We start from the raw sequence: 56,393 nt of genomic DNA, 5'->3' as shown, positions 1-56,393 counted from the left end.
ATCGGCCTGGTCCCGCAGGACCCGACCGTCTCGCTCGACCCGGTCCGCCGGGTCGGGGTCCAGGTGGAGGACGTGCTGCGCCTGCACACCGACCTCGACGCCGACGCCCGCCGCGCGCGGGTGCACGAGCTGTTCGAGCTCGTCGGCTTCGACGACGTCGAGCGCCGGGCGCGGCAGTACCCGCACGAGCTCTCGGGCGGGATGCGGCAGCGGGTGCTGATCGCCTCCGCGATCGCCGTCGAGCCCGACCTGGTCATCGCCGACGAGCCCACGTCGGGCCTGGACGCGACCGTGCAGAAGCAGGTCCTCGACCTCATGGACGACCTGCGTGCCCGCAGCGGGACCAGCACCATCCTGATCACCCACGACCTCGGCGTGGCCGCCGACCGCTCCGACCTGGTCGGCGTGATGCGGCAGGGCCGGCTCGTCGAGGTCGGGCCGACCGCCCAGGTGCTCGCGGACCCGCAGCACGAGTACACGCGGCAGCTGCTGGCCAGCGTGCCGGCCCGGCTCGAGCTGGTCCGCGACCGGCCCGCCGGCCGCGTGCCCCGCGAACCCGAGGTGGTCGTGCAGGTCACCGACCTCGTCAAGGAGTACGGCGAGGTCCCCGCGGTCGACGGCATCTCGCTGGAGGTCCACCGCGGCGAGACGTTCTCGATCGTCGGCGAGTCCGGCAGCGGCAAGTCCACCACCGCGCGGGTGCTCAGCGGGCTGACGGAGGCCACCTCCGGTCGGGTCCGGCTGCTCGGCACCGACATCACCTCGCTGACCCGCAAGGAGTTCCGGCCGCTGCGCCGCGACCTCCAGCTCGTCTACCAGAACCCCTACGCGTCCTTCGATCCGCGCTTCGACGTCTACGACGTGGTCGAGGAGCCGCTGCGCTCCTTCCGCAGCGGACGGCGCTCGCTGCGCCGGCGGCCCGAGGACGTCGCCGCCGTACGCCGGGCGCTGGAGGCCGCCGCGCTGCCGGCGTCGTACGCCGACCGGCATCCGCGCGAGCTCTCCGGCGGCCAGCGGCAGCGGGTCGCGCTGGCCCGCGCACTGGTGCTGGAGCCGCAGGTGCTGGTGCTCGACGAGCCGATCTCCGCGCTCGACGTCTCGGTCGCCGCGCAGATCCTCGAGCTCCTCGACTCGCTGCAGCGCGACCTCGGCCTGACCTACGTCTTCATCTCCCACGACCTGTCCGTGGTCCGGGCGATCTCCGACCGCGTCGCGGTCATGCAGCAGGGCTGGATCGTCGAGCAGGGACCCGTCGCGCGGGTCTTCGAGGACCCGCAGGACCCCTACACCGAGCGGCTGCTGGGCGCCATCGCCGGCCAGCGGCTCGCCACCCCCTCCACCCGAGCAGGAGCACGATGACCCTCACCACCGACCCTGCCGGCCCCCCGGCACCGACCGTCGCCGGGACCGGGCAGCCCGCCACCCTCGCCGAGGCCCTCCCCCGCATCCGAGCCGTGCTGGCCGAGCTGGCCGTGGGCGCCGCCGACCGCGACGTCCACCACGAGCACCCCGACGCCCTGGTCCAGGAGCTCGCCGACGCCGGCTTCGGCCGGCTCCGCGTCCCCGTCGAGCACGGCGGCTTCGACGTCGACCTGCCCACCCTGTTCGGCCTGCTGGCCGAGGCGGGGGCGGCCGACTCCAACGTCCCGCAGATCTGGCGCGGCCACTTCACCACGACCGAGATCCTGCGGCTCGAGATCGACCCGACGGTCCGCGCGACCTGGTTCGACCGGATCCGCCGGGGCGCGGTCTTCGGCAACGCCCAGTCGGAGCCCTCCGCGCAGGGCACCCAGGCGCAGTCGACGCTCACGACGCGGGTGCGCGTCGCGGACGACGGCACCCGCCTGGTCACCGGCACCAAGTTCTACTCGACCGGCGCCCGGTTCGCCGACCACATCCGGGCGGCCGTCACCGACGACGACGGGCACCGCGGGTTCGTGGTGCTCCCCGCGCGGCACCCCGGGGTCACCCACGTCGACGACTGGGACGGCCTCGGGCAGCGCCAGACGGGCAGCGGCACCACCCTGTTCGAGGACGTCCCGGTCCAGGAGCACGGCGACATCGGCCGGTTCAAGGAGTCGCTGCGCGGCCTCGACTCGTTCGTCCAGGTCGTGCACCTGGCGAACCTGGTCGGGATCGCCCGGAACCTGGTCGACGAGACCGTCGACCAGGTCCGCGCCCGGACCCGCACCAGCCTGCACGCCCAGAGCGACGAGGCCCGCCGCGACCCGGACGTGCTCGCCGTCGTCGGACGGATCGAGGCACGCCGGCTGAGCGCCGAGACGCTGCTGCGCGCGGCCGCCGAGGCCCTCGAGGCCGCGCACGCCTCCGGCGTCGAAGCCGACTACGAGCGCGCGTACGTCGTCACGTCGACGGCCCAGGTCGCCGTCATCGAGGCGGTGCTCGACGCCGCGTCCTCGGCGTACGACGCCCTCGGGTCGTCGGCCGTGCGGACGGCCGCCCACCTCGACCGGCACTGGCGCAACGCCCGGACCCTGGCCTCGCACAACCCGGTCGTCTACAAGCCCCGCGTGGTCGGCGACTTCCTGGTCAACGACGTCGCCCCGGTCTCCGGCTACTACCGCGACCGACCCTCCTTCCGATCGGAGGCGAGCCGGTGAGCGCGCAGCTGCACCTCAACGTCAACATCCTCAACGCGGGCGTCTTCGGCGGGTCCTGGCGCTTCCCGGGCACCGACCCGCTCGCCAGCTTCTCCATCGACCACTACACCTCGATCGCCCGCAAGGCGGAGGCGGCCAAGCTCGACGCGGTCTTCCTCGCCGACACCCCCGTCCTCGACCCCCAGCTGCGGCACCGCCCCGGCAACAGCTTCGAGCCGACCACCGTGCTGGCGCGGATCGCGGCGCAGACCGAGCGGATCGGGTTGATCGGGACGCTCTCCTCGTCGTACAACGACCCGGCCGAGCTCGGCCGTCGGCTCGGCGACCTCGACCTGCTCAGCGGCGGACGGTTCGGCTGGAACGTCGTCACGACCGCCGGCCCGGTCGCCGCCGCGAACTTCGGCCGGCTGGGCGAGCCCGAGCACGCACTGCGCTACCGGCGCGCGGCCGAGATGGTCGAGCAGGTCGTCGCCACCTGGGACGAGCGCGCCGACTCCCCGCAGGGCCGCCCGGTCGTCGTCCAGGCCGGCGGCTCCACCGACGGCAAGCGCCTCGCCTCGCGGGTGGGCGAGGTGATCTTCTCGGCCGAGCAGGACCTGGCCAAGGCGGTCGCCTTCCGCACCGAGCTGCGCGCCGGCGCCCGCGAGTGGGGCCGGTCCCCCGAGGAGCTCGTGGTGCTGCCCGGCGTCTCCACGGTCCTCGGCAGCACCGAGGCGGAGGCGCGGGAACGGCGGGAGGTGCTCGACGACGTGCTGCCCCAGGCGTACGCCCGCCAGCGCCTGGCCGGCCAGCTCGGCTTCTCGCTCGAGGGGCTCGACGACGACGCGTCCATCCCGGCCGAGCTGCTCCACGACCCCGACCGCGTCGGAGGCACCACCCAGACCTTCTACCGCATCGTGCGCGACATCATCGAGTGCGAGAACCCGACCCTGCGCCAGCTGCTGCGCAAGCTCGGGGGCGGCGGCGGCCACCGCATCGTGGTCGGGACTCCGGAGCAGGTCGCCGACGACCTGGAGACCTGGTTCCGCCAGGGCGCGGCCGACGGCTTCAACGTGATGCCCGACGTGCTGCCCTCCGGCTTCGACGAGTTCGTCGACCACCTGGTCCCCGAGCTGCAGCGCCGGGGCCTCTTCCGCACCGAGTACACCGGGACCACCCTCCGCGAGCACCTGGGCCTCGGTCTGCCCGGCGTGCCCAGCGGGGTGTGGGACCGCAGCCCCCTGGAGGCCGCGCGATGAGCACGCAGACCATCCCCGTCCTGGTCGAGGTCGCCGTCGGGGGCGGTGCCCTCACCGTCGCCGAGGCCGACCGGGTCGCCGAGGCCGCCCAGGAGGCGGGCGTGACCGCGCTGCGGCTGCTCGACACGCTCGGCGAGCGGTCCACCGTCGAGGCGACCCTCGCGGCGGCGTACCTCGCCGGGCGGCACGACCGCCTGGGCTTCCTGGCCGACGCGAGCACGACGCGCAACGCGCCGTACAACCTGGCCCGGAGGGTGCTCTCCGTCGACCGCGCCGCGGCGGGCCGGCTCGGCCTGCTGCTCCACCCCGGCAGCGGCGACGAGGTCAGCGACGCCACGACGCCCGACACGACGGCCACCGTGGCGGGCGAGCGCTGGTCGGAGTACGCCGGCCTCCTGGCTCGCCTGTGGGAGTCCTTCCCCCGCGAGGCGCTGCTCGGCGACGCCGAGCGCGCCCTGCTCGTCGACGACGCCCTGATCGCCGCCGTCGGGCACGAGGGCCGCTACTACCGCGTCGCCGGGCCACTCGACGGCCCGACCTCGCTGCAGGGACGGCCGGTCGTGGCCGCGGATGCCCGGGAGCTCGGCTGGGACGAGCTGGCCACCGGTGCCGACGTGGTCGTGGTCGACGCCGACCGGGCCGACGGCGCCGCCGCGCTGAGTGCCGCGCTGGAGCGCGTCGGTCGCCGGCGCAGCGACGTCGCGCTGCTCGGCCGGATCCCGGTGGCCGCGACCGAGGGCGCCGGGCGGCTGCTCGACCGGCTCGCCGGTCACGATCTCGACGGGCTGGTCCTGGTGCCGCCCGGCGGCGCCGACGGCGCGCTGGCGGTGATCCGCCACCTGGTCCCGCAGCTCTCCCCCAGCCCCGCCGAGCCGACGCTGCGGGCCGGGCTCGGCCTGACCCCGGTGGCGGCACGCCTGACGGAGGCCGTCGCATGACCGCCCTCGATCCCGGTCACGACCTCGACCGGCCGCTCGACGTACGCCCGGCCCCGACGCTGAGCGGGATCCGGGCCGGCGTACGTCCCGTCCTGACCCGGCTGGCGGCCTCGGCCGCGACTCGCGAGCAGACCCGCGACTACGCCTTCGCGGAGGTGCGCGAGCTCGCCGACCAGCGGATCGCACTCACCGGCATCGCCCGCGCCGAGGGCGGCGCGGGCGGCACGCTGCGCGACGTCACCGACCTGGTCGTCGAGATCGCGCGCGCCGACTCCAGCGTGGCCCAGGCGCTGCGGACGACGTTCCTGACCGCCCACGCGGTCGCGAGCGGAGCCCCGGTGCCGCACCGCGACCGGGTCCTGGAGAGGCTCCGCGCCGGCGACCTGTTCGCCGGGACGTCCAACGAGCGGACCGGCGGGGCCAGTGGCGCCGTCGGCACCACGGCCCGCCGGGTGCCGGGCGGCTACCTCGTGGACGGCGACAAGTACTACTCCACGGGCGGCCTGTACGCGTCCTGGTTCAGCACCGCGGCCCGCACCGAGGACGGCCGGATCATCCGGTTCAGCGTCCCGTTCGACCGCGACGGGGTCGAGCGGCTCGACGACTTCGACGCCGTAGGCCAGCGGCTCACCGCCAGCGGCACCACCCGGCTGCGGGCGGTGCACGTGCCCGAGGAGGACGTCGTCTTCACCGACGAGGTGGAGCCCGAGAACCCCTGGCGCGGGAGCTGGGCGCAGCTCTACCTGGCGGCCGTCCAGGCCGGCATCGCCGCGCGCACCCTCGACGACGCCGTCCGGGTGGTGCGCGAGACCGCCCGCCCGATCAAGCACAGCACGGCGAGCACCAGCGCCGAGGACCCGTACGTCCAGGAGACCGTCGGCCAGATCGCGACCCGCGCGCAGGCCGCGCGCGCCGTCGTCCTGCTGGCCGCCGAGGAGCTGGGCGCGGTCGCGGGACTCACCGGCCCGGCCGCGCGTACGGCGGGCGCCGCGGCGGCGGTCGCCGTCGCCCAGGCGAGCGCGGCCGCGATCGAGGCGTCCCTGGCGGCGTCCGAGCTGCTCTTCGACGTCGGTGGCGGCTCGCTCACCGACCGCCGGCTCGGCCTGGACCGGCACTGGCGCAACGCCCGGACGGCCGCGAACCACAACCCGCGCCAGTGGAAGCACGCCGTCGCGGGCGCCTACCACCTCACCGGACAGGAGCCGCCCACGACCGGTCTGTTCTGAGCATCCGCCCCCTGCTTCACCGTACGAAAGGAAACCCGTGACCATCGAGGTCAACCGCGTTCTCGGCCGCACCGGCGTCCGGCTCGGCCCCCTCACCCTCGGCACCATGAACTTCGGCCGCTTCCAGGAGGAGGACGAGAGCATCCGCATCATCGGCGCGGCGCTCGACGCCGGCATCGTGTCGATCGACACCGCCGACACCTACGCCCACGGCGGGTCCGAGGAGATCATCGGCAAGGCCGTCAAGGGCCGCCGCGACGACATCTTCCTGGCCACCAAGTTCCACGGCCCGATGAGCGACAACCCGCTGCACGGCGGCAACTCGCGGCGCTGGATCGTGCAGGAGGTCGAGAACAGCCTGCGTCGTCTCGACACCGACCGCATCGACCTCTACCAGGCGCACCGGCCCGACAGCCGGACCAGCCTGCTGGAGACCCTGCACGCCCTCAACGACCTGATCCGGCAGGGCAAGATCCTCTACTACGGCACCTCGACCTTTCCCGCGCACCAGCAGGTGGAGGCGCACTGGCTCGCCGAGAAGCACGGGCTGATCGCCCCGCACACCGAGCAGCTGCCGTACTCGCTGCTCGTGCGTGGCGCGGAGCGCGAGGTCTTCCCGGTCGTGCAGAAGTACGGCGTCGGCGTGATCAGCTACGGACCCCTCGCCGCGGGCTGGCTGTCGGGCAAGTACCGCATCGGCGTCGACCAGCCGGAGTCGAAGCGGGCCGACATGATCCCCGGCCGCTTCGACATCGACCTCGAGCGCAACCAGCGCAAGCTGGCCGCCGCCGACGCCCTGGCCCGGCTGGCCGAGGACAACGGGCTCACCCTGATCGAGCTCTCCGTGGCGTTCGCGCTGAACCACCCCGCGATCACCAGCGTCATCATCGGCCCGCGCACCCAGGAGCATCTGGAGGCCTACCTGAAGGCCGCGACCGTGGAGCTCACCGACGACGTGCTGGACCGCGTCGACGAGATCGTCGACCCCGGGACGCACTTCCTCGAGCGCGACACCGGCGCCTACACGGCCTCGCTGCAGCCGGCCGCCCTGCGGGCCTCGCGGCCCGTGCCCGCCCGCTCGCACCGCGACCACTGACCCTTCCCCGAAAGGACCCTCCCATGACCCACGGCCCCCTCGAGAAGCCGTTCCTCGCCGCCGACGAGCGCTACGAGCACATCGGCTTCCGCCCCACCGGCGCGTCCGGCCTGACGCTGCCGTCGCTGTCCTTCGGCCTCTGGCAGAAGTTCGGCCGGGACTACTCCTTCGAGACCCAGCGCGAGATCATCCTGCACGCCTTCGAGCTCGGCATCGCGCACTTCGACAACGCCGACCGCTACGGCCCGCCGATCCGCGGCGCACAGCTCACCTTCGGGCGGGTGCTGGAGAAGGACCTCGCGCCGTACCGCGACGAGCTGATCCTCTCCACGAAGGCCGGCGGCGACATCGGCCCGAGCCCCTACACGAAGGGCGGGTCGCGCAAGTCGCTGCTCACCTCGCTCGAGCACAGCCTGCGCGACCTCGGGACCGACTACGTGGACGTCTTCTACCACCACCGCCCCGACCTCGACGTACCGCTGGAGGAGACGGCGGGCGCGCTGGTGAGCGCCGTCCAGCAGGGCAAGGCGCTGTACGTCGGCATCTCGAACTACCAGCCGGACCGCGCGGAGGCGATCGCCGGGCTGCTGCGCGAGGCCGGCGTACCGCTGCTGATCCACCAGCCGCGCTACTCCATCTTCGACCGCAGCATCGAGCGCAACGGGCTGCTGGAGCTCTCGGCCGCCCAGGGCTTCGGGCTCATCGTCTACTCGCCGCTCGCCCAGGGCCTGCTGACGAACAAGTACCTCGAGTCGATCCCCGAGGGCGCCCGGGCCGCGAACTCGCGCTTCCTCTCGCAGGACTCCATCGACGACACCTACCGGCAGCGGGCCGCGGAGCTCAACAAGCTCGCGGAGTCGCGCGGGCAGTCGCTCGCCCAGCTGGCGATTCAGTGGGTGCTCCGCAAGCCCGAGGTCTCCTCGGCGCTGGTGGGCGCGAGCTCGACCTGGCAGCTCGACCACAACGTCGCGGCGCTCGACGCGGCGCCGCTGACCGACGAGGAGCTGGCCATCATCGACGAGCACGGCGTGCACGGCACCGGCCTGAACCTGTGACCCCGATGGCGTGAGCACGATGACGCGGCCCGGTCTGCGCCGTTCTGCCGGCGACGACCGGGCCGCGTCGTACGGCGGCGCCCCTCTCCCTCCTCAGGAGTCCCGATGACCTTCCACCTGGTGGCGTCGCTGCAGACGCCCGGCCACTTCCGCACCGCCTGGCGGCTCCCGCACGCCGACCCGCTCGCGACGTTCGACGTGGCGCACTTCCGGCGCCTGGCCCGAACGGCCGACGAGGTCGGCCTGGACGCGATCTTCCTCGGCGACGCCCCGGCGATCGCCGCCGACATCGGCGCGCAGCCCGCCAACGGCATCGACCCGCTGGTGCTCGTCGGCCACCTGCTCGCCGGCACCGAGCGGGTCGGCGGCCTGGTCACCTCCTCCGCGACGTACAACTCGCCGTACAACCTGGCCCGCCGGTTCCAGTCGCTCGACCTGGTCACCGGCGGCCGGGCCGCGGTCAACATCGTGACCACCTACAACCCCGCGGCGGCGGCCAACTTCGGCCTGCCGGAGCCGCTGGACAAGGCGACCCGCTACCGGCGCGCGCACGAGTTCCTGTCCGTGGTCACCCGGCTGTGGGACAGCTGGGAGCCCGGCGCGCTCGCGCCCGACAAGGCGTCCGGGCGGTACGCCGACCCCGCGCGCATCCACGGTCCCGCGCACGAGGGCGAGTTCTTCTCGGTCGCCGGTCCGCTGCCGCTGCCGCACGGCCCGCAGGGACGGCCGGTCGTCATCCAGGCCGGCGGGTCGGAGGGCGGGCTCCGGCTCGCGGGCGACTTCGCGGACGTGGTCTTCACCGTGGCGCAGACGCAGGCCAAGGCGGTCGCGTTCCGCGACGACGTCCACGCCCGGGCGGTCGCGGCCGGCCGCTCGGCGTCCCAGGTCAAGGTCTCGCTCGGCGTGATCGTGCTGGTGGCCGACTCCGAGGAGGACGCGGCTCGCCGTACCGAGGAGCTGTACGCCACGCTGCCGATCGACGACCTGGCCCGTTCGACCCTCGCCGCCCTCGGCCTCCCCGACCACTCGCTCGACGACCCGATCACGGCCGCCGAGCTCCCGGAGATCCCGGTCTCGGAGACGGGCTCGGTCGGCTTCCAGGTCAGCACCCGCGCGCTGGTCGCCGAGCACCCGATGTCGGCGCGCGAGCTGGTCCGGCACAGCGCCGGCGCCGCCGGCGGGCACCGGCTCCTCATCGGCACGGCCGCCCAGATCGCGGACGACCTCGAGGCCTGGTGGCGGGCGGGCGCCGCCGACGGCTTCACGATCATGTACGCCGACACCGCGGTCGACTTCGACCGCTTCGCGCACCGCGTCGTACCCCTCCTGGTCGAACGGGGGCTGTTCGCCCCGGCACCGGTCGGCGTGACCCTGCGCGAGCGGCTCGGCCTCGCCCACCCGCACCGGCAGCGGGCGGACGAGGCCTCCTGACCGGAGCCGGTCAGACCAGCTCGGCGTCCGGGTCCCCGCTCCAGATCGCGTGCGCGTAGGCGTCGCGGTGCGGAGCGGGTCCGGGCGCGGCCGCCGGCGGGGTGCCCTCCTGCGGTACGGCGCGGTCCTCCAGGTAGAGGTCGCGCGCGAGCGCGTCCACCAGCCGAGGCACTCCGGTCGGCAGGCCCTGGGTGTCGCCGACGGGCAGCCCGAAGCTGAGGCCGGCCGCGGCCGAGAAGACCCGGATCCGACTCGCCCACCCGGCGTCCGCAGGGTCCCTGGCGGTCAGCTCGTAGCCGTCACCGAGGTAGGGGAACCGGGCCAGCCCGGGATCGGCGAGGTCCGCCGGCGGGCTGTGGACGTCGCCCCAGAGCGCGATCCGGTCGGCGATGCCGGCGAGGTCGGTCCGCGTGCGGGGGTCGTACTGGTAGCCGGTGCCGGCGATGGCGAAGTCGAGCAGATGCTCGCCGTCGGCGGCGGTGACCCGCAGGAGGTCGCCGTCGACCGCGGCGTCGTGCCAGCCCGCGTCGAGGTGGACGCGGAACCCCGGGTGGGCGGCGGCGCGCTGCACCGACTCGAGGGTGCACGACCGGCCGGCCCGGCCCAGCAGCGCCTTGGCCCGCCAGCGGTCGGCGTCCGGCAGCCGGTGGAAGTTCTCCCGGGCGCCGAGACCGGCACCGTGGACGGCGCCCGGCCCCTGGACGATCAGGTCCGGGCGTCGTACGAAGAGATGCACCTCGCGAGCGCCCGCCTCCAGCGCCGTACCGCAGGCGTCCAGGGCGGAGGCGCCCGCGCCGAGGACGCCGACGACGCGGCCGGCCAGGGCGGCGAAGTCGATGCGGTCGCCGGTGTGCGCGACCAGCGAGGCGGGGAGCGCGCGCAGGAAGTCCGGCAGGTGAGCGCCGCCAGTGCCCTCCACCCCGTTGGCGAGAACCAGCGAGCGGGTGGTCTCGGTGACCGCGACGCCGTCGACGTCCAGCCGGACGACCAGGTGGTCCGCGGCCGGCTCCACCGACACCAGGCGGGTGCGGTGGCGCACCGGCACGGCCAGGGCCTGCTCGAGCCAGGCGACGTACTCGGCCCACACCAGGCGCGGGATGCGCCCGATCTCGTCGTACGCCGCGGGGCCGTGCGCGTCCTCGTACCAGGCGCGGAAGCTCAGCTCCGGGAAGCCGAGCTCGGGTTCGGGCCACTGCTTGGGGGTGCGCAGGTGGCGCATCCGGGCGATGGTCGTCCACACGCCGGTGCCGCCGGGCGCCGCCGCGTCGATCACGGAGGTGCGCGCGACCCCCGCCCGTCGCAGCCCGAAGCCGACGGTCAGGCCGGCCTGTCCCCCGCCGACGACCAGCACGTCGTGGTCGGTGTCGCTGGGCCGCACCCAGGAGGCGGGGTCGGGACCCAGGTAGCGCAGGAATCGGGCAGCGCGCTCGGCGCGGAGGTCGTCGGTCACATTTACTATAGTAATTCAGTCATATTGATGTTGTTCGACCGCATCCGCTCCGTGACCGAGGACCGTGACCACGACCAGCCCCGAAGCCCAGCGGTACGCCGACCCGCGCGTGGCGCTCGACGTCACGAGCGACTCGGTCGACCTGTTGCTGCGGCACCGGTCGGTACGCCGCTTCCGGCCCGACGCGGTCGCCGACGCCCAGCTGCGGACCATCGTGGCGGCCGCCCAGTCGGCTCCCACCTCGTCGAACCTCCAGCCGTGGAGCGTGGTCGCCGTCCGCGACCCCGAGCGCAAGGCCCGGCTGGCCCACCTCGCCGCCGACCAGCGGTTCGTGGCCGAGAACGGGCTCCTGCTGATCTGGGTCGCCGACCTCGGCCGCGCCCGCCGCCTCGCCTGCCGCCACGGCACGGACCTCGCCGCGGCCGACTACCTCGAGACGACGCTGATCGCCTTCATCGACACCGCCCTGGCCGCCCAGAACGCCGTCGTCGCCGCCGAGTCACTCGGCCTCGGCACGGTCTTCGTCGGCGCGATCCGCGACCACCCCAAGCAGGTCGCCGCCGAGCTCGCCCTCCCGCCCCACACCGTCGCCGCGTTCGGTCTCGCCCTCGGCGTCCCCGACCCCGACGCGCCGGCCGGCATCAAGCCCCGCCTGCCGCAGCAGGCGGTGCTCCACCACGAGCAGTACGACGCCGTCACCGCCGACGCCGAGCTGCCGGCGTACGACCGACGGCTCGCGGCGTACCGCGCGTCGTACGGCCTGAGCGGCGACTGGACCACCCGCGTCCTCGCCCGCCTCCGCGGGCCGGAGTCGATGGCCGGGCGGCACCTGCTGCGGGAGGTCCTGCAGCGGCGCGGGCTGCCCAGCCGGTGAGCGGGGCGGGCTTCCGTTGCTTCATCACGGTATGCAGACGATGTGGCACTCCCCACGGCGTACCCACCGTGGGAGGTGCCGGCTGATCTGCATACCGTGATGAGCCTGCACCCAGCGCATGCCCGGGCCACGCAGACCACCGAAATACCGAGAACCCGGATCTACTCGATGTAGATCCGGGTTCTCGATTGGTAGCGGGGGCAGGATTTGAACCTGCGACCTCTGGGTTATGAGCCCAGCGAGCTACCGAGCTGCTCCACCCCGCGTCGGTGAACAGAACATTACGTCATGCGGGGTGGCGCACCAAATCGGGGTCACTCGGCGGGGGGCGTCTCCTCCTCGTCCGGTGCCGGCTCGTCGCCGGTGGCGCGCTGCTCGTCGAGCTGCAGGGCACGGCCGACCAGGTCCTGGGCCTCCTCCACGGCGGTCTGGTAGTCACCGAGCCTGCCCTCGGCAAGGGCGGCCTCGGCCTCGGTGAACTTCCGGTCGGCGCGGGTGAGCAGCGAACGGATCTGCTCCTCGACCGTGCCCTCGGGCTCGGTCGACGGGTCGTCCTCGCCGCCACCGCCGCCGGTGGAACCTCCGCCACCGGTCCCGGTGCCGAGGTCGACGCCGAGCAGGTCGGCGGCGGCCTGGCTCAGGTTGCGCCCGAAGCCCACGTTGTCGTCGAACGCGACGGCGACGTACTGGAAGACCGGGAACCGGCCGCTGCCGGTCTCGCGGATCGTGTAGACCGGTTGGACGTACAGCAGCCGCCCACCGACCGGGATGGTCAGCAGGTTGCCGCGGACCGGCCGCGCCTCACCACCCCTGGTGAACGGCACCAGGGCGTCCTGGAGCTCGGTGTCGGCCGCGATCGAGGCGGCCACCTGGCCCGGGCCGGCGACCTGGGCGCCCTGCGAGACGTCGAGCACCTGGATCCGGCCGTAGTTCTCGCTCGTGGCGTCCGCCACGACCGACATGAAGCTGGCCAGGTTCTGCCGGTTGTACGGGACGAACGTCGACGTCATGGCGAAGTCCGTGCCCCCGTCGACGTTCCCGATCGTCAGGCGGTACGGCGGCTGCAGGCTGGTCTCGCTGTTCGGGTCGGTCGGGACCTCCCAGCGCTCGTTGTCCTGGTACCAGTCGCCCGCGTCGGTGACGTGGTAGCGCGCCAGCTGGTAGCGCTGCGCCTTGAACAGGTCCTCGGGGTAGCGCAGGTGCTCCATCAGTTCCGGCGAGATCTCCGAGCGGTCCTTGACCGTGTCGGGGAAGGCCCCCCGCCACGCCTTCAGCATGGGGTCCTCCTCGTCCCAGGCGTACAGCGTGACCGTGCCGTCGTAGGCGTCGACCGTGGCCTTGACCGCGTTGCGGATGTAGTTGATCTCGTCGGTCGGCAGGGTCTGGAAGGCCGTCTCGTCCTGGATGGACGTGTCGGTCATCTCCTCGAACGACTCCTTCTGCGACTGCGGGTAGCGGTCGGTGGTGGTGTAGCCGTCGATGATCCAGACGATCTTGCCGTCGACCACGGCGGGGACCGGGTCGGCGTCGACGGTCAGCCACGGGGCGACCTTCTCCACCATCTCGGCCGGGTCCCGGTCGTAGAGGATCCGGGAGTTCTCGTGGACGCGGTCGGAGAGGACCAGGTTCGGCTCGCCGAACTTGATGCCGTACATGACCTTGCGGAACAGGTTGCCGACGCCGATGCCGGTCTCGCCGTCGTACGTCGAGGTCGGCTCGGAGCCCTCCGCGACGCCGATCGGGACGTCGAGCTCGAGGTCCGGGGACTCGTCGGACTTCTTGCCGACGATGGAGTACTCCGGGCTGTTCTCGCCGAAGTAGATCCGCGACTCGAACTCGCCGACGACGGCCGTCAGGTCACCCCGGGTGGGGTCGGCCCACTGCGGGTCCTGCTCCTGGTTGGTGGTGATCTCCTGGTTGTCGCGACCACGCTGGTTGCCGTACGCCGCGATCACGCCGTCGCCGTGCGTGTAGACGGTGTGCAGGTTGGCCCAGTTCTGGCTGCTCTGGTTGATGCCGGCCTGGTTGAGCTCGCGCACGCCGATCACGACGTCGCGCGGCGTGCCGTCGACGTCGTACCGGTCGACGTCGAGGACGTCGGCCACGCTGTAGTAGCCGCGGATCTGCTGGGCCTGCTCGAAGGCGGCCGGGACGACGTTCGGGTCGACCAGCCGGACCGGGGTCTCGGCGATCTCGGCGGCGAGCTGCTCGCCCTGGCTCTGCTGGTCGGGCACGGCCGTGATGTCGACGTTGTCGTCGTCGATGTCGAAGGCGGCGCGGGTCGCCTCGATGTTGGCCGCGATGTACGACTCCTCCTTGTCGGCCTCGGTCGGCTTGACCTGGAACTGCTGGACCAGCGCAGGCCAGATCATGCCGAGCAGGACCGCCGAGAGCGCCAGCAGCGCGATGCCGACCGACGGCAGCATCCAGGTGCGCCGCCAGACGTTGAGGAAGAGCAGCACGGCGCAGATCACCGCGATGCCGATCATGATGTTCTTCGCCGGCAGCACCGCGTTCTCGTCGGTGTAGCCCATGCCGGTCAGCAGCCCGCCGGAGTCCGAGGTCAGGTCGAAGCGGTCGAGCCAGTAGTCGCCGCCCTTCGCGAGCACGAAGATCCCGAGCAGCACCGACAGCTGGACCTGCGCGGCTCCGCTGAGCCGGTCACCGGGCGACTGCAGGCGGATGCCGCCGTACAGGTAGTGCACGACCACGGAGGCCAGCAGCGCGACCACCGCGAGAACCATCACGAAGTCGACGAGGTAGTGCAGCCACGGGAGGTCGAAGACGTAGAACCCCACGTCGCGGTTGAAGTAGGGGTCCTTGGTGTCGAAGTCGGTGCCGTTGCGCCACAGCAGGTAGCTGCGCCACTGGCCGACGGCCGACGTGCCGGCGAAGACCCCGAGCACCACGACGGTGCCCACCAGGAGCCAGGTGCGGATGGGCGTGACCGCCTCGCGGTACCGGTCCAGCCCGGTCTGCTCCGGCGAGTTCGGGTGGAACAGCGGCCGGGTGCGGAACGCGACGTACATGCTCACGCCGACCGCGGCCGCCATCAGCACCCCGAACACCACGAACAGCACGATCCGGGTCCACAGCAGGGTGGAGAACACCTCGCCGTACCCGAGGTCGTTGAACCACAGCCGGTCGGTGTAGACCGAGGCGAAGGTGGTCAGCCCGAAGAACGCGAGGACCAGCACCACCGCGGTGATGATCAGGGCTCGGGAGCGTGCGCTGCGCGGTGGTGGCGCCGCGGCGCGCGGGTCCTGGTCGAAAAGCTCGCTCACTGGATCTCTCTCACTGGGTTACCTCGGGTCCGTCGGGGTCGTCGTGCAGGGTGTCTCCCAGCAGCGTGAGCAGGCCGGGAACGAGATCGGAGCCGCCGACGACCGACTGGGGGTCGTCGTGGGCGCGCAGGCGGAGGGCACAGTACGCCGAGCCGGCGCGGGTCACCCCGGCCACGATCCGCACCTCCTGGCGGTCGGGGTGCTCGCGGGCGAACTCCTCCGCGCGGGCCGGGTCGTCGGGGATCGCGTCGTCGGCGCCCGGGGGCAGCACGAGCCGCTCCACGACCGCGGCGCAGCCCGCCACGCCGGGCGGCCAGGTGATCGACTCCAGCACCTGCTCCAGCGGCTGGCCCGGCGTCAGCTGGTCCTGCTCGACAGGGGTCAGCGACCCCTGCGCCGAAGCGGCGTCCAGCCCCATCAGCGAGGCGAGCGCGGGCTCCCGCTCCACCAGCTGGGCGGTGTCCACCAGCGCGTAGAGCCGAGCGGGCTGGTCCCAGCCGCCCTCGGCGATGTGGGTCTCGATCTCGAGGACCGCCGCCGCGAGGGCGGGATCGACGTCGAAGTCGCTGGTGTCGGTCGGAGAGGTCATTCAGGAGGCCTCGCAGCTCGGCAGGTCGGTGTCGGGATCCTCGGCCCACGCCTCGATGGCGAGGCGTGCGTCGTGCATGGTGTCGGCGCGGACCAGACGGAGCCCGGGGTTCTCGACCCGGCTCGCGTCGTCGCAGTTGTCCGGCGGCACCAGGAACAGCTCGGCACCGGCGTCGCGGGCACCGGCGATCTTCTGCTCGATGCCCCCGATCGGCCCCACCCGGCCGTCGGCGGAGATGGTGCCGGTGCCGGCGACGTCGCCGCCGTCGGTGAGCGGGCCGGGCGTGAGGGTGTCGTAGATGGCGAGGGAGAACATCAGCCCCGCGCTGGGTCCGCCGATGGCGGGGTCGATGTTGACCGACACGTCGAACGGGAAGCGGTACGCCGGACCCAGGCTGATGCCGATCTGCCGGGTCCCGTCCACCAGCTTCGGGGTCACCTTCACCGTGATCCGCTCGCCGGCGCGGAGCACGGTGAACTCGACCGGCTCGTCGACCGCGGCCTGGACGGCCGAGGTGACCTGCTCGGCGTCGGTGATCCGCTCGCCGTCGACGGCCAGGAGCAGGTCGCGGACCTGGAGGCTGCCGTCGGCGGGCATCCCCTTCTCGACGTACGAAACGCCGAGCTCGGGCTCGACCTTCTCCCCCATCTCGGTCAGCGCGACGGCGGTCGCGGTGTCCTGCGAGGTCACCATGTCGACGGCGCCCTCGCGCTGGTCCTGCTCGCGGGTCTGGCCGTCGGGGTGCACGACGTCGTAGGGGTAGACCGCGTCGTCGTCGTTCAGCCACGTCGTGATCAGCTCGGGCAGCCGCTTCTCGCCGTCCGGGCCGGCGAGGGAGACGTAGACCGTGGTCATCCGAAGGTGCCCGCCGTCGCGGTACGTCGGGTGCCCGGTGACCGAGATGATCTCCCGGTCGCCGTCCTTGCCGAGCACGTCGACCGTCAGTCCCGGGGAGTACGTCGCGTACGGAAGGGGCACCACGAAGGCGACCGTGAGCAATGCCAGCAGCAGCGGCACGGCCACCAGGGCGGCCACGGTGCGCTGCGTCATGCGGCACAGCCTCTCATCACGACCCAATCGCCGACCCCTGCGGCTCTCGTCGGCAGCCTCGGCCGGGCGAGGTCAGGTGCTCAGGAGGCGCGCCGGGAGGGTCGTACGGCGACCCCGGTGCTGCGATCGCGCTCGGGCGCCGGAGCGGCGTACCGGCGCGGGTGCTGGTGCTGGAGCGCCCGTTCGAGCCGGCTCGCCGCGACGTCGCGGTCGACCTCGCCGCGCCCCTCGCGTCCGGCCCAGCCGACCCAGCACATGGCGACCAGCGTCACCACGGCGGGCGGCACGAGCCAGAGCAGGATCTCCATCCCTCGAGGGTAGGTGGCGAAGCCGCGTCGGCGGGTCAGGGCGCGCCGACCCACTCCTCCGTGCCGTCGCCGAAGCGCTGGTGCTTCCAGATCGGCACCTCGGCCTTCAGGGTGTCGATCAGCGCCCGGGAGGCGGCGAAGGCGTCGCCGCGGTGGGCCGCGGTCGTCGCGACGACGACCGCGAGGTCGCCGATCGCGAGCGTCCCCGTGCGGTGGACGGCGGCGACCCCCTGCACGTCGTACTCCTCGGCGACGCGGTCGCAGACCTGCACCAGCCGGTCCAGCGCGCTCGGGTGGGCGCTGTAGTCGAGGCCGGTGACGCTCTTGCCGCCGTCGTGGTCGCGGACCCGGCCGACGAAGAGCGTCAGGCCGCCGGAGGCGTCGTCGTCGAGGGCGGCCGTCACCTCCGCGAGGTCCAGGGGCGTCTCGCGCAGCTCGACCAGGCGCACGGCGGGATGGGGCACGTCGCGACGATACGTGACGGTGCCGGTTGCCGGGACGGCGTACCGTTGTCCCCATGACCAACGACCCGTCGGACCGGCCGGACGACGGCCAGAACCCGTTCAAGGGCACGCCCTTCGAGCAGTTCTTCAGCGGCGCGATGGGCAGCCTCGGCGGCCCCGGCGGGGGTGCGGGCTTCCCGGACCTCTCCCAGCTCTTCGGCCAGCTCCAGCAGATGATGCAGCCGTACGACGGCCCGCTCAACTGGAAGCTGGCGACCGACCTCGCGCGCCAGCAGGTCGCGTCCGAGCCCGACCCGACGCCCTCGCAGCGTCAGCGCGACGCCGTGGCCGACGCCGTCCGGCTCGCCGACCACTGGCTCGACGCCACCACCGACTTCCCCTCCGGCGTGCAGTTGACCGCCGTCTGGAGCCGCGCGGAGTGGGTGGAGGAGACCTTCCCGGTCTGGAAGGTGCTGGTCGAGCCGATCGCCGAGAAGTCGGTGGGCGCGATCGGCGGCGCGCTGCCGACCGATGTCGACCCGAACGCCGGCCCGCTGCTCGGCATCCTCTCCAAGGCGGTCGGCGCCATCCTGGCCACCCAGCTCGGCTCGGGGCTCGGCGCGCTCGCGGGCGAGGTGCTCAGCGTCTCCGACATCGGCCTCCCCCTGGGGCCGGCCGGCCGCGCGGCCCTGGTCCCGACCAACGTCACCGCCTTCGCCGAGGGACTCGACGTCACCGAGGACGACCTGCTCCTCTACCTCGCGCTGCGCGAGGCGGCGCACCAGCGGCTCTTCGCCCACGTCCCGTGGCTGCGCGACCACGTCCTCGGCGCCGTCACCGACTTCGCCCGCGGCATCGAGATCAACGCCGAGAGCATGCAGCAGCGGATGGACGAGCAGCTGCGCGCCATCGACCCGACCGACCCCGCCGCGATGCAGGCGCTGCTCGAGGGCGGCATGTTCGACATGCCGAAGACGCCCGAGCAGGAGGCTGCCCTCCAGCGCCTCGAGGTCGTCCTCGCCCTCGTCGAGGGCTGGGTCGACGAGGTCGTCAGCCAGGCCACCGCCGAGCGGATGCCCGCCGCGGCGAAACTGCAGGAGATCTTCCGCCGCCGACGGGCCGCCGGCGGTCCGGCCGAAGACACCTTCTCCACCCTCGTGGGTCTCGAGTTGCGCCCGCGCCGCCTGCGCGACGCATCCACGTTGTGGGGCTCGCTGCGCACCCGGCAGGGCGTCGAGGCTCGCGACGGCGTGTGGATGCACCCCGACCTGCTGCCGACGCCGGCCGACCTCGACGACCCGCTCGGCTTCCGCGAGGACGCCACCGCGCCGGAGCGCCTGAGCGAGGACGACTTCGACGCCGAGCTGAAGAAGATGCTCGACGGCGAGTGAGCACCGACCACCGCGCGCGCCTGCACACGGACGCCCTGGCCGTGCTGCTCTCCTGGGAGCCGCCCTCCGCGGTCCAGGCGGCGCTGCGCGACCGGTACGTCGCGCACCTGCGCGCCCACCCCGGCGGCCTGACCCGGGAGTGCCGACCCGTCCACCTGACCGCCTCGACGGTGGTGCTGAGCGCCGACCGGAGCCAGGTGCTGCTGACCCTGCACGCGAAGGCGCAGCGCTGGTTCCAGCTCGGCGGGCACTGCGAGCCCGGTGACGCGACCCTGGCCGGCGCCGCTCTGCGCGAGGCCACGGAGGAGTCCGGGATCGACGGGCTGCGGCTCCTCCCGGGACCCGTCCACCTGGACGAGCACGAGGTGCCGTTCTGCGGTCCGGCGGCCGACGTCCACCACCTCGACGTGCGCTTCCTCGCCGTCGCGCCCGTCGGCGTCGCGCACCACACGAGCGAGGAGTCGCTCGACGTCCGGTGGTGGCCGGTCGACGACCTCCCCGACGCCGAGCTGGCCGACCTCGTGGCGCACGCGCTGGCTCAGTCGACCTCGGAGGCGCTCCCGGCCGGCGACTCGACCTGGGCGGCGGCCGACCAGCCCAGCAGGTAGCCCTTGGCCCGCTCGGCCTGGGGGTAGCGGTCGACCCAGCTCCAGAACCGCTCGTCGTGGGCCGGCTCGAAGAGATGGGCGAGCTCGTGCACGATCACGTAGTCGAGCACCCACGACGGCATGCCCTGCAGCCGGTGGGAGAGCCGGATGGTCCGGTCCCCCGGCGTGCACGAGCCCCAGCGCGACTGCTGGTTGTCGACCCAGCGCACGGACTCGGGGACCGCGATGCCGCCGAGGTAGCGGTCGCTCAGGTCCCGGGCCCGGCCGAGCAGGTCGTCGTCGGACGGAGCGCGGCGCTGCTCGGACCTCTCCAGGCGGGCGACCATCGTCGCCACCCAGTCCCGCTCCTCCTGCCGGGTGAGGGAGGCCGGGATGAGGACCACGACCTTGTCGCCGTCGCGGTAGGCGGACACGGTCCGGCGGCGCCGCTTGGAGCGGCGCACCTCGACGTCCGGACCGGCCATGACGGGAATCTAAGCCATCTCGGCGCCGCGCGGGCGCGCATCGGTCACTTGGCCGCCCATGCCAGCAGGCGCTCCTTCGGCCAGGTGTTGACGATCCGCTCCGGGTCGATCCCCGCCTGCTCGGCCCGCTCCGCGCCGTACACGAGGAAGTCGAGCTGGCCCGGCGCGTGCGCGTCGGTGTCGATCGAGAACAGGCAGCCCAGGTCGCGGGCGAGCTCCAGCAGCTTCGTCGGCGGGTCGCGCCGCTCCGGACGGGAGTTGATCTCGACCGCCACGTCGTGCTCGGCGCAGGCCTCGAAGACGGCCCGCGCGTCGAACTCCGACGGCGGCCGCTTGCCGCGCCCGCCGGTCACCAGCCGGCCGGTGCAGTGACCGAGCACGTTGGTCCGCGGGTTGCGGATGGCCGTGAGCATCCGCTTCGTCATCGTCGCCGCGTCCGAGCGGAGCTTGGAGTGCACGCTCGCGACGCGGACGTCGAGGCGCCCCAGCAGCTCGTCGGACTGGTCGAGGGTGCCGTCCTCGTTGATGTCGACCTCGATGCCCTTGAGCAACGTGAAGCCGCTGCCGCCGTCGACCAGGTGCTCGTTGACCGCGTCGACGACGTCGAGCTGCCGGGCCAGCCGCTCCGCGCTCAGCCCGCGCGCCACCTTCAGCCGCGGCGAGTGGTCGGTGAGCACCTGGTACTCGTGGCCCAGCTCCATCGCCGTGAACGCCATCTCCTCGATCGGCGACCCGCCGTCGGACCAGTCGGAGTGCGAGTGCAGGTCGCCGCGCAACCGGGCTCGCAGCTCGTGACCGCCGGCCGTCAGCGGGCCGCCGTGCTCACGCTCGGCCTTCGCGAGCCGCTCGGGCAGCCGTCCGGCGAGGGCGTCCGCGATGACCTTCGCCGAGCTGGCCCCCACCCCCGGGAGCTCGGTCAGGGTCCCCGCCCCGGCCGCCTCGCGCAGCTCGTCCTCGGGCACCGGCAGCACCGCCGCCGCAGCGCCGCGGAACGCCTTGACCTTGTAGGTGTCCTCGCGGCCGCGCTCGAGCAGGAACGCGATCCGGCGCAGCGCGGCGAGCGGGCCGCCGTCGTACGGCTCGGTCACGGCTTCTCCTCGGTCACTGTTTCTCCTCCACAGGTGGTGGATCGACGTTCTGGCTGGTCAGGGCAGGTTACGCCGCCGACAGCCGCCCGTTTTCCACAGGCCTCTCCCGGCCAGGCGCCGGTTCCTCCACGGAACCGGCGGTTCGTCCACAACGTTCTCCACAGGTTCGTCCACAGGCCTGGACGCGCGAGCGTTGACCCGCGCGGACGACGGTCCCTAGCGTTGCGCGCAGAGGGCCTCCGGGCACCGAACGACACTCGCAAGGGGAAGGCGAGTGTCGCGAGGTGGCCGGAGGCCTCCTTCATGCGTGGGCGGCGTCGGTGCCCCCGAAGTACGCCCGGTGCACGGCCTCCCGGTCGGCGAGCAGGTCCGCGGCCGCGCCCTCCAGGACGACCCGGCCGTGGTGCAGGACCAGCCCCCGGTCGGCGATGCCCAGGGCCAGGTCGACGTGCTGCTCGACCAGCAGGACGGCGACCGACAGGTCGTCGGCCAGCGAGCGCACGATCGGCAGCAGCTCCTGGACCGCCACCGGGGAGAGCCCCATGCTGAGCTCGTCGACGAGCAGCACCCGGGGCTGGGCGAGCAGGGCCTTGGCCAGCGCCAGCATCTGCTGCTCGCCGCCGGAGAGCAGCGCGACTCGGCGGTCCACCAGCGGCGCCAGCCGCGGCAGCCGATCGAGGGCGGAGGCCCAGCCGGGGCCGCCGCGCCGGGCCGCCAGCCAGAGGTTCTCGCGGACCGTGAGTCCCGGGAAGAGGGCACGCGAGTCGGGCACCAGGACCAGCCCGGCGCGGGCGTTCCGGTCGACCCGCCGGCCGACGGGGCGGCCGAGCACCGTGACCTCGCCCGAGCGCGCGGGCAACAGGCCGACGGCCGTCTTCAGGGTGGTGGTCTTGCCCGCGCCGTTGGGGCCGAGCAGCGTGACCACCTCCCCCGCCGCCACGCTCAGGTCCAGGTCGCGCACGACCGCGGCGGCGCCGTACCCGGCACTCACCCCGCGCAGCTCGAGGACGCTCACGGCGCCACCTCCGCACCCAGGTACGCCGTCACCACGGCAGGGTCCCGCCGGATCTCGTCGGCGGTCCCGCAGGCGATCACCCGGCCGAAGTCGAGCACGTAGATGCGGTCGCAGACCCCGAGCACGAGGTTCATGTCGTGGTCGATGAGCAGCACGCCGAGCCCGCGCCCGGCCATCGCCCGCACCTCCTCGCCGAAGCCGATGCTCTCCTGGGAGTCCAGGCCCGCGGCCGGCTCGTCGAGCAGCAGGACCTGGCTCCCGCCCGCCAGTGCCCGCGCGACGCCGACCAGCTTCTGCCGGCCCAGGCTCAGCGCCGGGGGTCGCCGCGCCGCGTCGTCGGCGAGACCGAGGTCGTCCACCACGGCGTCGTGGCCCACCGTGTCCGCCCGGCGGCGCAGCACGTCGGCGAGGACGCCGCGCAGGCCGCCCCGCTGGGTCGTGACCGCCAGGTTCTCGGCCACGCTCAGGTCGTCGAAGAGGTCACCGGCCTGCCAGGTGCGGGCCAGGCCCGCCCGGCGCCGCTGGTGGGCGGCCAGCCCGTCGATCCGTACGCCGTCCAGCCACACCTCCCCCGTGGACCGGGTGAAGCCCGTGACCGCGTCGACGAACGTCGTCTTGCCGGCACCGTTGGGGCCGATCAGGCCGACCACCTCGCCTCGTCGTACGTCGAGCGAGACGTCGACGTTCGCGGCGACGCCGCCGTAGCGCACCGACAGGCCGCGGGTCTCGAAGACCGGCGCGCCCCCTCCTGCCTCAGGCCGATGCGACACGGGACCTCCTCGTCCGGACGTGGGTGACGGCTTCCCCGACGCTGCCGGTGATGCCGTGGGGGTTGAGCACGGCGGTGACGACCAGGGCGATCGCCGCGATCAGGTTGTAGGTGTCGCCGAGCCCCAGTGAGCTCTCCAGGAACGTCTCGGCGAGGCCGAGCGGGGCGAGCAGCCCGGCCAGGATGGCGCCGGGGATGCTGGTGATGCCGGCGACGTACACGGTGCAGAGCAGGGCCAGGCCGACCAGCACGTTGAACGACTCGACCGAGAGCTGCGAGCGGCTGTAGCCGATCAGGCAGCCGCCGATGCCGGCCAGGAGCGCTGCGAGCGCGAAGCCGAGCAACTTGGTCGAGGCGACGTCGATGCCCGAGGACGCGGCCGCCCGCTCGTTGGAGCGCACCGCCAGGAAGGCCCGGCCGGTCTGGCCGCTCATCAGCCGCGCGGTGACCCACATCAGCGCCCCCACCACGACGACGACCATGACGGCGAACTCGACGGTGGCCAGGTCGGTGCCGTCCCGGACGCCGAGGTCGATGCCGAGGAACGACGGGTCGGCGATCAGGTTGCCCTCGTACGGCGTGAACGAGGGGTTGCCGAACACGAAGCTCTGGATCGCCAGCGCGCCCGCGAGCGTGACGACGGCGAGGTGGGCGCCCCGGATCCGCAGCGCGGGGACGCCGACGAGGACCCCGAGGATCGTCGCGGCCAGCGCCGGCACGACCATCGAGAGCGGGAAGGGCACTCCCCACTCCGTGGTGGCGCGGGCCAGCAGGAAGCCGCCCGTGCCCGCGAAGGCCATCGCCGCCAGCGAGATCTGCCCGAGGTAGCCGGTCAGCACGACCAGGGACAGCGCGATCAGCGACATGATCACCGAGGTCACGATGCCGAAGCGCCAGGTGCCGTCGGTCAGCAGCACGGCGGCGAGGACCGCGGCCAGGGTCAGCAGCGCCGGCCGCGCCCGCATCCGCGGCGGTCGGACCGCCGCCATCCGGGTGGTGAGGAGGCCGCCGCGCTCGGGGAGGCTGCGGCCGTTGACGAACAGCGCGACCACGACCACCAGGAAGGGGACCGTGTCGCCGAAGCCGGCCTGGGCCCACACCGGCCAGAAGTCGTAGGTGCTGAGCAGCAGCAGGAGCGACTGGAACACCCCGATCAGCAGGCCGGCCGCGCAGGCGACGAGGACCGAGCGGAGCCGGGCGATCAGCGCGGCCGCGAGCCCGGGCAGCACGTAGAAGGTGTAGCTCAGCGGGTCCAGGCCGATCGTGGGCGACCCCAGGACCGCGACCAGGCCGGTCGCGGCCCCGGTCGTGAACCACACGACCGCGGCGAGCCGGTCGGGCGAGTACCCGGTGAGCATCACCGCGACCTCGTCCTGGGCGCTCGCCCGGGTGGCGGTCCCCCACCGCGTGAACCGCAGGTACGCCGCCAGCAGCAGCGCGATCGCGACCGCGAGCCCGAGCATCAGCAGGTCGGCGACCGCGACCTCCGCGCCCAGGATCGTCACCGACCCCTCGGGCAGGATCGGCCGCGCGAGGGTGGCCGTGGTCTCGAAGCGCAGCGGGACCAGGCTGGCCACCAGGAGCATCACGCCCACCGACGCGGCGACCTGGGACAGCGCCGGTGCCGAGCGGAGCGGACGCAGCACCAGCAGGTGCGTGAGCGAGGCCAGCAGCGCCGAGCAGGCGACCGCGATGACGACGGTGAGGACGACCGGCGCCGGCCCGTCGGTGAGCTGGAGCTCACCGACGGGCAGCACCAGTCGTCCCGTCGCCCCGAGCTCGGCCGCCACCCAGACCCCCCACAGGGCGATCGAGCCCTGGGCGAAGTTGAGCACCCCGGTCGCGCTGTGCACCGCGACCAGCGAGGCCGCGATCACGGCGTACACGGCGCCGACCGCGAAGCCGAGGCTCACGAACAGGACGACGTTCTCCATCGGCGTCGCTCAGACCGCGCCGGGGATCTGGCCGAGGATCTCGAGCGCCGGCTGCAGGAAGTCCCCGCCGACGGGCTCGATGGTGCCGTCCTCCTGGACCTCGAAGAGCAGCGTCTCGCTCGTGCAGTTCGGCGAGGTCTTGCTGCCGCAGGTGATCTCGGGTCCGAGGAAGCTCGGGAAGTCCTTCAGCCCCTTGAGCGTGCTGAGCACGGTCGGACCGGTCAGCTCGCCGGTCACCTCGGAGAGCGCCTGGGCGAAGGTGACGAACTGCGCGAACTCGGCGTACGCGTAGAAGCCGCCGGTCCCGCCGTCCACGCCCTCGATGGCGTCCTGGGCCGCCTTCAGGTCCGCCTTGACCTCCTCCGGCGCGTGGTCCATCGCGGCCGGCAGCCAGGTCGAGGAGTAGAGGGCACCGCCGGCGGCGTCGGCCGGTGCGGTCTCGATGTAGTCGGTGCAGGCCGCGGTGAAGATCGTGCCGTCGTACCGGATCTTGCGCAGGCTCTGGACCAGCGCGGTGCAGGCGGCCTCGTTCGGCGAGGCCATCAGGCCGCCCGCGTCGGGGTCGTCCTTCGCGATCGCCGCGGCCAGCGCGGTGAAGTTCGGGTTGGTCGGCGAGAAGTAGACGCCGCTGGCGTCCATGTCGAGCGCCTCCGCCAGCAGCGGCAGCAGGCCGTCGATGGTCTGGTGCGACGAGGGGGTGTCGACGAGCGCGAGCACCACCGAGTCCTTGCCGGTCTGCTTGAAGGCCTGCAGGGCGCCGACCAGGAAGGCCGCCTGCGGCCCGGCGAAGAAGACCCGGCCGTCGGCCTGGGCCCCGGTCACCGAGTCGAACGGGATCATGCCGACCAGCGGGATCCCGGCCGCCTTCAGGACCGGCAGCGTCGCACTGGAGGAGAGGTTGAAGCCGTCCATGACCGCGACGACGCCCTCCTCGACGAACGTGTTCGCGCAGGAGGTCGCCTTCTCCGGGGTGGTGTCGGTGTCGCAACTGACCACCTCGATGGGCCGTCCCCCGATCCCGCCGAGCTCGCCGTTGATGTAGTCGACGGCCGCCTCGGCACCGGTGTCGGCGCCGGGCTGCGGTACGGCGCCGCCGGACGGGTTCAGGAAACCGACCCGGACCGGAGGGCCGTCCAGGGCGGCGGCGGGGTCCGACCCGCCCGAGCCCGGGTCGGCCTCGCTGTCGTCGGTGCCGTCAGCCCCGCAGCTGCTCAGCACGAGGGCTGCCGCGGCCAGGGCGGCGACGGTCCTCCAGGTTGACGGTCGTGTTCGCATGGCTACCTCTCTTCGGAGTGCGCCCGAGCGCGGTGGGTGGTGCGTGCTCGCCGCTCAGAGTCGAGCGGCGAGGCGGGAGGCGTTCAGGTGGGCGATCGCCTCGATCGAGACCATCGGGTTCACGCCCGAGGCCGTGGGGAAGCACGACGCGTCGGCCAGGACCACGTGCGGGTCGTCCCAGGTGACGCCGTCGGGGTTCGCCGCGCTGGTGGCGGCGTCGCCGCCCATCCGCGCGGACCCCATCATGTGGAGCGCGGCCATCGCGCACCGTCCCGGCCCGTAGCCGGCGTCGTCGCACCGGGCGACGAAGTCCTCGATGCCGGTGCCGCCGGCCCGCTGCCAGGTGACGTCGGCCTGGTGCCCGGAGAACAGGCTCTCCGCCCCCGCCGCCTCGAGGATCCGGGCCGCCCCCGCGACGCCGGCCCGGACGCGTCGCTCGTCCCGCTCGGAGAGCGTGTAGTGCACGACGGGCTCGCCGTCGCGGCCCGTGCGCACCTCCCCCGAGTCCTGGTCGCGCGTGATCACACCGACGCTGCTCAGGCGGGAGAGCCGCAGCATCCGCTCGCGGTGCGAGGCCGCTCCGCGCCAGGACATGAACGCCACGGCGAGCGCGGGGTTGGCGGCCGCGGTCTCGTAGACCACGCCGTACCCCGTCCCGTCGAGGTCCGCGTGCTCCGCGGAGTAGCGGGTCTGCATCCCGCCCTCCCACGGCCGCACGGTCTCGTCGAACTCCGCCCACACCGCGGTCGCCGGGTGCAGGCGCAGGTGCCGGCCGATGTTGGGGTTGCGCAGGCCCGAGCGGCGCAGCAGCGCCGGCGTCTGGAGGCTGCCGCCCGCGACGACGACGGCTCGCGCCCGGACCGTGACCGTGTGACCGTTCGCGGTGCGACCCACCACGCCGGTGGCGGCGCCGCCCTCGCGCGTCACGGTGCGTACGTCGACCCCGGTACCCAGCCGGGCGCCGGCGGCCTCGGCGTCGGCGAGCCAGGTCTTGGTCACCGACTGCTTGGCCCCGATGCGGCAGCCCAGCCCGCACCGGCCGCACTCGACGTCGGTGTCGCAGCCGACGACGTTGCGGTCCAGGGCACCCACGTGCCAGCCGAGCTTCTCCAGCCCGCGCTCCATGATCGCGTCGCGCGAGGAGATCGCGCTGTGGTCGCCGTTGACGCCCAGCCGCGTCCACACCGCGTCCAGGGACCGGTCGAACTCCGCCGTCGCGAACTGGGGTACGCCGTGGGCGGCCCACTCGTCGCGGACGTGGTCGGGGGTCCGGAAGCAGGTGCTGTAGTTGACGACCGTCCCGCCGCCCAGGCACTGGGCCGAGAGCAGGGACAGCTGGCCCTCCGCGGTCGAGGACGGCCCGGGCGCGTAGAGCCGCCCCAGCCCGGCGAGCTCGCCGCCGTCGAAGTCCCGGTCGTCCAGGTAGTGCCCCTTCTCCAGCACCACGACGTGCAGGCCGGCGGCGGCGAGCACCGCGGCCGCCGTACCCCCGCCGGCGCCGGAGCCGACGACCACCACGTCGCACTCCCAGTCGACGTCGGCACCGGGCGTGACCGGCGAGAGCGGCGGCGCCGGCGCGCTCGGCAGCGTCCCGAGCGGGCCGGGGTAGCCCATCGCCTCCCACAGCGGGGAGTGGCCGGTCGGCCCGGGCGCCAGGTAGTAGCCCATCGTGGCCGCGCCCTTGAGGGCCTGGAAGAGCGCCCGCTTCTGCGGGAGTCGGGAGTCGGAGAGACCGACCAGCGCCGCCTCCCGCTCCCCCGGGCTCAGCCGGGAGAAGCGCCGCGGTCCGCGACCGAGCGCGAGGCCCGCCAGCGGCGAGTCCCAGACCGAGAGCAGCCGGGCGAGCTGCTCGAACTCCGCGGCCCGCGGGTTGTGCGCCGCGAGGGCCTCCACGACCTCGACCGAACCGAGCTCGCTCGCCGACGGGAGGCCGGCACCGTCCCCGGGCGCGAAGGTGTCGCAGATGGTCGCCAGGATCGCCCGCTGCTTGGCGCTGAGCTCCATCCGGAGGCCTCCTTCGTCGCGGCCACACCGGCGTCCGGCCGATGTGAGGTGCGGCACAGCATGCCGTCGCCGACCCGCGGCTGACAAGAGATTTGTTAGTGGCAATTCACATTTTTGTTAATCGTCCCTCACACTGGGTCGGCGGCGTCGCCTCGGCGGCCGGCCGCTGTCGGCACCGCGATCGGAGAGGTGGACGCACGTGGCGAGTCCGGAGAGTGCCGCGAGCCGACGAGCGCCCGGCGCCGCGTCGCGCCGCGGAAGCCGCAAGGAGTCGATCCTCGCCGCCGCGGCCCTGGCCTTCGCCGAGCGCGGCTACCGCCAGGTCGGCATGGAGGAGATCGCGGCCGCGGTCGGGGTCTCCGGACCCGCCCTCTACCGCCACTTCCCGAGCAAGTACGCCGTCTTCGCCCAGTGCGCGACGTCCCTGACCGGCGACCTCCTGGAGGAGTGGCCCCCCGCTCCGCTGGGCGTCGACCTCGCGCTGCCGGAGCCCGCGCTCGCGCACCTGGACGCGGTCTACACCGCCCTGGCCCGGACCACCCTGCGCACCCGGCGCTCGGGGAGCATCTACCGCTGGGAGGGCCGCTACCTCGCACCGGAGGACCGCGAGACGGTGCGGCTGATGTTCGAGGAGATCATCGCCCGGGTCGCGGCCCTCGTCCGCAGCATCCGCCCCGAGCTCTCTCCGGAGGACGTCGACGTCCTCACCGCCGGCTCGCTCAGCGTGGTCGCGAGCCTGACCGCGCACCGGACCTCGCTGCCGACCGCGCGGATCACCTCGCTGATCGTCGCGGCCGCCACCCGGGCGGCGTTCACCCGCTTGGCTGCGCCCCCGGCCGAGGAGCGGCCGAGGCCGGCGGAGTCCACCAGGGACCCGGACGACCCCGCGCGCCGCTCACGGCGGGCCGTGATGCTGGACTCCGCGGTCCACCAGTTCTCCGAGGTCGGGTTCGCCGAGGTCACCGTCGAGGCGATCGCGGCCGAGGCAGGGCTGACCCCGTCCGGCTTCTACCGCCACTACGCCAGCAAGTCCGACGTGCTGCTCGCGGCCTGCCTCCAGGCCTCGGAGCACCTGGACGCGGCCGTGGAGGCGTCGGGGTTCCGCGGCGCACCGCCGGACGTCGCCCTGGACCGGCTGGCCCGCGCGTACGTCGCCCATTCCTTCTCCCACCACGAGCAGATGTGGGTCTACTACGCGAACGTCGCCAGCCTCCCCGAGGCCGACCAGGCCCGCCTCCGAGCGCTCCAGCGCGAGCACGTCGGGCTCTGGGTGACCCTGTTGCGCGCCCGCGATCCCGGTCTCGGTCTCCCCGAGGCCCGGTTCCTGGCCATGGCCGCCATCAGCACGGTCACCGACCTCGGACGCCGGGTGCGCTGGCGCGACGACGCCGGCACCCGGGGCCGGGTGCAGGCCCTGATCACCCAGGTGCTGGCGTCGTCGTGAACGGTCGGACGATCAGGAGCCGGTGAAGACCGGGAGGCGCTTCTCCCGAGCCGCCCGGATGCCCTCCTGGAGGTCGGCGGTCGCCAGCGTGATCGGCTGGGCCATCGCCTCCCACTGCAGGCCGCTCTCCAGGTCGCGGTGGCCGCCGTCGGCCAGTGCGAGCTTGGTGAGCCGGGTGGCGATGGGGGCGTTCGCCGCGATCTGGGTGGCGGTGTCGAGCACGTCGTCGAGGAAGGTGTCCGGCTCGTGCACCTGCGACACCAGGCCGAGCCGGAGCGCCTCGTCGGCGTCGACGAGGCGACCGGTGAGCAGCAGGTCCCGGGCGTGCGCCTCGCCCACCGCCTCGGGCAGCAGGTGGGTCGCGGCCATCCCGGGGTGCATGCCGAGCTTGACGAACGGGGCGCCCAGCCGGGCACCGCGGGCGGCGTACCGCAGGTCGCAGGCCAGCGCGATGCACAGCCCCGCGCCGATCGCGGCGCCGTTGACGGCGGCGATCGTCGGCACCTCGAGCCGGCGTACGGACAGCCAGGAGCGGTAGAAGGTCAGCATCCGGGTCCGCAGGTGGTCGACGGACGCGTCCGGCTCACTAGCGATCCAGCTGGTGTCCCCACCGGAGCAGAACGCCGAGCCGGCGCCGGTCACGACCAGCGCGCGCAGCGAGCGGTCGGCGGCGAGCTCGTCGACGGCGGCGACCCAGGAGGAGGTCATCTCCGCCGACATCGCGTTGCGCTGGTCGGGGTTGTCGAGGGTGATGAGGGCGACGCCTGCTGCGGGGCGCTCGAGACGCAGGTGGGGGAGGTCGGTCATGTCCGGACCCTAGACCGCCCACCGGATCCGGCCCCTCGAGACCCCGCCGGAGGCGGCGGTGCGCCTGCTGCGCCGCGGCTCGGGCGTGTCGTAGGGTCGGATCGGCCCGACGGCATCCGCCGCGGGGCTTCCGGCGGGCTTCCCCACCCACCCCGCCGCGACGACCCACGTGAGACAGAAGCAAGGAGGCCGTCATGGCGGAGACCTGGAGCGGCGAGTTCTACTGCGTGAAGTGCAAGGAGAAGCGCGAGGCCGAGGGCGAGGTCAAGGTCAACGACAAGGGCACCCGCATGGCCAAGGCCGTGTGCCCCGTCTGCGGCACCAACCTGAACCGGATCCTCGGCAAGGCCTGATCCGCACCCCCTGATCTGCGTACGGCGGCGTCCCCCACGGGGACGCCGCCGTCGGCATTCCCGGCACCGCTCCCCGGCGCCTGTGGACGACTTCCGCAGCCGCTGCCCGCCGCGTGTGAGGCTGACGCCATGCTTCCCGCCCGGCCCGTCCTCCGCGCCGGACTCCCCGTGCTGCGACGCGACGAGCAGCATCTGCAGGTCGGTCTCGACCACCCCGGGTACGCCGTGCTCCCCGACCATCCCGACGTCCGGGACGTGCTCGCCCGACTGCGCGCGGGTCGGCCGCCGCTCCCCCGGACCCGGGTCGGCGTCGAGGCGCTCGACCGGCTGGCCCGAGCCGGTCTCCTCGACGACCTCGACGAGCTCGAGCGCCGGCAGGCCGCTCGTCTCGCGACGGCGGTGGGTCTGGACGCTCCCGCCGACCTGGGCCGCCCCGCCGCCGAGCGGCTGCGCGCCGCCGGCCTCGCCGTCGCGACCGACCCGGACCGGGCCGAGGTCCTCCTGGTCCTGAGCGACGGACCGGTCCCCCGCGCCCACCTGGACCCGTACACCCGCGAGGGCACCCCTCACCTCCTGGTCTGCACCGAGCCCGGAGGGATGGTCCTGGGGCCGTTCGTCGAACCCGGCCGGACCGCCTGCGTGCGGTGCGTGGACGCCCACCTCGGCGTGGTCGATCCACGGCGTGCGCTCCTGCTGGAGCAGGCCACGACCCGGGTGCCGCGCGAGCCTGCGTTGCACGCGGTCGCCCTGGCCTGGGCGGTCGCCGATCTGGTCTCGTGGGCCGAGGGCCGGGTGCCGTCGACCTGGTCGGCGACGGTCCGGCTCGACGCGGACCTCGGCGTACGACGCACTCGGTGGGAGCGACACCCGGGCTGCGGCTGCGCCTGGGACCAGGCACTGGTCGGCTAGGGCGTGTCCTAGGTCTTCACCACCACTCGCTGTCGAGCTTGCCCTCCATCGACCGGAGGTGCTCGCGCGAGCAGGTCGGGCAGAAGGTCCGGGCGCGGCCGCGCTCGACCGCGGTCGTCCCGGTCAGGGCCGTCGCCGGGTCGTCGTCCTCGCTCTCCCGGCGCCCGCAGAAGTCACAGGTGCGCACCTGCCCACGATAGGCGGCCCGGAACGCCAGGAGCCGGGCACGACCTCGGTGGTCGTGCCCGGCTCCTGCATCAGACACCCGCGATCAGGGTGCGTTCGGGTCGGCCCGTCACAGTGCCCGGGCCAGGGCGAGCCGCGCCTGCTGCGCGGCCCGCTCGGCCTTGCGGGAGAGACGAGCGGCACGGGCCACGTGGTGGCCGCGTCGAAGTTGGCGCGCCTCTCCCAGGCGCGCGGACATTTGTGCGCGGGCCAGATCTTCGTTCATGAGATTCATCTCGGTGCTCCGGTTCAGGTAGGTGTTCATGGCGATGTGGTTCCTTGGTCGATCAGGCGCTCAGAGCGCGCGGGCGAGGGCGGTGCGAGCCTGCGACGCGGCGAGCTCCGCGCGGCGGGTCATGCGGTGCGCGCGGGCCAGGTGGTAGCCGCGACGCAGCTGCTGCGCCTCTCCCAGGCGCGCGGACATCTGCGCGCGGGCCAGGTCGTCGGTCATGAGTTTCATCTCGGTGGTCCTTCTCGGTGGTACGTCGGATGGAGGTGGTGCTGGTGCCGCTCAGGCGGCGGTCTCGTTCTTGCGCGGACGCCCGCGGGGCCGCTTGCGCGGGATCACCGCACCCTGGAGGAAGAGCTGGCCGCCCCAGACGCCCCACGGCTCGCGCCGCTGGAGCGCGCCGTCGAGGCACCGGGACCGGACCGGACACTCCTGGCAGAGGGCCTTGGCGAACTCCACGTCGGCCGGCGACTCGGCGAACCACAGCTCGGGGTTCTTCACCCGGCACGGCAGCAGCTCGTCGTCGACCCGCTCCGCCTCGTCGTGCAGCTGGCCCAGGCTGGCTGCATCGGTGCGGTCGAGAACACTGATGGTCATGTTTCACCTCCTTCGAATCTGATCGCTGTGTGTCTGATGTGCGGACAACAGAAAGGCCGCGGATCCCGGTGTGGGATCCGCGGCCTGGAGGCGACGACGCAGTGTTTCTCAACTGGTCGGTGGACTCCAGGCAGTGGTCCCCGGGGCGTAGGTCGGGACGAAACCCCGACCGCCCTTGATCTCCGTGATCTGGGCGGAGCGGTCGCGCTCCACGACGGTCGTGCCGGCACCGGCGAACAGGCCGAGATCGACGCCCCAACGGGTCGCTGCGAAGGCGTGACCGCACGCGGGCACGGCGAAGCGCGACGGGGTCTGAACCGTCGTCATGAGCTTGGTGCTGTTCATTGAGGCCACCTCCTTCGGTGCGTGTGGTGCGCCGGTCGTGCCAGGACCGTGATGCGCGGAACTTGTTGGTGACGGAAAGTTACCGCGGGCAGTTGGTAAGGAGCAAACGATTTTATGACTATTTCGTGGGTTTCTTTTTCAACTTCTCCCAGCGCCTTCGCCGACGACCGGTCCGGGCGTCGGACCACGACGACTTTCCCGCTCTGTTGAGCGGGAAGCAGCACCTCAGCCGACCAGCTCGAGGACGTCCTCGCCGTACCGCTCGACCTTCGACCGGCCTATACCACTGATCTTCAGCAGCGCCTGGGGCGAACGGGGCTTGTGCTCGGCGATCAGCTGCAGGGTGGCGTCGGTGAAGATCACGAACGACGGCACGCTCTCGTCGGCGGCGCGCGCCTTGCGCCACTCCCGCAGGCGCTCGAACAGCTCCTCGTCGTACGACGCCGGGCAATCGTTGCAGCGACCGCGCTTCTTCTCGGCCCCGGTGTCGAGGGGCCGGCCGCACTCGCGGCAGCCGGCGACCTTGCGGCTGCGCGCGGGGGTCCGCTCCACCCGGGCGTCGTCGGGCAGCAGCGGATCGAGGAACCGCGACGGCTTGCGCCCGGCCCGGCCGCCCGGGTTGCGGGCCAGCGCCCACGACAGCGACAGCTCGAGGCGGGCGCGGGTCATGCCGACGTAGAGCAGCCGGCGCTCCTCCTCGACCGCGGCCGGGGTGTCGGCGTACGTGATGGGCAGCGTGCCGTCCTGGAGGCCGCAGAGGAAGACCGAGTCCCACTCCAGGCCCTTGGCGGCGTGGAAGGTCGCCAGGGTGACGCCGTCGGCCACCGGAGCGTGCTGCTCCGCGGCGCGGCGGTCGAGATCGTCGACGAACCCGCCGAGGTCTCCCCCGCCGGCCGCGAACTCCGTCGCCTGGTCGACCAGCGCCTGCCAGGACTCCCAGCGGTCCCGGGTCTGGCCCCGGGTGGTGGGCGCCTCGGAGGTCCAGCCCATCCCGGCCAGGGTGCCGTGCACGTGCTCGAGGAGCTCGTCGCCGGTGGCGGCGCCCCCGCCCGAGCGCGCCGTACCCCGGATCCGGGTCACCGCCTCCCGCACCTCGGGCCGGTCGAAGAAGCGGGCGGCGCCGCGGACGACGTACGGGAGGCCGCGGGCGGCGAGCGCCTCCTCGAAGGACTCGGACTGGGCGTTGATGCGGAACAGCACCGCGACCTCGCCGAGGGCGCGGCCCCGGTCGCGCAGCGCCTTGATCCTGGCGGCGACGGCCTCGGCCTCGGCCACCTCGTCGGGGTACGGCGTGTAGGCGACCGTCGGCCCGGAGGGGCGCTGCGCCTGGAGCTTCACGCCCTGGCTCGGCGAGCCCGCGAGCAGCGCGTTCGCGGCGCCGACGACCTCGGGCGAGGAGCGGTAGTTGCGCACCAGCTCGACGGAGGTGGTGCCGGGGAACTTCTTCGGGAAGTCGCGGAGGTAGTCGGCGTTGGCGCCGGCGAACGAGTAGATGGTCTGGGCCGGGTCGCCGACCACGCAGAGCTCGTCGCGACCGCCGAGCCACAGGTCGAGCAGGGCCGACTGCAGCGGCGAGACGTCCTGGAACTCGTCGACGACGAACCACTTGTACTGCCGGCGGACCTGGGCCGCGACCCGCTCGTCGTCGGCGAGCAGTCCGGCGGTGAGCAGCAGGACGTCCTCCATGTCCATCCGGCCCTGGTTGCGCTTGACCTCCTCGTAGCTGCCGAAGACCCGGCCGACGGTCTCCGCGTCGTGGCCGGTCACCGAGCGGCCGCGGGCGGTCGCCACCCGGGCGTAGTCGTCGGGGTGGACGTTGCTGACCTTGGCCCACTCGACCTCGGACGCCAGGTCGCGCAGCAGCGCCTGGTCGGAGGAGAGACGCTGACGGCGGGCCGCCGAGGCGAGCAGCCCGATCTTGGACTCGATCAGCTGCGGCAGCTCGGTCCCGTGGACGTTGGGCCAGAAGTAGCGCAGCTGGCGCAGCGCGGCGGAGTGGAAGGTGCGCGCCTGGACGCCGCCCGCGCCGAGCTGGCGCAGCCGGCCCCGCATCTCCCCGGCCGCCCGCGTCGTGAACGTGACCGCCAGGACCTCGGTCGGCGCGTAGACGCCGGAGGCGACCCCGTGGGCGATGCGGTGGGTGATCGCCCGCGTCTTGCCCGTGCCGGCCCCCGCCAGCACCCGTACCGGACCGCGCAGCGCCTCCGCGACCCGGCGCTGCTCGGGATCGAGGGCGGCCAGCAGGTCGTCGGGCGCGGGGGGCATCGAAGGAACATCTCCTGGGGACCGGTGGTTGGATCGGGTAGAGCCCAGACCCTAGACGCCGGAGGCGACAGTTCAGATGTCGAGCACGTTCACGATGTACAGCACCCCGTGGTGCGGCTACTGCCACCGGTTGAAGAGCCAGCTGGACCGCGAGGGCATCACCTTCGACATCGTCGACATCGAGCAGGTCCCCGAGGCGGCGAAGATCGTCGAGGAGGCCAACAACGGCAACCAGACGGTGCCCACGCTGGTCTACTCCGACGGCACCGCGCAGACGAACCCGTCGCTGGCGCAGGTCAAGGAGAAACTGGCCGCGCTGGCCTCCTGATCACCACTGCCCGGGGAGCGGCCCGCCGTACCAGTGCTCGATCAGCGAGCGGCTGATCGAGACGCCCTGCGGCAGGCGCACCCGCCCCGCCTCCGCCTCGGCGCGGAGCTCGGCGCGGGTGAACCAGCGCGCCTCCTCGATCTCGTCGCGGTCGACCTCGATGTCGGTCGAGACCGCCCGGCCGACGAAGCCCAGCATCAGGCTGGCCGGGAGCGGCCAGGGCTGGTTGCCGAAGTACTCGACGTCGCCGACGAGGACGCCGGTCTCCTCGGCGACCTCGCGGCGTACGGCGTCCTCGAGCGTCTCGCCCGGCTCGCAGAACCCGGCCAGCGTCGAGAACCGGCCCGCGGGCCAGACCGCCTGACGGCCCAGCAGGCACCGCTCGTCGTCGGCCCCCGGCTCGCCCGCAGCGACGATCATGATGACGGCGGGGTCGGTGCGGGGGAACTGCGACCGGCCGCACTGCGTGCACACGAGCTCGTGGCCCGCGGCCCGCGGCTCCAGGGCACCACCGCAGCGTGGGCAGAACCGGGTGACGAACAGCCACTCCGCCAACCCGAGTGCGTGCAGCAGCAGCGGGCCACCCTCGAGCGATCCGTCGGACAGCGGCATGAGCAAGTCGCGCAGACCCGCCCACTCGCCGCCCTCCCGCGCGAGCTCGACGCCCGCGACGACGGCGAACCACGCCGTCCCGTCCCGCTCCCCCAGCAGCACCCGGAGGCCCTCCGGCGCCGCCGCGGGCGAGACCCAGTCGAGCGCGCCGTCACGCGGCTGGACGCGGGTGCCGGCGACCACGAGCACCCGGGTCGTCGGGTCGGCCCAGCGGTCCGCGAGCCACCCCTCGTCCTTGCGTCGTACGGCGGCGCGGTCGTGCGGGTTCTCGACGATCCTCAGGTGCGGCTGGGTCACGTTCGCAGGCTAGACGCGATGCCCGCTCAGCCGAGGACCGGCGAGGATTTTTGACATCGATTCTCATTTACGTTGAGACTCGTTCTCATGTTCAGACTTCGACGCACCCTCCCCCTCCTCCCTCTCGCCGCCCTCGCCCTCACCGCGTGCGGCACCGAGAACGACCCCGCTCCCGACGCCGCACCGGCCTCCTCCCCCAGCTCCGCTGCCCCCTCGGCCAGCTCCGCCACCGAGTCGGCCGGCGCCGAGCCCCGCGTCGCCGTGACGTACGACGGCGGCGTCCTCGTGCTCCGCGCCGAGGACGGCGAGGTCCTCCTCGACCAGCCGCTGGAGGGCTACGCGCGGCTGAGCCCCGCCGGGGACGAGCGGCACGCGATGGTCGCGGCCGCGGGAACGTTCACCGCCCTCGACCTCGGCGCCTGGACCGACGAGCACGGCGACCACGGGCACTCCTTCACCGCCGACCCCCGGCTCACCGACTTCACCGTGCCCGCCGAGGAGCCCGGGCACGTGGTGCCCCACGCCGGACGGACGACGCTGTTCGACGACGGCACCGGCACCGTGACCGCGTTCGACCCGCACGACCTGGAGGATCTCGAGGACGACGCGCCCGCGCTCGACACCTGGCAGCTGCCCGAGGCCCACCACGGCGTGGCCGTCCAGGACGGCCACGGCAACCTCGTGCACACCGTCGGCGACCACGACTCCCGTTCCGGCGTCCGGGTCGCCACGGCCGCCGGCGCCGAGCTCGCGGCGAGCGACGACTGCCCCGGCGTCCATGGGGAGGCCTTCGCGGGCGACGTGGCCGTCTTCGGCTGCGAGGACGGCGTGCTGGTCGTCGACGGCCGCGAGATCCGCAAGGTCACGAGTCCCGACCCGTACGGCCGGATCGGCAACCAGGCCGGCCACGAGAGCTCGCCGTACGTCCTCGGGGACTACAAGACCGATCCCGACGCGGAGCTCGAGCGGCCGACCCGGGTGTCGCTGATCGACACCCGCGACGCGACGGTCCGACTGGTGGACCTGCCGGCGAGTTACACCTTCCGCTCGCTGGGCCGGATGCCCGACGGCGACGGCCTCGTGCTCGGGACCGACGGCGCGCTCCACGTCCTGGACGCGCGGCGGGGCCGCCTCGTGCGCTCCACCCAGGTGATTGCCGCCTGGCAGGAGCCGACCGAGTGGCAGGAGCCCCGTCCCACCCTGCAGGTCGCGGGCGACACGGCGTACGTCACCGAGCCCGCGACGCGCGAGCTGCACGTCGTCGACCTCGCCACGATGGAGACGACGGCGACGCACCGGCTCGACGTCGTCCCCGACGAGCTCGTCGCGGTGACGGGGTGACTCTTCCCCGCGATCCCTAGGCTGGCGCCATGAGCACGCACGTCGGCGCCGGCCCCGGTGAGATCGCGCCCCTCGTCCTGATGCCCGGCGACCCGCTGCGGGCGCGGTGGATCGCCGAGACCTTCCTCGACGACGCGCGGTGCTACACCGAGGTGCGCGGCATGTACGGCTACACCGGCACCTGGCGCGGACATCGGGTGTCGGTGCAGGGCTCGGGCATGGGTCAGCCGTCGCTGGCCATCTACGCCCACGAGCTGTTCAGCGAGTACGACGTGCAGCGGATCATCCGGGTCGGATCGTGCGGCGCGATGACCGAGAGCGTCGCCGTACGCGACATCGTGATCGCCTCGGGCGCCTGCACCGACTCGTCGATGAACCGGATCCGGTTCGAGGGACTCGACTACGCCCCGGTCGCCGACTTCGGCCTGCTGCGGGCGGCGTACGACGCGGCCGATCGCTCGGGGCAGGGCCTCGCCGGCGACGCCACGGTGCACGTCGGGCTGATCTACAGCAGCGACTCGTTCTACCCGGCCCGGCCGGAGCTCACCCGGCGACTGGTCGAGCACGGCGTACTCGCGGTCGAGATGGAGGCGAGCGCGCTCTACACGATCGCGGCCGGCTTCGGCCGGCAGGCGCTGGCGGTGTGCACCGTCTCCGACCACCTGGTCACCGGCGAGCAGACCACGGCGCTGGAGCGGGAGCAGACCTTCGGGTCGATGGTCGAGATCGCGTTGACGGCCGGGTTGGCCGCGGGCTGAACGGGGCGGCCGACCCGTCGATCCTTCGTCGACACGCCGCGAAAAGTGCCGAGAAAGTGACGGGTCGCGCTCAGGGGCCGGGGCGGAAGGCCTTGCGGCCGAGGACGACCACGCCGGCGCCGAAGAAGCCGAGGACGGCGAAGCCGAGGCCCTGGTAGTCCTCGTCGCCGCCGAGGACCCAGAGGCCGCCGACCACGGCCGGGATCGCGCACATCAGGGCCAGTACCAGGAGCGGCCAGGAGATGCCGCGGGATTCCGTCACGTGTCGAGGATGTCACTCCCGGGAACGGAAGCCGCAGCCGGTCCCGGATGTTCCACCGGCATGGAGGTCCTCGACTCGCTCGTCATCGGCGCCGGCCAGGCCGGGCTCTCGGCGTCGTACCACCTCCGGCGGCGGGGTCTGTCCCACGTGGTCCTGGACGGCGACGCGGCTCCGGGCGGGGCCTGGCAGCACCGCTGGGACTCGCTCGCCATGCACGACGTGCACGGGGTGGCGGCGCTGCCGGACTCGGTCGCCCCCGCGGACGACGCCGGTCGCGCGAACGTCGTCGTGCCGGCGTACTTCGCGGCGTACGAGCGCGAGCACGAGCTGCCCGTGCTGCGACCGGTCCGCGTCGACCGGGTGAGCGACGACGACGGGCTGCTGCGCACGTCCGCCGGCGACCGGTCGTGGGTCTCGCGCACCCTCGTCAACGCCACCGGCACCTGGACCCACCCGTTCGTGCCGCGCTACCCCGGCATGGACACCTTCCTCGGCGAGCAGCTGCACACCCACGACTACCCGGGGCCGCTGCCCTTCCGCGGCCGCCGGGTCCTCGTCGTCGGCGGGGGTGCGTCCGCCGTCCAGCACCTCGGCGAGCTGGCGCCCGTCACCGACACGCTCTGGGTGACCCGCCGGGAGCCGGTGTGGCGTACGGACGACTTCACGCCCGACGCGGGGCGCGAGGCGGTCGCCCTGGTCGAGGAGCGAGTACGCCGCGGGCTGCCGCCCGCCAGCGTGGTCAGCGTGACCGGGTTGGCGCTGCGACCCCAGGAGCGGGAGGCGGAGCGACTCGGCGCCTACCGCCGGCTGCCGATGTTCGCCGCGGTCGAGCCGGACGGCGTGCGCTGGGCCGACGGCCGGTTCGAACGCGTCGACGTGATCGTGTGGGCGACCGGCTTCCGCCCGGCGGTGACCCATCTGGCCCCGCTGCGGCTGCGTTCCCCGCACGGCGGGATCCGGCTCGACGGGACGACGGCCGTCGCCGACCGGCGGGTGCAGCTGGTGGGGTACGGCCCCTCGGCCAGCACCATCGGCGCGAACCGGGCCGGACGCACCGCGGCCCGCGGAGTGGCCGAGTCGCTCGGCCAGCCCGCGGGCCGTCAGGTCTGAGAGGGGCTGCGGCTACTTGCCGCCGACCTTCTTGGCGACGAGGCCGCCCAGGGCGACGACGGCGACGACGAGGACGAGCTTCTTCAGCATGAGGTTCTCCTTCGGCAGGTGTCAGGACGTGCGGTGCCATTCCACCCTGCCAGCGCACCCCTGAGACGCGCGACCCGCCGTCCAGGTCAGGCTCACGTCGCGGTGAACAGCGCCTCCAGCTCCGCCCGGCCGGGCAGCCCGGGCGGCTCGACCAGCTCGCCGGAGCGCACGTGGAAGAACGCCGCCCGGACGTCCTCCAGCGGCACCCCGTGCAGCTCGGCCCAGGCCACGCGGTAGATCGCCAGCTGCAGCGGGTCGGGCTCCAGGTGCCGACCGGTCTTCCAGTCGACCAGCAGGTAGCCCTCCCCGTCGCGGTAGACGGCGTCGATGCGCCCGCGCACCACCTGGCCGGCCAGCACCAGGGCGAACGGCGGCTCCACCGCGTGCGGCACCCGGTCGGCGAACGGACCGGTCTCGAAGCGCTCGACGAGCTCGGCGAGCTCCGCGTCGTCGGCGATGCCCGAGTCGGCACGTCCGGGCAGCTCGTCGGGATCGATCAGCAGCTGCTGGCCGAAGCGGCTCTCGACCCACGCGTGGAAGCGGGTGCCGAAGCGGGCCGCCGACGACGGCTTGCGCGGCATCGGCCGGGCCAGCTCACGGGCGAAGGCCTCCGGGTCGTCGCGCAGCCGGGCCAGGGAGGTCGCCGACAGGCTGGAGGGCAGCGGCACCTCGACGACCGTGGCGCGGTCGCGGGTCGCCTCCTCCAGCAGCCGGTCGATCTCGGTGTCCCATTGGGCCACCCGGTCCAGCAGCAGCATGTCCTCGAGGTCGTCGGTGGCCTCCGGGTCGGCCGCGCGGACCCGGGCCGCCGCCTCGATCCGCCGCTCGACCTCACGAGTGTGGTGGGAGATCGGCCAGGCCAGGTCCGTCGCGGCCTCGGCGTACGGGTTGGGCGAGTCCTTGGCCGGCTTGTCGAGCCAGGCGTCCGGGAGCGCGCCCCAGCCCTCCATCGCCTCCCGGGTGCTCTGGAGGTACGCCGAGGGGCCGAGGCCGCTCTTGCGCTGGGGCGCCCAGCAGTACGCCGAGACCCGGAGCGTGTGCCGGGCGCGGGTCCAGGCGACGTAACCGAGCCGCAGCTCCTCCAGCGCCTGGTGCTCCTTGGCCTGCGCCGCGAGCGCCTTCAGGTCGTCGGGGGTGTGCCCGGCCAGCGTCGGGAGGTCCCGGGCGTCGCCGCGCAGGGGGGTGGGCAGCACGAACGGGACGGTCAGCCAGCTGGAGCGGGTGCGGTTGGTCGGGAACTTCTGCTCCGCCACCCCGACCAGGAACACCGCGTCCCACTCCAGCCCCTTGGCCCGGTGGACGGTGAGCAGCTTGACCGAGTCGGCCTCCGAGGGGGTGGCGACGTCGAGGCCCTGGCCGAACTCGTCCTCGGCCTCCAGCCAGGCCAGCAGCGCCGCGAGCGTCACCTGGCCGTCGACGGCCTGGAACTCCGCCACCGCCTGGACGAACAGGTCGAGGTTCTCGCGGCGGGCGGCCGCGGCGGGGCTGACCGAAGAGGCCAGCTCGACGTCGATGCCGGTCACGTCGACGATCCGGCGGACCAGGTCGAGCAGCGGCTCGCCGATCGACGCGCGCAGCCGGCGCAGCTCCGTGGCGAGCAGCGCGAACCGCTCGCGCGCCTCGGACGAGTAGTCGTAGTCGCCGGGCTCCCCCGGGTCGTCGAGGGCGTCGCAGAGCGCGGCGATCTCGCTGGGGTCGGCCCCCTCCACCGCGGCGCCCAGCTCGGCCTGCAGGTCGGCGAACGTCGTGGCGCGCACGGCGGCGCCCCCGCCGGCGAGGTCGCGGGCACGCCGGCCCAGCAGGGCCAGGTCGCGCAGGCCGATCGCCCAGCGCGGTCCGGCGAGCAGGGTCAGCAGGGCGGCGTTGGCGGTGACGTCCTGGATCAGGGTCAGCGTCGCCACCACCTCGGCCACCTCGGGCAGGCGCAGCAGCCCCTTCAGGCCGACGATCTCGACCGGGATCTCCTGGGCGGAGAGCGCATCGAAGACCGCGGCCGCGTGGGCGTTGTCGCGCACCAGGACCCCGATCTCCTTCCAGCAGGGCTCCTCGGTGCGGGCGGCGAGGACGCCGTGGGTGGCGATCACCTCCGTCGCCAACCAGGTCAGCTCGTCGTCCCAGGTCTCGTGCACGATCGCGCGCACCTCGCCGGGATCGGCCCCGGGCTTGGGCTCGAGCGGGCGCAGCTCGGGCCGGTCGGCGTACAACCCGGCGGCCAGGTGGTTGGCCGAGGCCAGGATCCGCTCGTCGGAGCGGCGGTTGACGGTGAGCGGGTAGGTCCGGCCCTCGCCGTCGACGCTCGGGAAGTCCTGGGCGAACTCCAGGATGTTCGACACCGAGGCGCCCCGCCAGCCGTAGATCGCCTGGTTGGGGTCGCCCACTGCGGTCACCGGGTGCCCCCGGCCGTGGTCGGCGTCGGGGCCGCTGAACAGCCGGCTCAGCATCAGGGCCTGGGCGACCGAGGTGTCCTGGTACTCGTCGAGCAGCACGACCTTGAACTTCCCGCGTTCGATCTCGCCGACCTCGGGACACTCCTCGGCCAGTCGTGCGGCCAGCGCGATCTGGTCGGAGAAGTCCATCAGCCCGTGGTGGGTCTTCAGGCGGCGGTACGCCTCGACCAGGCCCAGCAGCTCGGCCCGCTTGTCGATCGCCGCGATCGCCTTCTCGTTGACGGCGCGGTAGGTCTTACGGTGCTCGGTGGCCATCCCGACCTCCAACAGCGGGCGCTGGGACGCGTCGTAGGCGCGCACCTGTGGCGGGGTCACGAGGTGCTCGCTCATCTCCCCGTCGAGGGCGAGGAGGTACTGGACGACGTGGCTCGGCGAGTCCGTGAGCTGGTCGACGGTGGAGGTGTAGCGCTGCACGGCGCGGGCGGCGAGCTGGTAGCGGCTGGCGTCGGCGATCAGGCGGGTGTCCGGCTCGTGACCGATCCGCAGGCCGTGCTCGGAGAGCAGGTTGGTGGCGTACGAGTGGTACGTCGCGACCGTCGGCTCCTCGAGCTCCTCGGGCTCGTCCTGTCCCGGGTCCACCGGGCGGCTGCCGCGCTCGGGCAGCAGGCCGGCCTGCCGCAGGCTCTCGCGGATCCGGCCCTGCAGCTCGGCGGTCGCCTTGGTCGTGAAGGTCAGCCCCAGCACCTCGTGGGGGCGGACCCGGCCCGTGGCGACCAGCCACACCACCCGGGCCGCCATGACGGTGGTCTTGCCGGAGCCGGCGCCGGCGATCACGACCGCGGGCTCCAGGGGCGCGGTGATCGCCGCGAACTGCTGGTCGCTGAAGGTCCACTCGGCGCGCATCAGGTCGCGCAGCTGCTCGGGCGTGGTGATGTCGCGAGGCGGGACCGGCGAGGTCCCCTCGGCGGTGGGATCCATGGTGGCGGTCACGAGAGCACCGATCCCGACGACTTGTCGGGGCACACGGCATGGAACGTGCACCGGTCGCAGTGCGCACCGGGGCGGGCCACGAACTCCTCGCTGCGCAGCACCGTCGCGGCCGCCACGAGCTGGTCCTCCACGAAGCCCGCTCCCTCCAGCGGTGGGGCTTGCCGCTGCACCTTGGGCTGGTCGGTGCCGTGGCGCAGCTGCACCAGCTCGGCTCCGCCCGTCCGTCCCGGTCGGGCGGACTCGGCCAGCCACTCGTCGGCCGCACCGTGCTCGACGGCCAGCTGGTAGAGGCCGAGCTGGCTGTGCCGCTCGACCTGCGGACCGGTGGGAGGGTACTTGCCGGTCTTCAGGTCGATGACCACCACCCGGCCGTCCTCGTCGAGCTCGAGGCGGTCGGCGTAGCCGTTCAACCGCACCACCTGACCGTCGGGCAGGGTCACCTGGGCCTGCATGCGCGGCTCGGTCGCCAGCACCGTGCGCGCCCCCGGCCGCTCGTGCCAGCCGACGAAGCGCACCAGCGCGTCGCGGACCGCCGCCCGCTCCCGGGCCCGCGACCACGGCGTGCGGAACTCCAGGCGCGCCCAGACCTCGTCGACCAGCGGCATCAGGTCGGCGTCGACGTCGACGGGCGAGGCGATCTCGCCCTTGGCGATCCGGTCGGCGATCGCGTGCACGACCTTGCCGAAGCCCTGGCTCGCCGAGCTCACCACGGCGCCGCCGGCCTCGCGGCTGAGGAACCACTGCGCCGGGCAGGTGATCAGGCCCTCGAGGGTGCTCGCGGAGATCGTCAGCGGAGCCTCGCCGGGCCGCACCGGCTGCGCGGCCCGGGTGGGCGCCCGCAGCCCCCACCAGGACGCCGGGTCGGCTGCGACGGCGACCGGCCGCCCGTGCACGTCGGTCTCGGCCAGCCGCCGGAGCCGGCGGGCCGCCGCCGCGCGCAGCGGCTCCGGCTGCTCGGGGTCGGCGAGGGTCCGGCGCAGCTCGGCGACCAGGCCGCTCATCGACAGCGGGCGTCGCGGCCGGCCGACCAGGTGCACGGGGTCGCGCCCGAGCTCGTGCAGGAACCGCGAGGGCTGCTCGCCCTCCTCGTCGGCGGAGGCCACGGCCGTGACCACGAGCCGCTGGCGCGCCCGGGTCGCTGCGACGTAGAACAGGCGCCGCTCCTCGGCCAGGATCGCGCCCCGGGTGAGCGGCGGCAGCAGACCCTCGCGACTGATCCGGTCGGCCTGCAGCAGCGTGTCACGGCGGCGCAGGTCGGGCCAGGCACCCTCCTGGACCCGAGCGACCACCACGAGCCGCCACTCCAGCCCCTTGGACCGGTGGGCGGTGAGCAGGCGGACGGCGTCGCCGCGGACCCCGCGGTCGGCCAGGGTGTCGGCGGGGATCTCCTGCGCCCGCAGGGTGTCGACGAAGGCCCGCACGCTGGTGTGACCACGCTGCTCCTCGGCGCGGGCGGCGGTCTCGAACAGGGCGCAGATCGCGTCGAGGTCGCGGTGGGCCAGGCGGGCGCCGTGGCCGCCGCCCCGGGTCGCGTGCCGCAGCCGGCGCCCCCAGTCGGAGCCTTCCCACAGCGTCCAGAGCACCTCCTCGACCGTCGCCCCGGCGTCGAGCTCGGCGCGGGCTCGCGCCACGAGGAGCGCGAGCCGGCGGGCGCGGGTGGCGGCCTCGCCGTCGACGCCGACCAGGAGCGCGGGCTCCAGCACCGACCCGCGCACCAGCTCGCGCGGGGCCGCCTCGGGCTCGCGCTCGCGCAGGGCACGGGTCAGCGCACGCACGTCCGTCGCGTCGAGCCCGCCCAGGGGCGAGGTCAGCAGCGCCTCGGCACGGTCGGCACCGACGTGGTCCTGAGAGGTGGGGTCGTCGACCGTCGCGTCGCCGACCACCGCGAGCGCCGCCAGCAGCGGCACCGCGGCGGGCTCGCGGACCAGCGGCGTCTCGTCGCTGGCGACCTCGACCGGCACCCCGGCGGCGACCAGCGACCGGCGCAGCCCCGGGATCTCCGCGCGACCGGAGCGCACCAGCACGGCCATGTCGGACCAGGCGACGCCATCCTCGAGGTGTGCCCGGCGCAGCAGGTCGGCGATGTGCTCCACCTCGGCGCGTGCGGTGTCGAACGTCAGCGCCTGGACCGTGCCGGGACCGAGCTCGTGGGCGACGGGCGCCGGGTCACGGAAGGCGGCGTACGCCGACGCGGGGATCGACCCGGTGACGCCGATGCCGGCCGCGATGGAGCGGGACGCGCGCAGCAGTCGCGAGCCGAAGCGGCGGGTCGTGGCCAGCGCGACCACGCGGGCCGGGGAGCCGTCGGCCTGCGGGAACTGGCGCGGGAAGTCGAGGATGCCGCGGACGTCCGCTCCTCGGAAGCCGTAGATCGACTGGTCGGGGTCGCCGACCACGGTCAGGTCGCGGCCGTCGCCGGCCAGCGCCCGGAGCAGGGCCACCTGGCTGGGGTCGGTGTCCTGGTACTCGTCGACGAAGACGTGGCGCAGCTCGCGACGCAGCTCGTCGCGGTGCAGGTTGGCCTCGATCACGGCACGCGCGACCAGGTCGGGGTAGTCGACCGCGCTCTGGTCGCCCAGGACGTCGAGGTACTGGGCGAGGAAGAAGCCGGCCGCCGCCAGCTCGGGCGCCCCCTCCCGCTCGCCGAGCTCGATCAGCTCGTCGGGGTCCAGCCCGCGCTCCCGGGCGCGGGCGAGGACGGCGTGCACCTCCTTGGCGAAGCCGCGGGTGCCGACCGCGGCCCGGAGCCCGGCGGGCCAGCGGACCGACTCGGGGTGGTCGGTCAGCAGCTCCTGCAGCACGACGTCCTGCTCGGGCGCCGACAGCAGCCGCAGGGGCGCGGCGTACAGCTCGGCGGGCGCGTAGCGCCGCACCAGCGCGTAGGCGAAGGAGTGGAAGGTCGAGCTCAGCGGGGTCGCCATGGTGCGGCCGAGCCGCGCCGTGACCCGGTCGCGGAGCTGCTCGGCGGCCTTGCGGGAGAAGGTGAGCGCCAGCACCTGGTCGGGGCGGGCACCGGCCTCGACCCGGGCCACGATGGCCTCGACGAGGGTGGTCGTCTTGCCCGCGCCGGGGCCGGCGAGCACGAGCAGCGGACCACCCGGGTGGTCGACGACCTGCTGCTGGTGCTCGTCGAGCGTGGGCGCTGCGGGCGCGGCCGCCGCGGGGCGCAGGCGGAAGGCCGGCGTCTCGGGAGTGGTGATCGCGCTCATGGGTCCATCTCAACACCTTCCGCCGACATTCCGACGCCGCACCCGCGAGGATGGCCCCATGACCCCACGGACCGTCGCGATCCTCGCCTTCGACGACATGGAGGTCCTCGACTTCGCGGGCCCCTACGAGGTGTTCAACGTGGCCGGCGAGCTCGGCGACGGCCGGCCGTTCGACGTCTTCTCGGTCGGGCTGAAGCCGGGCCCGACGGTAGGGCGGGGCGGGTTCACCGTGCTGCCGACGTACCTCCTGGACGACGCGCCGCCCTCGGACCTGCTCGTCGTCCCCGGCGGCGCCGGCGCCCGGGCGCTGCTGGACGACGACCGGGTGCTGTCCTGGGTGCGCGACCGGGCGGGCGAGGTGGAGATGCTGATTTCGGTGTGCACCGGCGCGCTCGTGCTCGGCGCCGCCGGCCTCCTGGAGGACCGCCCGGCCACGACGCACCACGACTCCTTCGACGAGCTCGCCGCCCTCTCCCCCACGACCACCGTCGTGCGCGGACAGCGCTTCGTGCGCTCGGCCGAGCGCGTCCTGACCTCGGCCGGCGTCTCCGCGGGCGTCGACTGCTCCCTGCACGTCGTCCGGCTGCTGACCGACCAGCGCACCCACGACGTGGCCGTCGCGGAGATGGAGTGGGGCTGGCGCTCGTGACGCGACTGCTCCTCGCACTCCTGCTGGCTGCGGCGACCCTCGGGGCCTGCGCGGCCCCGGCCGAGAGCCCGAGCGGGACCTCGCCCGAACCGGCGGACGGCCCGCCCGCCCGCTTCACGATCGTCCCCGACGACTACCACGTGCCGTACGCCGGAACCGCCGAGGACGGTCGCCGGTTCTTCCTCAGCCAGGAGCTCTACGCCCGCGGCACGTCGTACGTCGGGCTGTTCCTCTGGCACGCCGACGGGACCTTCGACGAGGTGCGTGCGGACCCTGCTCCCTCCGGCTCCGACGGGCTCGTCGCCGAGCGGCTGGCCGGGCTCGGCGACTACGTCCTCGAGCCGATCGAGGTCGAGCCGTTCCTGACGAAGGTCGGCAGGACCCGGTTCGGCTGGAAGGTCGGGCGCTACCCCGACGGGGGCGAGCACTACGTCAGCATCGTCCCCGGCGACTTCATGGTCTACTACGCGCCCTGGGACGGGCTGGAGTACGACACCTAGCCCCTCAGAACGGGTACGGCGCGATCTCGGACCGCACCGTCAACCACTGCACCTCGGTGAAGGACTCCAGGTTGGCCGTGGCGCCGCCGACCCGCGAGCCGTTGCCGGACGACTTCGTCCCGCCGAACGGCGCGGTCGCCTCGTCGGAGACCGTCTGCTCGTTGATGTGCACCTTGCCGGAGCTGACCCGGTCGGCGAGCCGCATCGCCAGCCCGACGTCCCCGAGGATCCCGACGGAGAGCCCGTAGGCGTTCTCGTTGACGAGCGCCACCGCCTCGTCGAGGGTCGCGAAGGTGCGTACCGGAGCGACCGGGCCGAAGATCTCCTCGGTCCACGCCGGGTTGTCGCCGGCGACGTCCGCGAGCACGGTCGGCGAGTAGAACAGGGCCTCGTTGGTGCCACCGGCGACCAGCCGCGCACCCCGGCCCACGGCGTCCTGGACGATGGCGTCGATCCGCTTCAGCTGCTTCTCGTCGATGATCGGCCCGAGCGCGACCTGGCCGGACGCGGGATCGCCGACGGGCAGGTGCTGGGCCTTCTCGGCGAGCGCGGCGACGTACTCCTCGGCGATCGACTCGTGGACGAGGTGGCGGCCGGACGTCATGCAGATCTGGCCCTGGTGCATGAAGGAGCCGAACGCGCCCGCGCTGGCCGCCTGCGCGACGTCGGCGCCCGGTAGGACGACGAGCGCGTTGTTGCCGCCGAGCTCGAGGTGCGCGCGCTTGAGGTGGCGGGCGGCCGCCTCGCCGACCTTGCGGCCGGCCTCGGTGGAGCCGGTGAACGCGATGACCGACACCTCCGGCGCCTCGACGACCGCGGCACCGACGTCGGCGCCGCCGGGCAGCAGACTGAGCAGGCCGGCGGGCAGTCCGGCCTCCTCGAAGACGCGGGCCAGCACGACGCCGCCGCAGACGCTGGTGCGCGGGTCGGGCTTGAGGAGGACGGCGTTGCCGAGCGCCAGCGCCGGCGCGACGGCCCGGATGCTGAGGATCAGCGGGAAGTTGAAGGGCGCGATCACCGAGACCACCCCGACCGGCCGGCGGCGGGCCATCGACCAACGGTCCTCGTCGGTGCTCAGCACCTCGCCGTGGGGATGCGTCGACAGCGCGGACGCCTCGAAGCACTCCTGCGCCGCGACGTGGGTCTCCAGCTGCGCCTTCGGCGCGATCGCGCCGGACTCGCGCACGATCCAGTCCTGGATCTCCGCGGCGTGCTCCTCGAAGAGCAGGCCGGCCCGGCGCAGCACGGCGGCCCGCTCGGTCGGCTTGCGGGCGGCCCACTCGGCCTGCGCCTCGGCCGCCCGGGTCGCGGCCCGTCGTACGTCGTCCGGCGTCGCCACGCCCGTCTCGCCCAGGACCGCGCCGGTGGCGGGCTCGTACGCCGGCGCCGTCCCGCCGCCGCCCGCGGTCCAACCGTCGAGGAGGATCTTCCCGGTCCAGGTCTGCGCGTCGAGGAGGCTCATTCCGCCAGGTTCGCGCGCCGGGGTGGGGCGGGCACGGGGGTGCTTCCGCTGGACGGAAGGGTCGGGAAGGCGAGCCGGGTGCAGGCTCATCACGGTATGTCGATCAGCTTGCGGTTCCACGGCGTACCCACCGTGGGAGGCGCGAACTCGGCTGCATACCGTGATGAGCCTGCAGACCCGGCCCACCCAGCCAGATGCCTCAGCCCAGGTCGACGATCGCCGCCACCGGGCCACCCCCGTCAGGCCCCTGGTGGGCCGCCGAGACCGAGACGAAGACGGCGGGGTCGCCGGTGACGGAGGCGGTGACGCCGCCGACCGCGGCCTTGATCTGGCGGTGCCAGTGCACGTCGGAGTCGTCGAGCATCGCGTTGCGGCGCCCGCGGACGGTGCCGTCCTGGGACGCCTCGCACTTGAGGAAGACGTTGACCAGCCGGCCGTCGAGGTCGGCGGTGCGCGGTCGCTCGGGCAGGTCGAGGCCGGCGTCCTTGATGGCGTCCCAGATGCCGTCGGCGTCGAGGGCGTCGTCCATCACGGAGTGGCCGATGCGGTAGCGGCCGCCGACCCCGGTGGCGTTGCCGACGACGACGACCTGCGCGCGGTCCAGCTCGACGCCGGACGAGCAGGACGCGACCGAGGAGTAGAGCGAGCGGTCCTTCAGGACGTCCTCGTCGCGGGGCATGTCGATCTCGCCGAGGGCGACGGCGATGCCGAGCGCCGTACCGCCGTTGGAGACGTCCATCGAGTAGAGCGTGTCCTCGGTGAACACGTCCTGGCCGCGCGACTTGGCGTCGGCGATCGTCGAGAGCGTCAGCAGCGGGGTCTTGGTCTGGACGTAGTGCACGTCGGCGGCGTCGGTGATGCCGGCGCGCTCCATGGCAACCTTCACGGCGTCGGCGACCTTGGTGATCATCCCGGCGCGGCCGATGTCCTCGGGCAGCAGCACCTCGCTCATCGCGAAGCCCACGGTCAGGCGGGACTCCTCGCTCGGCTCGGCGTCGACGGTCGCGAAGATCGTCGCGTGCGGGCTGATCACCCCGTCGGTGCCGCCCGACCAGACGATCGGGATCTCCTTGACGGCCGCCGGGTCGGCGCCCTTCTCGACGAGCACCTCGCGGAACGCGCGGTCGGCGATGATCCGGGTGTAGTCGTTGACCCCGCCGTTGCCCTCGGTCTTGCCGATGATCGCGATGACGCGGCCGGCCTCCATCACCCCGTCGTCGATGAGCTTGGCCAGCTCGCTGGCGTCGGAGACGGAGTGGATCGGGACCTTGCGTACTTCGATGGCACTGGGCATCAGGCGGTCTTCCTCTCGGGTACGACGACGGTGCCGGCGGCGCCGTCGAGGGCATCGGTGATGTGGCTCAGGCTGGTGATCAGGGCGCGCTGGCCCCCCTGCTCGACGAACCGGCAGGCCGCCTCGACCTTGGGGGCCATCGAGCCGCTCGCGAAGTGGCCGTCGGCGGCGTGCTTGCGCAGCTCGGCGACCGTGAGCTCGCCGAGCGGCTCGGCCTCGGGCGTGCCCCAGCGGAGCACGGCGTTCGGCACGTCGGTCGCGACGACGAGTACGTCGGCGCGCAGGTCCCGAGCGAGCACGGCCGCGCCGAGGTCCTTGTCGACGACGGCCTCGACGCCGCGCAGCCGACCCTCCGCGTCGGCCACGACGGGGATGCCTCCCCCGCCAGCGGCGATGGTGACGAGACCCGCCGCGACCAGGGCCTCGACGGGGGCCAGGTCGACGATCGCCAGCGGCTCGGGGGACGCGACGACGCGCCGCCAGCCCCGCTCGCCGCGGTCCTCCCAGGTCTCGCCGTGCTCGACGAGCAGGGCCGCGTCGGCGGCCGGCAGGTACCGCCCGATCGGCTTGGTCGGCCGGGTGAACCCGGGGTCGTCCCAGGCGACGAGCGTGCGGGTGACCACGGCCGCCGTACGGCGGTCGATGCCCCGCTCGAGCAGCGCGGCATCGAGCGCGTTCATCAGCACGAAGCCGAGCGTGGCCTGGGTCTGGGCACCGCACCAGTCCAGCGGGACGGGCGGTACGACGGCGGCGGCGAGCTCGTTCTTGACCAGGAGGTTGCCGACCTGCGGGCCGTTGCCGTGGGTGATGACGACCTCGTCGCCGTGTGCGACGAGGTCGGCGACGGCGGCGGCCGCGGTCGACGCGGCCTCGATCTGGTCCTCCGGCCGGGCTCGCCCGTCCGCGCTGGTCATGGCGTTTCCGCCGAGCGCGAGCAGGACTCTCATGCGTCGAACCTAGGGGTCCTCCCCGGGGCGGACACTGGCAGAGTTTGCCAACGGAAGGGCCGATCTGCCGTTATCGGCCACCGGCGACGCGCAGCGTCGTGCCGGTGACGTACGACGCGGCGTCGCTCAGTGCGAAGGCGACCACCGACGCCACCTCGTCGGGCTCGCCGGCGCGGCCGAGCGGCACGAGCGGGCCGACCCGGTCGAGCCGGCCGGGCTCGCCGGCGTCCTCGTGGATCCGGGTGCGGACGATGCCCGGCGCGACGCCGACCACCCGCACGCCGTCGGCGGCGACCTCCTGGGCCAGGCCGAGGGTGAGGGCGTCGACGCCGGCCTTCGCGGCGGCGTACTGGACGTACTCCCCCGGCGAGCCCAGCGTCGCCGCGCCCGAGCTGATGTTGACGAGCACGCCGCCGGGGCCGCCGTACGACCGGCCGAGGGCTCGTACGGCGGCCCGCGCGACCAGCAGCGCGCTGGTGAGGTTCAGGTCGACCGTGCGCCGTACGACGTCGGCGGGGGTCTCGGCCAGCGGGCCGATGTGCAGCGTGGCGCCCGCGTTGTTGACGACGCCGGTCAGCGGGCCGGGAGCGGAGTCGAACAGCGCGTCGACGGCGTCCGGGTCGGTGAGGTCGCCTGCGACCAGCGCGACGGACGCACCGAGCGCCTCGACTTCGCGCGCGCAGGACGACGCCGCCTCGGCGTCGCCGCGGTAGCCGAGCACCAGGTCGTGGCCGTCGGCGGCGAGCCGGAGCGCGATCGCCCGGCCGATGCCGCGGGTGCCGCCGGTGACGAGGGTGAGTGGTCGCACCGGTCGATCAGATCACGACGCAGCGCGGCCCGGTGTTCCCCGGGGTCGTTCAGCGCGCCCCGGCGCACTCGCCGGCGGCACCGCGGCCAGCCAGCCCGCCAGGCGGCCGCCGTCGCTCACGGCGCGCAGCCGCTGCTCGATCGCCTCGCCGTCCTCGCGCGGCGCGGCGAGCAGCACGTGGTCGCCGGCGCGCAGGTCGGTGGTGAGGGTGGGCGCGAAGATCTCCCCGTCCCGCACAAGCAGCGAGACCGCGGCGCCCGGCGGCAGCCGCAGCTCGGCGATCTCGACCCCGATCATCCGGGACCGCTCGGGGACGGTGAACTGCAGCAGCGCGGCGTCGATGTCGTCCAGGGCCGCCGAGTCGATGGCGACGTCGCGCGGGTTGTGCGGGCGTGCCGCTCCGGTCCGCTTGGCGACCCACGGCAGCGTCGGCCCCTGGAGCAGGGTGAAGAGGACGACGAGCAGGAACACCACGTCGAAGACCCGTTCCGCCCCGGGCAGGCCGACGCTCATGGGGATGGTGGCGAGCACGATGGGTACGGCGCCGCGCAGCCCGGCCCAGCTGACGAACACCTGGTCGCGCCAGGGCATCCGGAACGGGGTCGCGCAGAGCACGACCGACACCGGGCGGGCGACCAGCGTGAGCGCCGCGCCGACCACCAGCGCGGTCGGCAGCGCGTCGAGGAGCCGGGAGGGGCTGGCCAGCACCCCCAGCAGGATGAACAGGCCGATCTGGGAGAGCCAGGCCAGTCCCCCGGTGAACGACTCGGTCGTGGACCGGTGCGGCAGCCGGGCGTTGCCGAGCACCAGCCCGGCGACGTAGATCGCCATGATCGGGCTGCCCCCGATGACCCCGGACACGGCGAAGGCGAGGAACGCGATCGCCAGGGTCGCCAGCGGGTAGAGCCCCGAGGCCGGGAGCGCACTGCGGACCAGCACCCAGGTCCCGGCCCAGGCCACCAGGACGCCGACCAGGACGCCCACGACCAGCTGGAAGCCGATCTGCCCGGCGATGCCGAGCGGGCCGGAGGAGTTCCACGCGTCGGAGGTGACGACGGTGACCAGGATGATGACGGGCGGGTCGTTGAATCCCGACTCGGCCTCCACGGTGGCGCGCAGGCGGCCGCGGACCGGCAGCTGGCGCAGCACCGAGAACACCGCGGCCGCGTCCGTGGAGGAGGCCACGGCGCCGAGCACGATGGCGGTGCGCAGGTCGACGTCGAGGACCAGGTAGACGAGGCCGGTGGTGACCGCGACGCTGATGAACACCCCGGCCGTCGCCAGCACCCCGGCGAGCGGGGCCACGGGCCGGACGGTGCGCCAGTCGGTCGTGAAGCCGCCCTCGGCCAGGATTACCGCGAGCGCCACGGTGCCGAGCACCTGGGTCAGGTCGGCGTCCTCGAAGTTCAGGCCGAGACCGCCCTCGCCGATGGCCAGTCCGATCGCCAGGTAGATCAGCAGGCTCGGCAGCCCGGCCCGGCTGACGAGGCGCACGGCCGCCACGGCGGCCAGCAGCACCGCCGCGCCCACCAGGACGACGACGTTGAGCTCCGCGGTCGTCACCGGGAGGGCCTCAGCACCACGTCCAGCTCGACGACCTCCAGACCACACACGTCCAGTCGCTCCAGGTCGGCCACGTCACGGGCGCCGACGGCACGCGCCAGCTCATCCTCGAGGTCGGCCTCGGCAGCCGCGCGGGCGCGGTCGGCGGCGTCGGCGGGGTCACCCGGCGAGAGCGGCCTCGTGGGTCCGGCCGTCTCGGCCAGCAGGCGCACCTCGTGGCCGTCGCGGGTCGTGGCGCGCACGCTGACGGTGAGCGGCTCCCCCTCGCGCGGCAGCGTCCGGACGGTGTCCAGCACCGGCCAGCGCCAGGTCGGGCCACCGCCCACGACACGGCGTACGACGCCCCGGCGGCTGACGACCAGCACGTGGCCGGGCGGCGCCCAGCGAAGACTGGCGCCGGCGAGCAGGGCCAGGAGGGCTACCAGAAGAAGGACCACCACGACCGTCCCCTGGGGTTCCTCCATGTCCCCTCCTGCCCCGTGCTCGTCCGGCGCCTCGAGTCTTCGCGGAGGAGCGCATCGCGACCATGGGGGCTACCACCCATCTTCGGTCCGGGGCCGCTGGTCCGTCCGGGCGCGTGGCAGGGTGGCGACGTGCGGACTCAGACGGTGCCCCTCTACTGGAAGGTGTGCCTGATCAACGGCGCGGTGTTCCTCGCCGGGACCGTCGCGCTGCTGTTCTTCCCGGTGAGCGTCTCGCGCCGCCCGCTGGTCTCCGAGGCGGTCGTGCTGACGTTGGGCCTGACGGTGATGCTGGTGCTCAACGCGCTGCTGCTGCGCGCCAGCCTCGCCCCGATCGACCGCGTGGTGCGGCAGATGGCGAAGGTCGACCTGCTCGAGCCCGGGCAGCGCCTGCCCGGCGGCGCGGGAGGACCCGGCGGCCACCTGGTCGCCAGCTTCAACGCGATGCTCGACCGGCTGGAGAGCGAGCGCAGCAGCAGCGACGCCCGCGCCCTGGCCGCCGAGGAGGAGGAACGGCACCGGATCGCCCGCGAGCTCCACGACGAGGTCGGCCAGCAGCTCACCGTCGTACTCCTCGGCCTCAAGCAGGTGCAGCAGCGCGCCCCGGCCGAGCTCGTCGACGAGCTGGAGCTGGTCCGCGAGAGCGCCCGCGCCGGGCTGGACGACGTACGGCGGGTGGCGCGCGAGCTGCGCCCGGGGGTCCTCGACGACCTGGGCCTGCACAGCGCGCTCGCGGCGCTGGCGACCGGGTTCTCCGCGCACGGCGGTGCGACGGTACGCCGCTCGATCGCGCCCGGCCTGCCCGCGCTGCCGCCCGCGACCGAGCTCGTGGTCTACCGGGTGGCGCAGGAGGCGCTGACCAACGCGGCCCGGCACGCGCGTGCGACCTCGGTGGAGCTGACCCTGCAGCGACTCGGCGACCGGGTGGTCCTCGGCGTGGAGGACGACGGCCGCGGACTGCCCGCCGGCGCGAGCGGCGCCGGCGTGCGCGGCATGCGCGAGCGCGCCCGCTCCGTGGGCGGCGTCCTGGAGCTGACCGGCTCGCCCGGGAAGGGCACCCGGGTCCGGCTGAGCGTGCCCGTGGAGGCGACGTGACCGTCCGGATCCTGCTCGCCGACGACCACGCGCTGGTCCGCCGCGGCGTACGACTGATCCTCGACCAGGAGCCCGACCTCGAGGTGGTCGCCGAGGCGGGCGACGGCGCGGAGGCGGTGGCGCTGCTGCGCGAGGTGGAGGTCGATCTGGTCGTGCTCGACATCGCGATGCCGCGGATGACCGGGCTGCAGGCGGCCCGTGAGATCGCGCGGCGCCGCGAGCCGCCGCGAGTGCTGATGCTGTCGATGCACGACAACGAGCAGTACTTCTTCGAGTCGCTGAAGGTCGGCGCGAGCGGCTACGTGCTGAAGTCGGTCGCCGACGAGGACCTGGTCGCCGCCTGCCGCTCGGCGATGCGCGGCGAGGCGTTCGTCTACCCGGGCGCGATGAGCGCGCTGGTGCGCGACTACCTCGACCGTCTGCGGCGCGGTGAGCGCGTGCCGATGACCGCGCTCACCGAGCGGGAGAACGAGGTCCTCAAGCTGATCGCCGAGGGCCTGTCGTCGAAGGAGATCGCCGAGGCCCTCACCATCAGCGTGAAGACCGTCGAGCGGCACCGCGCCAACATCCTCGCCCGGCTCGGCATGCGCGACCGGACCCAGCTGGTCCGGTACGCGATCCGCGCGGGGCTGGTGGAGCCCTGAGGGATAGTCCCTGACGTTTCGCACGCCCCGGCCGTGGCGGGGTCAACCGGTGGAAGCAACGTTCATGCTGCTGTCGGGTTCGACAGGAGCTCGGCCAGCGCTTGGGCTGGGGTCTTGAGTCCCAGGGTAGGGCGGGGTCGCTTGTTGAGGGTCGCGGCGATGCGTTCGAGGTCCTCGGCGGTGTGGATCGAGAGGTCGGTTCCCTTCTCGAGCCAGAACCGCAGGAGCCGGTTGGTGTTCTCGTTCGTGCCGCGTTGCCAG

The 56,393-nt window shown here is 73.7% G+C and carries 53 protein-coding genes and 1 tRNA gene (1 of these 54 running past the window's edge); 22 read left to right on the top strand and 32 right to left on the bottom strand.

Translation table 11 applies throughout. From position 1 onward, the window contains the following. The 8 genes from VMF51_RS08245 to VMF51_RS08210 all read left to right on the top strand — a co-directional run. Window positions 1–1,359 carry the 3' portion of an ABC transporter ATP-binding protein gene (locus VMF51_RS08245; RefSeq protein WP_325473933.1) on the top strand. It extends 330 nt beyond the left edge of the window, so the window shows 1,359 of its 1,689 coding nt (coding positions 331–1,689); the start codon falls outside the window, past its left edge; its stop codon occupies window positions 1,357–1,359. Beyond that, window positions 1,356–2,621 (top strand): acyl-CoA dehydrogenase family protein, encoded by a 1,266-nt coding sequence (locus VMF51_RS08240; RefSeq protein WP_325473932.1) that lies wholly within the window; start codon window positions 1,356–1,358, stop codon window positions 2,619–2,621. The genes VMF51_RS08245 and VMF51_RS08240 overlap by 4 nt, the downstream gene beginning before the upstream one ends. Next, window positions 2,618–3,859, top strand: coding sequence for an LLM class flavin-dependent oxidoreductase (locus VMF51_RS08235; protein WP_325473931.1), 1,242 nt, complete (start codon window positions 2,618–2,620; stop codon window positions 3,857–3,859). Before VMF51_RS08240 ends, VMF51_RS08235 begins: the two co-directional genes overlap by 4 nt. Next, window positions 3,856–4,797 (top strand): LLM class flavin-dependent oxidoreductase, encoded by a 942-nt coding sequence (locus tag VMF51_RS08230; RefSeq protein WP_325473930.1) that lies wholly within the window; start codon window positions 3,856–3,858, stop codon window positions 4,795–4,797. Before VMF51_RS08235 ends, VMF51_RS08230 begins: the two co-directional genes overlap by 4 nt. Then, complete coding sequence (locus VMF51_RS08225) at window positions 4,794–6,023, top strand: acyl-CoA dehydrogenase family protein (protein ID WP_325473929.1); 1,230 nt, start codon at window positions 4,794–4,796, stop codon at window positions 6,021–6,023. Before VMF51_RS08230 ends, VMF51_RS08225 begins: the two co-directional genes overlap by 4 nt. A gap of 37 nt (window positions 6,024–6,060) precedes the next feature. Continuing rightward, window positions 6,061–7,119, top strand: a complete 1,059-nt coding sequence (locus tag VMF51_RS08220; RefSeq protein WP_325473928.1) for an aldo/keto reductase — start codon at window positions 6,061–6,063, stop codon at window positions 7,117–7,119. A 23-nt stretch (window positions 7,120–7,142) separates the two neighbouring features. Next, a complete protein-coding gene (locus VMF51_RS08215; protein ID WP_325473927.1) occupies window positions 7,143–8,174 on the top strand; it encodes an aldo/keto reductase in 1,032 nt (343 codons plus the stop codon). A gap of 105 nt (window positions 8,175–8,279) precedes the next feature. Further along, entirely contained in the window at window positions 8,280–9,605 is a 1,326-nt protein-coding gene (locus tag VMF51_RS08210) for an NtaA/DmoA family FMN-dependent monooxygenase (protein ID WP_325473926.1), read from the top strand. A gap of 10 nt (window positions 9,606–9,615) precedes the next feature. On the opposite strand, the gene VMF51_RS08205 is transcribed toward VMF51_RS08210, so the two are convergent. Further along, window positions 9,616–11,055 carry an NAD(P)/FAD-dependent oxidoreductase gene (locus VMF51_RS08205; RefSeq protein ID WP_325473925.1) on the bottom strand — a complete coding sequence of 480 codons (1,440 nt, stop codon included), beginning with the start codon at window positions 11,053–11,055 and terminating at the stop codon, window positions 9,616–9,618. 64 nt (window positions 11,056–11,119) lie between these two features. Here VMF51_RS08205 and VMF51_RS08200 point away from each other — a divergent pair, with 64 nt between their 5' ends. Further along, window positions 11,120–11,929 carry an NADPH-dependent oxidoreductase gene (locus VMF51_RS08200; protein WP_325473924.1) on the top strand — a complete coding sequence of 270 codons (810 nt, stop codon included), beginning with the start codon at window positions 11,120–11,122 and terminating at the stop codon, window positions 11,927–11,929. 189 nt (window positions 11,930–12,118) lie between these two features. Here the strand turns inward: VMF51_RS08200 and VMF51_RS08195 are convergent. The 6 genes from VMF51_RS08195 to VMF51_RS08170 form a co-directional block, all read right to left on the bottom strand. Next, window positions 12,119–12,195 (bottom strand) — tRNA-Met (locus VMF51_RS08195). Window positions 12,196–12,243: 48 nt separating this feature from the next. Next, the gene (locus VMF51_RS08190) at window positions 12,244–15,213 is read right to left on the bottom strand and encodes a UPF0182 family protein (RefSeq protein WP_325473923.1); all 2,970 of its coding nucleotides are present in this window, start codon (window positions 15,211–15,213) and stop codon (window positions 12,244–12,246) included. A gap of 10 nt (window positions 15,214–15,223) precedes the next feature. Beyond that, window positions 15,224–15,802 (bottom strand): PPA1309 family protein, encoded by a 579-nt coding sequence (locus VMF51_RS08185; protein WP_325473922.1) that lies wholly within the window; start codon window positions 15,800–15,802, stop codon window positions 15,224–15,226. Next, window positions 15,803–16,852: a YlbL family protein gene (locus VMF51_RS08180; protein WP_325473921.1), complete on the bottom strand. Its 1,050-nt coding sequence runs from the start codon at window positions 16,850–16,852 to the stop codon at window positions 15,803–15,805. It lies immediately after the preceding gene. 80 nt (window positions 16,853–16,932) lie between these two features. After that, the gene (locus VMF51_RS08175; RefSeq protein WP_325473920.1) at window positions 16,933–17,160 is read right to left on the bottom strand and encodes a hypothetical protein; all 228 of its coding nucleotides are present in this window, start codon (window positions 17,158–17,160) and stop codon (window positions 16,933–16,935) included. Window positions 17,161–17,195: 35 nt separating this feature from the next. Then, window positions 17,196–17,624, bottom strand: coding sequence for a molybdenum cofactor biosynthesis protein MoaE (locus tag VMF51_RS08170; RefSeq protein WP_325473919.1), 429 nt, complete (start codon window positions 17,622–17,624; stop codon window positions 17,196–17,198). 53 nt (window positions 17,625–17,677) lie between these two features. On the opposite strand from VMF51_RS08170, the gene VMF51_RS08165 reads away from it, so the two are divergent. Next, a complete protein-coding gene (locus tag VMF51_RS08165; protein ID WP_325473918.1) occupies window positions 17,678–18,994 on the top strand; it encodes a zinc-dependent metalloprotease in 1,317 nt (438 codons plus the stop codon). Next, complete coding sequence (locus VMF51_RS08160; protein ID WP_325473917.1) at window positions 18,991–19,602, top strand: NUDIX hydrolase; 612 nt, start codon at window positions 18,991–18,993, stop codon at window positions 19,600–19,602. Before VMF51_RS08165 ends, VMF51_RS08160 begins: the two co-directional genes overlap by 4 nt. On the opposite strand, the gene VMF51_RS08155 is transcribed toward VMF51_RS08160, so the two are convergent. From VMF51_RS08155 to VMF51_RS08125, 7 genes are all read right to left on the bottom strand, one after another. Then, entirely contained in the window at window positions 19,533–20,066 is a 534-nt protein-coding gene (locus tag VMF51_RS08155; protein WP_325473916.1) for a M48 family metallopeptidase, read from the bottom strand. The genes VMF51_RS08160 and VMF51_RS08155 overlap by 70 nt on opposite strands. A gap of 44 nt (window positions 20,067–20,110) precedes the next feature. Further along, the gene (locus tag VMF51_RS08150) at window positions 20,111–21,154 is read right to left on the bottom strand and encodes a PHP domain-containing protein (RefSeq protein ID WP_325473915.1); all 1,044 of its coding nucleotides are present in this window, start codon (window positions 21,152–21,154) and stop codon (window positions 20,111–20,113) included. A 301-nt stretch (window positions 21,155–21,455) separates the two neighbouring features. Continuing rightward, entirely contained in the window at window positions 21,456–22,169 is a 714-nt protein-coding gene (locus VMF51_RS08145; RefSeq protein ID WP_325473914.1) for an ABC transporter ATP-binding protein, read from the bottom strand. Then, entirely contained in the window at window positions 22,166–22,939 is a 774-nt protein-coding gene (locus tag VMF51_RS08140) for an ABC transporter ATP-binding protein (RefSeq protein ID WP_325473913.1), read from the bottom strand. Before VMF51_RS08140 ends, VMF51_RS08145 begins: the two co-directional genes overlap by 4 nt. Beyond that, entirely contained in the window at window positions 22,923–24,872 is a 1,950-nt protein-coding gene (locus tag VMF51_RS08135) for an ABC transporter permease (RefSeq protein ID WP_325473912.1), read from the bottom strand. Before VMF51_RS08135 ends, VMF51_RS08140 begins: the two co-directional genes overlap by 17 nt. Window positions 24,873–24,881: 9 nt before the next feature. Next, entirely contained in the window at window positions 24,882–26,147 is a 1,266-nt protein-coding gene (locus VMF51_RS08130; RefSeq protein ID WP_325473911.1) for an ABC transporter substrate-binding protein, read from the bottom strand. A gap of 54 nt (window positions 26,148–26,201) precedes the next feature. Further along, a complete protein-coding gene (locus VMF51_RS08125; protein ID WP_325473910.1) occupies window positions 26,202–28,151 on the bottom strand; it encodes a GMC family oxidoreductase in 1,950 nt (649 codons plus the stop codon). Window positions 28,152–28,350: 199 nt separating this feature from the next. On the opposite strand from VMF51_RS08125, the gene VMF51_RS08120 reads away from it, so the two are divergent. Continuing rightward, window positions 28,351–29,595 carry a TetR/AcrR family transcriptional regulator gene (locus tag VMF51_RS08120; protein WP_325473909.1) on the top strand — a complete coding sequence of 415 codons (1,245 nt, stop codon included), beginning with the start codon at window positions 28,351–28,353 and terminating at the stop codon, window positions 29,593–29,595. 12 nt (window positions 29,596–29,607) lie between these two features. Here the strand turns inward: VMF51_RS08120 and VMF51_RS08115 are convergent, their stop codons facing one another. Further along, complete coding sequence (locus tag VMF51_RS08115) at window positions 29,608–30,402, bottom strand: enoyl-CoA hydratase/isomerase family protein (RefSeq protein WP_325473908.1); 795 nt, start codon at window positions 30,400–30,402, stop codon at window positions 29,608–29,610. Window positions 30,403–30,596: 194 nt separating this feature from the next. Here VMF51_RS08115 and VMF51_RS08110 point away from each other — a divergent pair, with 194 nt between their 5' ends. Next, window positions 30,597–30,755, top strand: a complete 159-nt coding sequence (locus VMF51_RS08110; RefSeq protein WP_011754982.1) for a DUF5679 domain-containing protein — start codon at window positions 30,597–30,599, stop codon at window positions 30,753–30,755. A gap of 129 nt (window positions 30,756–30,884) precedes the next feature. Then, window positions 30,885–31,664, top strand: a complete 780-nt coding sequence (locus VMF51_RS08105) for a hypothetical protein (protein ID WP_325473907.1) — start codon at window positions 30,885–30,887, stop codon at window positions 31,662–31,664. A 16-nt stretch (window positions 31,665–31,680) separates the two neighbouring features. On the opposite strand, the gene VMF51_RS08100 is transcribed toward VMF51_RS08105, so the two are convergent. From VMF51_RS08100 to VMF51_RS08075, 6 genes are all read right to left on the bottom strand, one after another. Further along, on the bottom strand, window positions 31,681–31,851 hold the full coding sequence (locus tag VMF51_RS08100) for a hypothetical protein (protein ID WP_325473906.1): 171 nt from the start codon (window positions 31,849–31,851) through the stop codon (window positions 31,681–31,683). A 108-nt stretch (window positions 31,852–31,959) separates the two neighbouring features. Further along, window positions 31,960–32,154 (bottom strand): hypothetical protein, encoded by a 195-nt coding sequence (locus tag VMF51_RS08095; protein ID WP_325473905.1) that lies wholly within the window; start codon window positions 32,152–32,154, stop codon window positions 31,960–31,962. A 30-nt stretch (window positions 32,155–32,184) separates the two neighbouring features. Beyond that, entirely contained in the window at window positions 32,185–32,349 is a 165-nt protein-coding gene (locus VMF51_RS08090; protein WP_325473904.1) for a hypothetical protein, read from the bottom strand. A 51-nt stretch (window positions 32,350–32,400) separates the two neighbouring features. Then, window positions 32,401–32,715 carry a WhiB family transcriptional regulator gene (locus VMF51_RS08085; protein ID WP_325473903.1) on the bottom strand — a complete coding sequence of 105 codons (315 nt, stop codon included), beginning with the start codon at window positions 32,713–32,715 and terminating at the stop codon, window positions 32,401–32,403. A 108-nt stretch (window positions 32,716–32,823) separates the two neighbouring features. Next, window positions 32,824–33,060: a hypothetical protein gene (locus VMF51_RS08080; protein WP_325473902.1), complete on the bottom strand. Its 237-nt coding sequence runs from the start codon at window positions 33,058–33,060 to the stop codon at window positions 32,824–32,826. A gap of 225 nt (window positions 33,061–33,285) precedes the next feature. Continuing rightward, on the bottom strand, window positions 33,286–35,325 hold the full coding sequence (locus VMF51_RS08075; protein WP_325473901.1) for an ATP-dependent DNA helicase UvrD2: 2,040 nt from the start codon (window positions 35,323–35,325) through the stop codon (window positions 33,286–33,288). A 76-nt stretch (window positions 35,326–35,401) separates the two neighbouring features. Between VMF51_RS08075 and VMF51_RS08070 the strand changes: the two genes are divergently transcribed. Beyond that, on the top strand, window positions 35,402–35,653 hold the full coding sequence (locus tag VMF51_RS08070) for a mycoredoxin (protein WP_325473900.1): 252 nt from the start codon (window positions 35,402–35,404) through the stop codon (window positions 35,651–35,653). Here the strand turns inward: VMF51_RS08070 and nudC are convergent, their stop codons facing one another. Continuing rightward, window positions 35,654–36,562 (bottom strand): NAD(+) diphosphatase, encoded by a 909-nt coding sequence (nudC, locus tag VMF51_RS08065; RefSeq protein WP_325473899.1) that lies wholly within the window; start codon window positions 36,560–36,562, stop codon window positions 35,654–35,656. Window positions 36,563–36,649: 87 nt separating this feature from the next. Between nudC and aztD the strand changes: the two genes are divergently transcribed. Together aztD and deoD are read left to right on the top strand one after the other, a co-directional pair. Next, complete coding sequence (gene aztD, locus VMF51_RS08060) at window positions 36,650–37,903, top strand: zinc metallochaperone AztD (RefSeq protein WP_325473898.1); 1,254 nt, start codon at window positions 36,650–36,652, stop codon at window positions 37,901–37,903. Window positions 37,904–37,932: 29 nt separating this feature from the next. Continuing rightward, window positions 37,933–38,661, top strand: coding sequence for a purine-nucleoside phosphorylase (gene deoD, locus VMF51_RS08055; protein WP_325473897.1), 729 nt, complete (start codon window positions 37,933–37,935; stop codon window positions 38,659–38,661). A 70-nt stretch (window positions 38,662–38,731) separates the two neighbouring features. Here the strand turns inward: deoD and VMF51_RS08050 are convergent, their stop codons facing one another. Beyond that, on the bottom strand, window positions 38,732–38,923 hold the full coding sequence (locus VMF51_RS08050) for a hypothetical protein (protein ID WP_325473896.1): 192 nt from the start codon (window positions 38,921–38,923) through the stop codon (window positions 38,732–38,734). Window positions 38,924–38,983: 60 nt separating this feature from the next. Here VMF51_RS08050 and VMF51_RS08045 point away from each other — a divergent pair, with 60 nt between their 5' ends. Continuing rightward, window positions 38,984–40,033: an NAD(P)-binding domain-containing protein gene (locus VMF51_RS08045; protein WP_325473895.1), complete on the top strand. Its 1,050-nt coding sequence runs from the start codon at window positions 38,984–38,986 to the stop codon at window positions 40,031–40,033. Window positions 40,034–40,215: 182 nt separating this feature from the next. On the opposite strand, the gene VMF51_RS08040 is transcribed toward VMF51_RS08045, so the two are convergent. After that, window positions 40,216–43,500, bottom strand: coding sequence for an ATP-dependent DNA helicase (locus VMF51_RS08040; RefSeq protein WP_325473894.1), 3,285 nt, complete (start codon window positions 43,498–43,500; stop codon window positions 40,216–40,218). Further along, entirely contained in the window at window positions 43,497–46,709 is a 3,213-nt protein-coding gene (locus VMF51_RS08035; RefSeq protein WP_325473893.1) for an ATP-dependent DNA helicase, read from the bottom strand. Before VMF51_RS08035 ends, VMF51_RS08040 begins: the two co-directional genes overlap by 4 nt. A 58-nt stretch (window positions 46,710–46,767) precedes the next feature. Between VMF51_RS08035 and VMF51_RS08030 the strand changes: the two genes are divergently transcribed. Both VMF51_RS08030 and VMF51_RS08025 read left to right on the top strand, forming a co-directional pair. Then, window positions 46,768–47,358 carry a DJ-1/PfpI family protein gene (locus VMF51_RS08030; protein ID WP_325473892.1) on the top strand — a complete coding sequence of 197 codons (591 nt, stop codon included), beginning with the start codon at window positions 46,768–46,770 and terminating at the stop codon, window positions 47,356–47,358. Next, a complete protein-coding gene (locus VMF51_RS08025; RefSeq protein WP_325473891.1) occupies window positions 47,355–47,858 on the top strand; it encodes a hypothetical protein in 504 nt (167 codons plus the stop codon). Before VMF51_RS08030 ends, VMF51_RS08025 begins: the two co-directional genes overlap by 4 nt. Window positions 47,859–47,862: 4 nt before the next feature. On the opposite strand, the gene VMF51_RS08020 is transcribed toward VMF51_RS08025, so the two are convergent. The 6 genes from VMF51_RS08020 to VMF51_RS07995 all read right to left on the bottom strand — a co-directional run bounded on the left by VMF51_RS08020 (window position 47,863) and on the right by VMF51_RS07995 (window position 54,396). After that, window positions 47,863–49,320, bottom strand: coding sequence for a benzaldehyde dehydrogenase (locus VMF51_RS08020; protein ID WP_325473890.1), 1,458 nt, complete (start codon window positions 49,318–49,320; stop codon window positions 47,863–47,865). A gap of 199 nt (window positions 49,321–49,519) precedes the next feature. Next, entirely contained in the window at window positions 49,520–50,614 is a 1,095-nt protein-coding gene (locus VMF51_RS08015) for a ring-opening amidohydrolase (protein ID WP_325473889.1), read from the bottom strand. Continuing rightward, the gene (locus VMF51_RS08010; RefSeq protein WP_325473888.1) at window positions 50,614–51,561 is read right to left on the bottom strand and encodes a carbamate kinase; all 948 of its coding nucleotides are present in this window, start codon (window positions 51,559–51,561) and stop codon (window positions 50,614–50,616) included. Before VMF51_RS08010 ends, VMF51_RS08015 begins: the two co-directional genes overlap by 1 nt. Before the next feature lie 70 nt (window positions 51,562–51,631). Continuing rightward, window positions 51,632–52,369 (bottom strand): SDR family oxidoreductase, encoded by a 738-nt coding sequence (locus VMF51_RS08005; RefSeq protein WP_325473887.1) that lies wholly within the window; start codon window positions 52,367–52,369, stop codon window positions 51,632–51,634. A gap of 12 nt (window positions 52,370–52,381) precedes the next feature. Continuing rightward, window positions 52,382–53,932, bottom strand: a complete 1,551-nt coding sequence (locus VMF51_RS08000; protein WP_325473886.1) for a potassium/proton antiporter — start codon at window positions 53,930–53,932, stop codon at window positions 52,382–52,384. Beyond that, entirely contained in the window at window positions 53,929–54,396 is a 468-nt protein-coding gene (locus VMF51_RS07995) for an SPFH domain-containing protein (protein ID WP_325473885.1), read from the bottom strand. The genes VMF51_RS08000 and VMF51_RS07995 overlap by 4 nt, the downstream gene beginning before the upstream one ends. A 129-nt stretch (window positions 54,397–54,525) precedes the next feature. Between VMF51_RS07995 and VMF51_RS07990 the strand changes: the two genes are divergently transcribed. Next, window positions 54,526–55,488 carry a sensor histidine kinase gene (locus VMF51_RS07990; RefSeq protein WP_325473884.1) on the top strand — a complete coding sequence of 321 codons (963 nt, stop codon included), beginning with the start codon at window positions 54,526–54,528 and terminating at the stop codon, window positions 55,486–55,488. Then, window positions 55,485–56,132 carry a response regulator transcription factor gene (locus VMF51_RS07985; RefSeq protein WP_325473883.1) on the top strand — a complete coding sequence of 216 codons (648 nt, stop codon included), beginning with the start codon at window positions 55,485–55,487 and terminating at the stop codon, window positions 56,130–56,132. The genes VMF51_RS07990 and VMF51_RS07985 overlap by 4 nt, the downstream gene beginning before the upstream one ends. Window positions 56,133–56,194: 62 nt before the next feature. Here VMF51_RS07985 and VMF51_RS07980 read toward each other — a convergent pair. Then, window positions 56,195–56,393 (bottom strand): transposase (locus VMF51_RS07980; RefSeq protein WP_414689448.1); only part of this gene is annotated, 199 nt, incomplete at its 5' end.

Origin of the sequence: Nocardioides sp., from assembly GCF_035503875.1 — a bacterium.
Taxonomy (GTDB): domain Bacteria; phylum Actinomycetota; class Actinomycetes; order Propionibacteriales; family Nocardioidaceae; genus Nocardioides.
Note: the sequence above shows the minus strand (reverse complement) of the source record. Positions and strands in the feature narration are given on the sequence as shown.

What these genes read in the sequence shown, in the direction of transcription:
- VMF51_RS08070 (WP_325473900.1), top strand. Translation starts at nt 35,402, where the DNA reads ATGTCGAGCACGTTCACGATGTACAGCACCCCGTGGTGCGGCTACTGC.
- VMF51_RS08030 (WP_325473892.1), top strand. Translation starts at nt 46,768, where the DNA reads ATGACCCCACGGACCGTCGCGATCCTCGCCTTCGACGACATGGAGGTC.
- VMF51_RS08090 (WP_325473904.1), bottom strand. Translation starts at nt 32,349, where the DNA reads ATGAAACTCATGACCGACGACCTGGCCCGCGCGCAGATGTCCGCGCGC.
- VMF51_RS08075 (WP_325473901.1), bottom strand. Translation starts at nt 35,325, where the DNA reads ATGCCCCCCGCGCCCGACGACCTGCTGGCCGCCCTCGATCCCGAGCAG.
- VMF51_RS08080 (WP_325473902.1), bottom strand. Translation starts at nt 33,060, where the DNA reads ATGAACAGCACCAAGCTCATGACGACGGTTCAGACCCCGTCGCGCTTC.
- VMF51_RS08135 (WP_325473912.1), bottom strand. Translation starts at nt 24,872, where the DNA reads ATGGAGAACGTCGTCCTGTTCGTGAGCCTCGGCTTCGCGGTCGGCGCC.
- VMF51_RS08175 (WP_325473920.1), bottom strand. Translation starts at nt 17,160, where the DNA reads ATGGAGATCCTGCTCTGGCTCGTGCCGCCCGCCGTGGTGACGCTGGTC.
- VMF51_RS08045 (WP_325473895.1), top strand. Translation starts at nt 38,984, where the DNA reads ATGGAGGTCCTCGACTCGCTCGTCATCGGCGCCGGCCAGGCCGGGCTC.
- VMF51_RS08095 (WP_325473905.1), bottom strand. Translation starts at nt 32,154, where the DNA reads ATGAACACCTACCTGAACCGGAGCACCGAGATGAATCTCATGAACGAA.
- deoD (WP_325473897.1), top strand. Translation starts at nt 37,933, where the DNA reads ATGAGCACGCACGTCGGCGCCGGCCCCGGTGAGATCGCGCCCCTCGTC.
- VMF51_RS08215 (WP_325473927.1), top strand. Translation starts at nt 7,143, where the DNA reads ATGACCCACGGCCCCCTCGAGAAGCCGTTCCTCGCCGCCGACGAGCGC.
- VMF51_RS08230 (WP_325473930.1), top strand. Translation starts at nt 3,856, where the DNA reads ATGAGCACGCAGACCATCCCCGTCCTGGTCGAGGTCGCCGTCGGGGGC.
- VMF51_RS08085 (WP_325473903.1), bottom strand. Translation starts at nt 32,715, where the DNA reads ATGACCATCAGTGTTCTCGACCGCACCGATGCAGCCAGCCTGGGCCAG.
- aztD (WP_325473898.1), top strand. Translation starts at nt 36,650, where the DNA reads ATGTTCAGACTTCGACGCACCCTCCCCCTCCTCCCTCTCGCCGCCCTC.
- VMF51_RS08105 (WP_325473907.1), top strand. Translation starts at nt 30,885, where the DNA reads ATGCTTCCCGCCCGGCCCGTCCTCCGCGCCGGACTCCCCGTGCTGCGA.
- VMF51_RS08015 (WP_325473889.1), bottom strand. Translation starts at nt 50,614, where the DNA reads ATGCCCAGTGCCATCGAAGTACGCAAGGTCCCGATCCACTCCGTCTCC.
- VMF51_RS08225 (WP_325473929.1), top strand. Translation starts at nt 4,794, where the DNA reads ATGACCGCCCTCGATCCCGGTCACGACCTCGACCGGCCGCTCGACGTA.
- VMF51_RS08035 (WP_325473893.1), bottom strand. Translation starts at nt 46,709, where the DNA reads ATGAGCGCGATCACCACTCCCGAGACGCCGGCCTTCCGCCTGCGCCCC.
- VMF51_RS08110 (WP_011754982.1), top strand. Translation starts at nt 30,597, where the DNA reads ATGGCGGAGACCTGGAGCGGCGAGTTCTACTGCGTGAAGTGCAAGGAG.
- VMF51_RS08240 (WP_325473932.1), top strand. Translation starts at nt 1,356, where the DNA reads ATGACCCTCACCACCGACCCTGCCGGCCCCCCGGCACCGACCGTCGCC.
- VMF51_RS08210 (WP_325473926.1), top strand. Translation starts at nt 8,280, where the DNA reads ATGACCTTCCACCTGGTGGCGTCGCTGCAGACGCCCGGCCACTTCCGC.
- VMF51_RS08020 (WP_325473890.1), bottom strand. Translation starts at nt 49,320, where the DNA reads ATGAGCCTCCTCGACGCGCAGACCTGGACCGGGAAGATCCTCCTCGAC.
- VMF51_RS08165 (WP_325473918.1), top strand. Translation starts at nt 17,678, where the DNA reads ATGACCAACGACCCGTCGGACCGGCCGGACGACGGCCAGAACCCGTTC.
- VMF51_RS08185 (WP_325473922.1), bottom strand. Translation starts at nt 15,802, where the DNA reads ATGACCTCTCCGACCGACACCAGCGACTTCGACGTCGATCCCGCCCTC.
- VMF51_RS08130 (WP_325473911.1), bottom strand. Translation starts at nt 26,147, where the DNA reads ATGCGAACACGACCGTCAACCTGGAGGACCGTCGCCGCCCTGGCCGCG.
- VMF51_RS08010 (WP_325473888.1), bottom strand. Translation starts at nt 51,561, where the DNA reads ATGAGAGTCCTGCTCGCGCTCGGCGGAAACGCCATGACCAGCGCGGAC.
- VMF51_RS07995 (WP_325473885.1), bottom strand. Translation starts at nt 54,396, where the DNA reads ATGGAGGAACCCCAGGGGACGGTCGTGGTGGTCCTTCTTCTGGTAGCC.
- VMF51_RS08155 (WP_325473916.1), bottom strand. Translation starts at nt 20,066, where the DNA reads ATGGCCGGTCCGGACGTCGAGGTGCGCCGCTCCAAGCGGCGCCGCCGG.
- VMF51_RS08115 (WP_325473908.1), bottom strand. Translation starts at nt 30,402, where the DNA reads ATGACCGACCTCCCCCACCTGCGTCTCGAGCGCCCCGCAGCAGGCGTC.
- VMF51_RS08180 (WP_325473921.1), bottom strand. Translation starts at nt 16,852, where the DNA reads ATGACGCAGCGCACCGTGGCCGCCCTGGTGGCCGTGCCGCTGCTGCTG.
- VMF51_RS08125 (WP_325473910.1), bottom strand. Translation starts at nt 28,151, where the DNA reads ATGGAGCTCAGCGCCAAGCAGCGGGCGATCCTGGCGACCATCTGCGAC.